Origin of the sequence: Caulobacter sp., from assembly GCF_049283275.1 — a bacterium.
Taxonomy (GTDB): domain Bacteria; phylum Pseudomonadota; class Alphaproteobacteria; order Caulobacterales; family Caulobacteraceae; genus Caulobacter.
On sequence record NZ_JBAPVS010000116.1, the window covers coordinates 1 to 45,690 of the forward strand.

The window sequence follows — 45,690 nt, forward strand, 5'->3', positions numbered from 1 at the left end:
TCCCTGGACGGCCCTGCGCCGCCACACCCCGGCCCGCATCGCCCTGGGGCGGACGGGATCCAGCCTGCCGACCGCCGAGGTGCTGGGCTTCGCCCTGGCCCACGCCCAGGCCCGCGACGCGGTCCACGCGCCGTTCGAGGCCGAGGCGACGGCGGCGGCGATCCAGGGCCTGGGGCTGGAGACGGCGGTCGTCGACAGCGCCGCGCCGGACCGGGCGTCCTATCTGCGCCGACCGGATCTGGGTCGAACCTTGTCGGAGGCCGGACGCGCCGCCCTGGTCGCTCGCAAGCCCAGGGCCTGCGACCTGGCGATCGTCATCGCCGACGGCCTGTCCAGCACCGCGGTTCACGCCCACGCCGCGCCGCTCGTCGAGGCGCTGCTGCCGATGGCTCGAGAGGCCGGCTGGCGTCTGGGTCCGGTGGTCATCGCCCGCCAGGCCCGCGTGGCGCTGGGCGACGTTGTCGGTGAACTGCTGGGCGCGCGGCTGGTGATCCTGCTGGTCGGCGAACGGCCGGGTCTGTCGTCACCCGACAGCCTGGGGGCCTATATCACCTTCGCGCCCAAGGTCGGGCGCAGCGACGCCGAGCGCAACTGCGTTTCGAACATTCGCGCCGAAGGGCTGAGCTATGACGCCGCGGCGTTCAAACTGGCCTGGCACGCCCGCGAGGCCCTGCGGCTGGGCCTGACCGGCGTGGGGCTGAAGGACGAGAGCGACACGGCGGCCCTGTCGGCGGTCACGCCCCCGCGTATCGTTCCAGCAGGATCGCGATCGCCGACAGGCTGACGCAGGAGACGGCGGTGGTCAGGGCCACGATCCGCGCCCCGCCTCGCTCGAACACGTTATAGGCCTTGGTCTGGATGAAGACGTTGACGGCCGTCGGGGTGGCGGCCAGCAGGGTCGCGCCCAGGCGGAAGGGCAGGGGTGCGTCCACCAGGCCGGTGGCGTACCAGGCCAGGGTCGGCATGAGGATCAGCTTGCCGACGGCGGCGACCAGGATCGGCCCCCAGCGGGGCGTGGGCGACGGCTCCTCGTCGGTGGGCTCGCAGGGCACGCCGGCCGCCGGCAGGCCGGTCAAGCCCAGGGCGACGCCCAGCGCGACCAGGGCCACGGGACTGCCGGAAGCGGCGGCGGCGCCCACCGCCCGATCGATCACACCGGGCAGGGATAGTCCCAGCAGGGCCATGGCCGAGCCGGTCATGGCCGCCAGCACGATCGGATTGCGCAGGGCCTGCATCAGCGAGCGCCAGGTCGACCGGCCGCCGGCCCAGCCCAGCAGGCCCACGCCGATGGCCGCCACGACCACGAAATCCACGGCGACCGCGCCGGCTGACAGGCGCGCGGCCTCGGGGCCCAGCACGGCCGCTGCGATCGGCAGGCCCAGGAACGCGCTGTTGCCCAGACTGGCCGACAGGGATCCGCCGGCCCTTTCCTCGCGTGTCCAGCGCAGGGCGATTCCGATGGCGGCCATCAAGGCCACGACCAGCAGGGCGCAGGCGCCGTAAGCCGCCAGGCCCAGGGCCAGGGCGCGATCAGGCGCGCCGACCCTCGACAGCGAGTGCACCAGCAGGGCGGGAAAGCCGATCCAGTAGACATAGCTCGACAGCCCCGCCGACATCCTGGCGTCGAACAAGCGCAACCGAGCCAGGGTCACGCCCGCCGCGACCAGCAGGAAAAAGGGCACGACCCGCTGCGGCACGTCGAGCAAGAGAGGGGTCAAGGCGCCACCAGGAGCTGGGACGACGATAAGCGCGGCGTCCAACGGAATTGAAGCCCGACAAGGAGTCGGGGCCGAAACAAGGCAAGGCTCGATACCATCAGCGACGGCGGGCGGTCCAGCGGCGCTCGATGCGCCGGCCGGCTCAGCGCTCGTCCGCAGGCAGGCGGATATGCACCAGCCGCCAGGTGAACAGCTTGTCGCGGCGGAAGGTGAAGACCGTCGTCTTGGGCGGCTGGCCCGGGCGCTTGACCGAAATGCGCGCCCGGTTGGGATCCCAATAGGCGATGGTCGCGTGCGGGCCGGCCACGGCGGCCTTGGCCTTGTCCATCGCCGTGGCCTTGGCTAGCGGGGCCGGCGCCGCGCCCGGCGCATAGCCTCGGGTCAAGGCCGACAGGCCCGAGACCGTCAGGTAGCGGTCGACCTTGGGTTCGGGCGGGGCGATCGGTCCGATGGCCCGCCTGAAGACGCTCATGGGGTCGCGCCAGATCGAGGGCGGTTCGGCCGGAGCGGCGGCGGCCGGGGTCTCGTTCAGCTCGGCGGTCAGGCTCCTGCGCACCGCCGGGAAGTCGACCAGTTCGCCGATCGCCTGGGCGTCCTCGTATTGGGCGGCGGCCTTCAGGGCGCGAAAGGCGAACCAGGGGGCGGTGGCGAAGAGGGTGGCGAAGACGAAGATCGCCAGAACCACCAGGTCCCACAGTCGCTTCTGAACGGTCATCGCCGCTCCCGCGCGAAGAAGATCAAGGTTCGCATAGACACCCTAATCCCCGCCGCGCCGCAAGGTTTCCCGCGTGACGAGGACATGGGGCCGACCCGGGAACGCAAACGCCTCTCCCTTGCGGGAGAGGCGCTCGCTGTCTTCGAAAAGGAGAGACGGTGCTAGGCCGCCATCGCCTTCTTCAGGTTCTCGTCGATCTTGTCGAGGAAGCCTTCGGTGGTCAGCCACGACTGCTTGTCGCCGACCAGAAGGGCCAGGTCCTTGGTCATGAAGCCGCTCTCGACGGTGTCGACGCAGACCTTCTCCAGGGTGTGGGCGAAGTCGGCCAGCGCCTGGTTGTCGTCCAGCTTGGCGCGGTGCGCCAGGCCACGGGTCCAGGCGAAGATCGAGGCGATCGAGTTGGTCGAGGTGCTCTCGCCCTTCTGGTGCTGGCGATAGTGGCGGGTCACGGTGCCGTGGGCGGCCTCGGCTTCCACCGTCTTGCCGTCCGGGGTCATCAGCACCGAGGTCATCAGGCCCAGCGAGCCGAAGCCCTGCGCCACGATGTCGGACTGCACGTCGCCGTCGTAGTTCTTGCAGGCCCAGACGTAGCCGCCCGACCACTTCAGGGCCGAGGCGACCATGTCGTCGATCAGGCGGTGCTCGTAGTGGATGCCGGCGGCCTTGAACTTGTCGGCGTATTCGGCGTCGAAGATTTCCTGGAAGATGTCCTTGAAGCGGCCGTCATAGGCTTTCAGGATGGTGTTCTTCGTCGACAGATAGACCGGATAGCCGCGGCCCAGGCCGTAGGCGAACGAGGCGTGGGCGAAGTCGCGGATCGACTCGTCGAGGTTGTACATGCCCATGGCCACGCCGGCGCCGGGGGCCTGGTAGATCTCGTGCTCGATGACCGCGCCGTCCTCGCCGACGAACTTCATCGTCAGGACGCCCTTGCCCGGGAACAGGAAGTCGGTGGCCTTGTACTGGTCGCCGAACGCGTGGCGGCCGACGATGATCGGCTGGGTCCAGCCCGGCACCAGGCGCGGCACGTTCTGGCAGATGATCGGCTCGCGGAAGATCACGCCGCCCAGGATGTTGCGGATCGTGCCGTTCGGCGACTTCCACATCTTCTTCAGATTGAACTCGGTGACGCGTTGCTCATCGGGCGTGATGGTCGCGCACTTCACGGCCACGCCGTGCTTCTTGGTCGCCTCGGCCGCGTCGATGGTGACCTGATCGTTGGTGGCGTCGCGGTTCTCGATGCTGAGGTCGAAATAGTCGAGCTCCAGGTCCAGGTACGGGAAGATCAGCTTATCCTTGATGAGCTTCCAGATGATCCGGGTCATTTCATCGCCGTCCATATCGACGACAGGGTTGGCGACTTTAATCTTGGCCATTGCGGGGTCTTTCCTCTCGCGGTGGCGCGCCTGTGACTCTTTGGCGCACAGGGCCTGGGAGCGGCGCGGACGGCGTGCCTATAGACTGTTGCGGGCCGGGGGGAAAGCCGAGGTCGGCCTGAAGCCGCGGTGAAGCCGTTTTCGCAGGCTAAGTCTTTGATCCGCGTGTAAATCCTTGTTGAGGGTTCTTGGGGTACAAACGGGGCGTGAAGAAGCGTGGAGCCATAGCCGACGTCACTTCGCCTCTCGCGCGGCGGCTGCTGGCGATCGTCGCGATCCTGTCCATAGCGGTGACAGGCCTGGCCACGGTCGTGACCTTCGTCTTCGTGCAGCAGGCCGCCATTGACGCTCAGGTGCGTCATTTGGCCGAATACGCCGCCGAGCGGGTCAAGACCGAGGACCGATTGTTCTCGGACCTGGTGAAGGTGCACGAGGCGGCTTCCGATTCCCTGGCCCGTCGCCTGGCGGTGATTGATCCCGCCACCGTGGACCGCGAGTTCGACGCCCAATTCCCCAAGTTGGGAGACGGCACGCGGCGTACGTCCGACCTCCTCTATGACGGCGGGATGGTCGCCGGCGACTATACCTACGGGGTCGGCGGCTACCTCCGCGACGCCGACAAGCTGACCCAGCGACAAAAGGCGCTGTTCCTGGCCGCCGTTCAGGTCGTCTCGCACACCGGCGAGGCCGAGCTGAACCGTTACGACAATTTCTACTTCTTCACGCCCGACACCCGGCTGGTGATGTTCGCGCCGCGCCGCCCGGACCGCCTGACCTATTATCGCCACCGCGCCCCGCCGACCTTTGACGTCAGCGGCGAGGAGATGACCCTGCTGACGCAGGCGCAACAGAACCCGAAGCGGGTGATGAAGTGCACCAAGCTGCGCAAGCTGCTGTCAGATCCCAGCGGCCGGGGCCTCAACTCGGCCTGCATGACGCCGTTCGACTATGGCGGCGAGCAGTTGGGCGCCTGGGGCACCAGCCTGTCGCTCGACTCCTATCTGCTGCGGGCGGTCGAGGACGCCCTGCCGGGCGGGCGCAACATGATCGTCTCGTCGGACGGCGAGCTGATCGCCGCCCCGGGGCTGGCCAAGAACGGCGTCGTCGACGCCCAGACCCTGGTGCGGGTCCAGACCCAGGAGGGCGTCGCCGACGTCGTCCGCAAGATCCGCACGGGCGGCGGCGACGTCGGCGCCTTGCGCCATGGCGACCAGGTCATCGCCTATGGCAGGCTCAAGGAGCCCGACTGGTATTTCCTGATGAGCTTTCCGCTCGACAATCTGGTGTGGTCGGCGGTCAAGACGGCCTCATGGGTGCTGCTGTTCGGCGTGCTGGGGGTGATCGTCCAAGGGGCGCTGCTCTACCGAGTGATGCGCCACACCGTCGAGCGGCCGCTGCGGGTGCTGGCCGAAGCTCACCGGACCGGCGCCGTCGACCAAGCCGAGCCCATCGAGGACCGCGCCGACGAGATCGGCGCCCTGGCCCGCACCCTGCGCAGCCAGCGCGACCGCAATATCGAGCTGTTGCGCTCGCTGGAGGAGCGGGTCGCCGAGCGCACGGACGAGCTGGAGCGCGCCAACCAGGCCAAGTCGATGTTCCTGGCCAACATGTCCCACGAGCTCCGCACCCCGCTGAACGGCGTCATCGCCATCGGCGATCGCCTGGCCGAAGAGACCGATCCCGAGCGCCGGCGGGAGCTGGCCGCCCTGGTGACCTCGTCGGGTCGGCTGCTGGAGCATGTGCTCAGCGACATCCTTGATGTCTCCAAGATCGAGGCGGGCCAGTTCCAGCTGACCCCGGCGCCGTTCGACCTGGCCACCGTGGTCGGCGGTGTCGCCGAACTGCATCGCGCTTCGGCGCAGGCCAAGGGTCTGGACTTCAAATGGTCGATCCAGCCCGGCGTCCCGGGCAGCTATCTGGGCGACGCCGGGCGCATCAGCCAGATCCTCAACAACCTGCTGGCCAACGCCGTCAAGTTCACCTCCATCGGCGAGATCGCGTTGAGCGTCGAGCGCGCGGACAGCGGGCTCAGCTTCATCGTCAGCGACACGGGCGTCGGCTTCGACGACACCGTGCGCCGGCGCCTGTTCAAACGCTTTGTCCAGGCCGACCAGTCGATCACCCGCCAGTTCGGCGGCACGGGCCTTGGCTTGTCGATCTGCTCGGCGCTGGTCGACATGATGGGCGGTCGCATCGACGCCCGCGCCGTGCTGGGTCGCGGGGCGACCTTCCAAGTCGATCTGCCGCTGGAGCGCGTCCGCGCCGTCGAGGACGAGGTTCTGGACGACGAGGAAGAGATCTCGCTGGAAGGCCTGCGGGTGCTGGTCGCTGAGGACCACCCCACCAACCGGAAGGTGGTCGAGGTCATCCTGGGGCCGTTCGACTTGGCCCTGACCATGGTCGAGGACGGGCAGGCGGCGCTGGACGCTTTCACGCCCGGCGCGTTCGACGCGATCCTGATGGACATGCAGATGCCGGTGATGGACGGCCTGACCGCCACCCGCATGATCCGCGAACGCGAAGCCGCGGCCGGCGTCCAGCCATGCCTGCTGATCATGCTGACCGCCAACGCCATGGAAGAGCACGTCTCGGCCTCCAAGGCCGTCGGCGCCGACCTCCACCTGACCAAGCCCGTACGCCCGGCGCAGCTGCTGGAGGCCTTGGCGCGGGCGCGGATGACCCGCGGAACCACGACGTCAGCGCTGCGGGCTAAGGCTATTTCGCCGCCTTGATCACCGCACGGCCAACGTCGGCGATCGCCTCTTCCTGCTCGGCGATCGTCAAGGGCGAGCCCGACACGAAGGCGACAACCGCGAACTTGCGGCCGTCCTTGAGGGTGTAGACGCCGATGTCGTTGACCACGGGCGTGAAGCCCTGATCGGTGCGGGCAGTGGCGGGCACATGGTTCAAGCGGGCGCCTTTGGGCAGGGCGGCGCGCAGGCGACCGGTCCCGCCCCCGACCTGGCCGACGATCCGGCCGAGTAAGCCCAGCGAGTCCGGCTCGAGCAGCTCGGCCTGGTTCACGGCTTCCAGGAACCGCAGGAAACCCAAGGGGGTGGCGGTGTCCCGGGGGTCGGTCAGATAGGCGCGGATCGCGCGATGGCGCTCGGTGAGCGGGACCTTGTCGAGGGCGGTGCGATAGGCGGCCTCGCCTTTCCAGCCGGCCCTGAACGAAGCCAGACCCAAGCTGTCGGGCTGCAGCTGGCGCTGGTAGCGGTCGATGTCCAGGGCGTTGACCTTGCGGCCTTGCAACCAGGCGGTGACCGCACCGGGGCCGCCGATCCGCTTCATCAGCACGTCGGCGGCGGTGTTGTCGCCCTCGATGATCGCGCGCTCCAGCAGGTCTTGGACGGTGTAGGTCGCGGGTCCCGACCAGGCGTCGGCGATGCCGCTGGGCGGCGGGGAGAGGTCGACGTCTTCGATCAGCACGACATCGTCCAGCCGCAGACGCTTGGCTTCGACCTCGGCCATCACCGCCGCGCCCAGCGGGGCCGTGAACACCCCCTGCAGCGGGAAGCGCTTGTCGCCGTTGAACGAGATGATCTGGCCGGTGCCCAGGTCCTCGACGGCCACGCCCAGACGGCCCGGCGCGACGCGGTCGGCGATGGGCTGGAAGTTGGCCTCCATCTTCTGGCGGTCGAACAGCGGGTCGGTCTGGCCCAGCATCGGCGGCTCGCCGCAGCCGGCCAGCGCCAGGGTCAGAACAAGGGCGGCGGCATGTCGGAACATCATGACGGGGGCGGTCTCGATTAGCTTTAGCGAACGCTGGACTGTCGCTAAACGCATGAACCGCCATTGTGGGGCTTGCACCGCGCGGCGGTCCGGCGGCAAAGGGTGGCGATGACTTCGAAGTTTCCCCCGCCTTGCGTGATCCTCAACCATCCGCAGATGGCCGAAAACATCGGCGCGGTCGCCCGCGTGATGGCTAATTTCGGCCTGGCCGACCTGCGTCTGGTCAAGCCGCGCGACGGTTGGCCCCAGGAGCGCGCCTGGCCCAGCGCCTCGGGCGCCAACTGGCCGCTCGACAACGCCAAGGTGTTCGACACCCTGGCCGAAGCGATCGCCGACCTGAAGCTGGTGTTCGCCACCACAGCCCGCCCGCGTGAGACCCGCCTGCCGATCTATACCCCTCGTGAAGCCGCCGCCCACCTGGCGACCGACGTCGCCCAGGGCTTCGCCGTGGGCCTGCTGTTCGGCGGCGAACGGGCCGGGCTGGAGACCGACGACATCGCCCTGTGCCAGGCCATCGTCTCGATCCCGATCGACGAGCGTTTCCGGTCGTTGAACCTGGCCCAGGCGGTGTCGATCAACGCCTACGAGTGGAAGATGACGGTCGACGACCGCCCCTGGTCGCGGTTCGAATACAACGTCGCCGAGCCTGCCGACCAGTCCAGCCTGCTGGGCCTCTATGGTCAGCTGGAGGACGAGCTGGAGAAGGCGGGCTTCTACCATCCGCCCGAGAAGAAGCCGTCGATGGTCCGCAACCTGCGCGCCCCGCTGGCCCGGGCCCGGCTGACCGAGCAGGAGGTCCGCACCTTCCGCGGCGTGGTCACCGCCCTGTCGAAGGGACGAGGTCGGGTGCTGGCCAAGCTGGCCGAGCAGAAAGCCAAGAAGGCCGCCGATCCGCCGGCGGATTGATCGACATCATAGCGGCGGGTCTGGAGCGGGCGCATCGGTGCGGGGTCAACCGCGATGGAGTTTCGCCATGATCCCCGATGCAAGCACCCTGGTGGTGGTCGCCGACGGCCACCGGGCCCGTCTTCTGGAACAGGCGCGGCTGGACGGCCCGCTGCACGACCGCCCCGAATGGCTGGCCGGTCTCAAGGAGCGCCATCCGCATTCAAGCGGCCCGGTGCCGCATGAAGGCGACCCCCACGACCGCGCCGAGCGCGCCTTCGTCAAGGATCTGGCCCACAAGCTGGAGGAGGTGGCTCACGCCCACAGCTTCGACCAACTGATCCTGGTCGCTCCGCCGCGGGCCCTGGGCCATCTGCGCGAAGCCCTGTCCAAGGGCCTGGCCGCCAAGGTTGTGGGCTCGGATCCGCACGAACGGGTCGACGCCACGATCATGACCCTGACCGACGTGGTCCACGCCATCCGCAACCACACGACGGCCTAGGGGCTCGACCCGGCGGGCGGTCGGCGGCAGATTGGCCGCCGACTCGCCCTTCCGGAGATCCGCCCATGAAAACCCGCGCCGCCGTCGCCTTCGCCGCCAAACAGCCGCTGGAGATCGTCGAGGTCGACCTGGAGGGTCCCAAGGCCGGCGAGGTGCTGATCGAGATCAAGGCCACCGGCGTCTGTCACACCGACGCCTACACCCTGGACGGGCTGGACAGCGAGGGGCTGTTCCCCTCGATCCTGGGCCACGAGGGCGCGGGCGTGGTGGTCGAGGTCGGCCCCGGCGTCACCAGCCTGGCGGTCGGCGACCACGTGATCCCGCTCTACACGCCCGAATGCCGCCAGTGCAAAAGCTGCCTTTCAGGCAAGACCAACCTGTGCACGGCGATCCGCGCCACCCAGGGCAAGGGACTGATGCCCGATGGCACCAGCCGCTTCTCCTACAAGGGCCAGACCATCCACCACTACATGGGCTGCTCGACCTTCTCGAACTTCACGGTCCTGCCCGAGATCGCGGTGGCGAGGATCCGCAAGGACGCGCCGTTCAAAAGCGCCTGCTATTGCGGCTGCGGCGTCACCACGGGCGTGGGCGCGGCGATCAACACCGCCAAGGTCAAGCCCGGCGACAATGTCATCGTCTTCGGTCTGGGCGGCATCGGCCTGAACGTGCTGCAGGGCGCCCGGCTGGCCGGCGCCAACATGATCGTCGGTGTCGACATCAATCCCGCCCGCGAGGAATGGGGCCGCAAGTTCGGCATGACCCACTTCGTCAATCCCAAGACCATCGACGGCGACATCGTCGCCCATCTGGTGGCCCTGACCGACGGCGGCGCCGATTTCACCTTCGACGCCACCGGCAACACCACGGTGATGCGCCAGGCGCTTGAGGCCTGCCATCGCGGCTGGGGCGAAAGCATCATCATCGGCGTGGCCGAGGCGGGGAAAGAGATCTCGACCCGTCCGTTCCAGCTGGTCACCGGCCGGGTCTGGCGGGGCACCGCCTTCGGCGGCGCGCGCGGCCGCACCGACACGCCGAAGATCGTCGACTGGTACATGGACGGCAAGATCCAGATCGACCCGATGATCACCCACGTCCTGCCGCTGGAGCGCATCAACGAGGCGTTCGACCTGATGCACGCCGGCGAGAGCATCCGGACCGTGGTGACGTTCTAAGTCTTCATCCTTCTCTCCTTGCGGGAGAAGGTGTCGCCGCAGGCGACGGATGAGGGGTTGCGCGGACGGTTCTGAGAGACCCCTCATCTGACCTGCTCCGCAGGCCACCTTCCCCCGCAAGGGGAGAAGGATCGTTGGAGTTGACCCATGACCGTCGAAATCACCGCCACCCACCGCACCCAGGACGGAACTCTGCGCTACTGCCGCCACGCCAGCGCCAGCACCGGCACGCCGATGAGGTTCACGATCTGGACGCCGGACGGGGAGGGGCCGTTCCCCTATCTCGTCTGGCTGTCGGGCCTGACCTGCACCGAGGACAACTTCACCACCAAGTCCGGCGTCTATGCCTGGGCCGCCCAGCACGGGATCGCCATCGTCGCGCCCGACACCTCGCCGCGCGGAGAGGGCGTCGCTGACGATCCGGCCTACGACCTGGGGCAGGGAGCGGGGTTCTATGTCGACGCCACCCAGGCCCCGTGGGCGCCGCACTTCAAGATGTATTCCTATGTCACCCAGGACCTGCTGGAGGCTGTCGACGGCGCCTTTCCATTGGATCCGGTCCGGCGAGGGATCTTCGGCCATTCGATGGGCGGCCACGGGGCCCTGACCATCGCCCTGCGCAACCCGGACCTGTTCAAGTCGGTCAGCGCCTTCTCGCCGATCGTCTCGCCGTTGAACTGCCCTTGGGGCGACAAGGCGATGACCGCCTATTTGGGCGCCGACCGCGCCGACTGGCGGGCCCACGACGCTACCGCCCTGATCGAGGATGGGGCGGGCGAAAGCTTCGACGAGATCCTGATCGACCAGGGCTTGGCCGACAGCTTCCTGGAAGGCCAACTGAAGCCCGAATTGATCGAGGCCGCCGCCGCCAAGGTCGGCCGCAAGGTCACCGTCCGTCGCCAGGCAGGCTACGACCACAGCTACTTCTTCATCGCCAGCTTCATCGGCGAGCATGTGGCCTGGCACGCGGCCAGGCTTTAGGGCGCGCGCACCTCGCCAGCCTTTCCAGAAACTGTCGAGCCTTGATGGCTGAGCTGGCAAGAATAGGCCCAAGATTGGTCAATGATTGTGCATCGTGCTAGTATTTTGACGCCTGAAATGGTTTGTATATGTGCGAAATTATTGGGTAATTACGGCTAAGGTTGCTGGAAACTCCACAACTTAACTATTTGCCTTTAATATAACACATCGCGTCGTGAGTGTTGCCGTATCGAGGTGACACGCAATGCTGATTTTCAGGGTTACCGTGCGTGGTGTCAGACTGAATGTTCCATGGAACAATCAGGCTCTGACTGGCGCGATTGATCGCGATTGCTTCGACGGCGGCATGTCGCCGAGGCGTCGGTGGCGGCCGTGACGTTGCGCAAGGCTTTCCTGTTCGGCGCCGGCTTCGGAGCGCTGTGCGGATTCCTGGCGGCCGCCTACGTGGTCGGTTCCAGCGCCCGGGCGCGGGCGGCCCGCTGCGCGGCCCTGAGCGGCGAGGCGCAGCTGCAATGCGTCACCCGCGAAACCAACAAGGCCATCGTGGTCACCAACGATCTGGACCACTACGGGGTCGACGACGTCTGGGTCGAGAACCCCGCCGACGGCAAGGGCGATTGCGAGGACTTCGCCCTGACCAAGGCTCGTGTCCTCCAGCAACTGGGGTGGAGCGCGTCGCGCATGAACCTGGCCGTATTCGGGTATGGAAAGCAGGCCCATGCCGTGCTGGTGATCGACAACACCTATGTCCTGGACAATCTGTCGCCTTGGGTTGGACGCTGGAAGGGCTACAGCCCCAGGGCCATGGGTGTTTATCCGATCGAGGTGGCGCGGTCGCTGTCGCGGTTCACACCGGGCCTGATGAACACGGCCGTCGCGGCGGCCCGTTAGCGGAGGCTGGCGCCGGCCGTCCGCGCGATCGGCTCTCGGATTCGACGGCAGGCGGCCATGGCGCCCTGTCCCGGCTGCTGACTGAGCGCGTTTCCAATCCACACAAGTCCCGGAAAATACACATTAAATCTGCCTGTATTCTAATGGTGTATAGGTGCATTGTAAGTTCCGTTACTATGAACCGTTGTTCATATTGAGCGGCGATGTGAAAATAATACTCACAATATCTAGATATAAAACAAATCATGGAACTATTTTAAAGGTCATAAATAGATATAAAAACTGAACTAATTCATGATATTGCTAAATAAATCACTTCAATTCTTTAGCTTAACCATTGGTCTCTAACTGAACACATAGAAATGCGAATGTTATCTCAACGAGGTAACAAATATGACCTGCGGAAATGAAGAATTACAGGAATTCATATCGAACATTAGATCGAATCTCTCGACTATAATTCAAGAAAGCGAACGTCTTCATTCTGGATATGTTGGGTCTCTGAGTCCCCGGTGGAGGTCTTGAAGCTTCGTGGCGCTTTCCTGATCGGGATGGCGTTCGGCGTGATGTGCGGCCTGTTCTCGGCGGCCTATGTGATGAGCTCGAGCGCCCAGGCGCTGACGAGCAGCTGCGGAGCCCGGGTGGGCGAGGCGCAACTGCTGTGCGTCACCCGCGAAACCAACAAGGCCATCGTGGCCACCGATGATTTCGACCACTACGGGATCGCCGACGTCTGGGTCGAGGATCCCGTCGACGGCAAGGGCGATTGCGAGGATTTCGTGCTGACCAAGGCGCGGGTGCTGCAACAGCTGGGCTGGAAGCCGTCGCGCATGCAGCTTGCCGTGTTCGGATACGGCAAGCAGGCCCATGCCGTGCTGCTGATCGACGACAAATACGTACTCGACAACCTGACGCCTTGGGTCGGACGTTGGAAAGGCTATGGCCCCAGGGCGATAGGCGTCTATCCGATCGAGGTGGCGCGTTCGCTCCCACGGTTCACGCCTGGTCTGATGACCGCGTCCATCGCGGCCGGATAGCCGATCGCTATCGCCGGGAGTCGATCGCCGCGCTGTGCTGATTGACTCACCGACCACCCTCCGTCATAAACCGCCCCTTCTCGCCGCCGGCTTGCCGGACGGCGCGAAAAACGCATGACGGACTGACCCGAAGCCGCCGTTGAGATCGCACCCTTCCGAGGGCGCCGGCCCGGATCGAGCTAAAAGAGTGACTTATGTCCAAGCGCCATAGCGCCAAGTACAAGATCGATCGCCGCATGGGCGAAAACCTCTGGGGCCGGCCCAAGTCGCCGGTGAACCAGCGGTCCTACGGCCCCGGCCAGCACGGCCAGCGCCGCAAGCAGAAAGTCTCGGACTTCGGCCTGCAGCTGCGCGCCAAGCAAAAGCTGAAGGGCTACTACGGCAACCTGACCGAGAAGCAATTCTCGCGCACCTATGAAGAAGCCGCGCGCCGCAAGGGCAACACGGCTGAAAACCTGGTGGGTCTGTTGGAATCGCGCCTGGACGCCATCGTCTACCGCGCCAAGTTCGTCCCGACCGTGTTCGCCGCCCGCCAGTTCGTGAACCACGGCCACGTGACCGTGAACGGCAAGCGCGTCAACATCGCCAGCTACCGCGTCAAGATCGGCGACGTCGTCGCCGTTCGCGAAAAGTCGCGCAACATGGCGCTGGTTCTGGAAGCCGTGGCCTCGGCCGAACGTGACTTCTGCGAATACATCACCGTCGACGCCAAGGGCCTGTCGGCCACCTACGTGCGCGTGCCGGAACTGTCGGAAGTGCCGTATCCGGTGAAGATGGAACCGAACCTCGTCGTCGAATTCTACGCTTCGTAAGCTCGACCTCGAAGACGATCGGAAAGGCCCCGGAGAAATCCGGGGCCTTTTTCGTTATTCCTCCCCCTCTGGGGGAGGTGGCCGAAGGGCAGGAGGGGGCGCGCCGCCTGCGAGAAGAATTTCTGCGCGCGGCCCTTGAACCGCCACAGTGACCTCCTAATTCTCAAGAGCGGGCCGGGCCCCTCTGGCGAGTGATGCAAGCACTCGTGATGTCGGACCGCATCGGGTGTTCTCGATGTCTGGGTCCGGTTGTCCCCCTCCCTCCACCGCCGGCTCAGCTTCGAGGGCACCCGTCCATCAACAGGACAGGGACCGCCCGATGCCGCTTCTGATGTGCCCCAATTGCGACGCCTCCATGCAGGCCGTGCAGCGCGCCAGCGTCGAGTTCGACATGTGCCCCCAATGCCGGGGCGTGTGGCTGGACCGCGGCGAGCTGGAGAAGCTGATGGCCATGGAGCGGGGCGACCCCCAGGTCTCGACGCCGCGCCTGCCCGACTACGAACGGCCCCGCGAGCGTTCCGACCATCGCCCCGACTATCGTCACGACGACGAGCGCCGCCACCACGGCCAGGGCCACTACGGCAAGAAGAAACGTTTCGACCTGTTCGATATCTTCGACTGATCCCAAGCTAGAGCCATGAACCACATCAAGACCTTCGTTCTGCTGGCCGGCCTGACGGCGTTGTTCGTCGGGGCCGGCTATATGATCGGCGGCCCGACCGGCATGCTGATCGCCCTGGTGTTCGCCGTGGGCATGAACCTGTTTTCCTACTGGAACGCCGACAAGATCGTGTTGCGCCTGTACGGCGCCGTCGAGGTCGACGCCGGCCATTCCGAGCCATTGGTCCGCGCCTATGTCGCCGACATCGAGGACCTGGCCCGCCGGGCCGGTCTGCCCCGTCCGCGCATCACGGTGATCGACAGCGAGCAGCCCAACGCCTTCGCCACGGGCCGCGATCCCGCCCACGCCGCCGTGGCCGCCAGTACGGGCCTGCTGCGCCTGTTGGACCGCGACGAGATCCGCGGCGTCATGGCCCACGAGCTGGCGCACGTGAAGAACCGCGACACCCTGACCATGACCGTGACGGCCACCATCGCCGGCGCGATCTCGGCCCTGGCCAATTTCGCGTTCTTCTTCGGGGGCTCGCGCGACGACGACGAGCGTCCGGGCGGGCTGATCGGGACCATCGCCCTGGCCATACTGGCGCCGATCGCCGCCATGCTGGTGCAGATGGCCATCAGCCGCTCTCGCGAATACGAGGCCGACCGCATCGGCGCCGAGATCGCCGGGGACGGTCGGGCCCTGGCCCGGGCGCTGGAGAAGATCGAAGCCTATGCCCGCAGCGGCGCGGTCAATCACGAGGCCGAGCGCAACCCGGCCACGGCGCACCTGTTCATCATCAACCCGTTGGCGGGCAAGGGGGCCGACAATCTGTTCTCGACCCACCCGGCCACCCACAACCGGGTCGAGGCCCTGCTGCGGTTGGGTGTCAGCCAGGCCACGCGGGGGCGGCTGGGCACGGCTGTGCCGGTCGGCGATGGCCGTCGCGTGGGGCCGTGGAGCTGAATATCGCGACAAACCGTCGCCCCGGCCCCGCTTTCTCCCGGCCTTAACCCCGCGAAAAGGCCCTCGCGCTATCACGTTGAAACGCCTGGGGGAAAAGCCATGACCATGACACTCGAAAAGACCACCGGCATCGTCGGCCTGCTGGAGGCCCTGTCAGCCGAGATGTCGATCGCCGCGGTGTCGTGCGGCCATCTGGACAGCGCGCTCGGCCAGCTCCTTGAGCACGTGCCGATGGAGGCGCGGATGGAGGTGATGCAGGAACTGCACATGGTCGACATGCTGGCCCAGCACATCACCGCCATCACCGACTTCACCGCCGGTCTGGCCTCGTCGATGGCCGCCGAGGGCGCGCCCGACATAGACACGGCCCTGTCGCGCATCACCTTGGGCGATGTGGCCGCGCGCCTGCGCGAAACCCTGGATAAGGCCGCTTAGGGCGTTCGGCGCAAAGGCCGTTGCGCGTGGCCGGGCCACAGGCAAACTAGGGCGGAGTTTCCCTTCGCCTAGGCGCGCCAAGGACCTGCATGACCTTCGATCGACGCCGACTGCTGGCCGCCGGGCTGCTCCTGGCCTTGGGCGGCTGCGTGGGGCGCGGCGGGGTGACCTTGGTGTCCGGCGGGCGCGGCGCTCCGGCGGAGCTTGAGGCCTTGAGCGCCCTCGAGGCTGACGCGACGGGGCTGACCCTGGGGGTGGCGTCCACCGGCTGTACGACCCGGGACGATTTCGCCTTCTATGTCGATCGGTCGGGGCCCCAGCCGGCGGTGGCCTTCGCGCGCAAGCGGCTGGATCTCTGCCGACGCGCCCGGACCACCACGACCGTGCGTTTCAGCTATCGGGAGCTGGGCATAGCAGGGCGGGGACGGCTTGCCGTGCTCAATCCGGTGACGCCGCGCTGAGCTGCAACGCCGTGCGTCACCTCTTGGGCGTGAACCGTTCGATCATCCAGGGCAGCACGCGCGCCGGGCGCTTGGCGGCGACGTCGATCAGCACCCAGTCGGTGCGGCTCTGGGCGCACATCTCGCCGTCGGGGCCGTCGATGCGGAAGAATCGCTCGAAGCGCGGGCCCTTCAGTTCGCCCACCCAAGTGTAGCCGGTGGCGATCTCGTTGGGCAGCAGTTCGCGGCGGTAGTCGATCTCGTGGCGGCGGGCCACCCAGCTCCACGGGGCCCGTTCCTCGGGCGTGGCCCAGGCGTCCCAGTGCGCGATGGCCAGGTCCTGGCCCCAGGCCAGATAGACCACGTTGTTGACGTGGCCGTTGGCGTCGATCTCCGACGCCTTCGGTTCGAAGGTCAGCTTGAAGGCGTCGCCCGGTGGGACGAAGACGCGGCTCAAGCTTCGATCAGGCCCTGCTCGGCCAGCAGGGTCTTCAGCTCGCCCGACTGGAACATCTCGCGGACGATGTCGCTGCCGCCGATGAACTCGCCCTTGACGTAGAGCTGGGGAATGGTCGGCCAGTCGGTGAAGGTCTTCACGCCGGCGCGCAGGTCGTCGTCCTGCAGCACGTCGACGCCGACGAACGACACGCCCAGGTGATCGAGGATCTGGACGGTGACCGACGAGAAGCCGCAGCGCGGCTGGTCCGGCACGCCCTTCATGAACAGGACCACGGGGTTTTCGGCCACGGTCTTGGCGATGAAGTCGAGGGCGGGGGAGGAAGCGACGTCGGTCATGGAAGAAATCCTTGGGCGTAGGCTCTCAGCTAGGCGCCGCGCCCCTCCGGGTCAAGTCTCGGGGCCTGCTTACGGGCTCGGGCGCGACGCTTTGCCCGAGCGGGGCCTATTCCGTTGGCGCGGCGGTTTCGAGGGCCAGGGCGTGCAACGCCCCGCCCAGCACGTCGGCCAGGGCGCGGTTGACCATCTGGTGCTGCTTGACCCGGTTCAGGCCGCGGAAGGCGGGCGAGACGATCCGCGCCTTGTAGTGGTCGCCGTCGCCGGCCAGGTCGGTCAGCACGATCTCAGCGTCGGGAAAGGCGTCGTGCAGGCGCGCTTCGAGGTCGGGGAAGGACATGGGCACGGCGATGGACTCCGAATCTTTCGACCTTGGATATGCGCTGAAAGCTTAAGAACGGACATACGGGAAAATGCCCGCAGGCGCTGGAACGTTGCTTCTTGTGGCCGCCAGGTCGCTCAAACCGCCCCGTCGCCCTGTGAAAATGACGATGAATTCATTGCAAAATCCAGGCGGCGCACGCCATGAAGGTCGGATCAACGGGGTTCCGCATGCGTCTTCTCTTGGTTTCCGCCGCCCTCGCGTTCGCCTTCGCGGCTCCCGCCCACGCCGCGCCGAAACCCGGCGCCCATGCCCTGGATGATGTGCGCATCCTGTCGGCCGACGACATGGAGGGGCGGGGCGTCGGCACGCCGGGCGGGGCCAAGGCGCGGGCCTATATCGTCAAGCGCTTCGGCCAGATCGGGCTCCGCCCCCAGGGCGCGTCGTTCGAGCGGCCGTTCACCTTCAAGCCCAAGACGTTCGGCAAGGACGTCACCGGCGTGAATCTGGTGGCGCGGATCCAGGGCACGTCCAGTTCGGACAAGGTGCTGGTGGTCTCGGCCCACTACGACCATCTGGGGGTCCGCAAGGGCCAGGTCTATAACGGGGCCGACGACAACGCCTCGGGGATCGCCGGCCTGCTGGCCGTGGCCGAGGCGTTCAAAGTCAAGCCGCCGCGCCACACCGTGCTGATCGTCGCCTTCGACGGCGAGGAAAGCGGGCTGAAGGGCGCCAAGGCCTTCGTCGCCGACCCGCCCGTGCCGTTGGCGACCATCGGGATGAACGTCAATTTCGACATGATCAGCAAGAACGCCAAGAACCAGCTCTATGTCAGCGGGGCGGGCCCGCAGCCGTGGCTGAAGCCGGTGCTGGAGGGCGTGGCCAAAGCCGCCTCGGTCAAGCTGCTGCTGGGCCACGACACCGACGCCCAGGGCAAGGAGAACAACTGGACCGCCCAGTCGGACCAGGGTCCGTTCGCCGAAGCCGGCCTGCCCTGGGTCTATTTCGGCGTCGAGGACCATCCCGAATACCACCAACCCACCGACGACTTCGCCACCGTGCCGCAGGACTTCTTCAGGCGCGCGGTGGCCACCGTGGTCACCGCGACCCGGGCGCTGGATGATGATCTGGACGGGCTGAACAGGGCGGCGGGGCGGTAGGGATCACCCCGCGCTCTCTTCCTCCTCCGCCTCGTCCTCTTCCAATCCGAACACCTCGTCGATGACCTCGACGATCTCCTCCAGGTCGTCCAGCGTGACACGCAGCTTCAGGGTCTGCTCGTCGTCGCCGGTGACGGTCAGGAAGATCCCCTCGGCGGTTTCCTCGAGAATGAACTCATCCAGGTTCGGAATGGCGGCCATGTCGGTCTCCTCGGTTGGCGGACAAGCGACCGGGAACGGCGTTCGTTCCCGGTCGCTTTCGTCGTCACGCGATAGATAGTGTCGCGATGCGCAAAAGTCGTGACGGCTTCCCTTAAGCGGAAACAGCCGTTCGGTAGCGCTCGGCCGAACGGTTGCGCGACAGGTTCGGCAGCAGCTTGGTCCGAGCCGCGTCATAGGCCGCGAAATCGGCCGGATCGGGCAAGGACGGGATGGTGATCAGTTCACCCTGATGGAAGCCGGCCAGGGCCGCGTCGACCAGGTCGTCGACCTCCATCAGCATGTTCGGGTCCAGCGACTCCGCGCCGCCGCTGCCCGAGCGGTCCCAGATCTCGGTGCGGGTCGCCCCCGGCAGCACCGCCTGCAGCTGGATGTTGGGGCTCAGCTGCAGGCGCAGGGTCTGGGTGAAGTAGGTCACATAGGCCTTGGTCGCGCCGTACACGGCCATCTGCAGCTCGGGGGCCAGGCCGACCACGGACGAGATGTTGACGATCGCGCCGCGGTCGCGGGCCGCGAAGGCCTTGGCGGCGGCGTGGGCCAGGCGGGTCACCGAGACGATATTCAGCTGGATCATGCTTTCGACCCGCTCCACGTCCTGCTCGACGAAGGGGCCGGACAGGGCGACGCCGGCGTTGTTGATCAGGATGTCGATCGCGGCGTCGTCGGCCAGCCGGGCCTCGACCTTGGCCAGGTCGGCCTTCTGGGTCAGGTCGGCGGTGATGATGTCGATCTTCACGCCGGTGGCGGCCTTCAGCTTGGCGGCCAGGGCTTGCAGCCGCGCGGTGTCGCGAGCCACCAGCACCAGGTCATGGCCGGCGCGGGCTAGGCGATCGGCATAGGTGGCGCCGATGCCGGAGGAGGCGCCGGTGATCAGGGCCGCGCCGCGAATGTCTTGCTTGCTCATTGTCTTCTCGTCCTTGCTGGCGGGCCCCGTGGTCCGTCGTGAGGCTGAAATGGTTAGTAACTTTCAAAACGCAAGTGACTAACTTTCGATTTGCTAGCGATCCCCTATATTAGGGCCATGACCCGACGCGCCTTCGATCCTGGACAATGCCCCGTGGGCCGCACGCTGGAGCGCGTGGGCGACACCTGGAGCCTGATGATCCTGCGCGACGCGCTGCAGGGCGTGTCGAAATTCGACCAGTTCCAGAAGAGCCTGGGCGTGGCGCCCAACATCCTGACCCAGCGGCTGGCCGCCCTGGTCGAGGCCGGGTTCCTGGAGCGCCGGCCCTATCAGGACCGTCCGGTGCGCCATGAGTATGTGCCGACCGACCTGGGACGTGACTTCGCGCCTGTGCTGACCGCTCTGATGGCGTTCGGCAATCGTCACTTCGCGGCAGAGGGCATAGCCAGCCACATGGTCGAGGCCGCCACTGGTCTGCCGGCCGAGCCGGTGGTGGTCGATCGCCGCACGGGCAAGCCGATCGGCGCGCCCGACTACATCTACGCCGCCGGCCCGGCCGCTGGCCTCGAGGTGCTGGCCCGGGTGGCGCTGTTGGCAGAGAAGCGTGGCGCGCGGTTGGGCGAGGTCTGAGCCGACCTGTGTTAGGCTCCCGCGGTCTTGGCGTCAGGAGGCTTAAACGTGATCGATCGGCGCGCTCTCATCTCGGGTTTGGCGGCGGGGACAGCGATCCTGGCGAGACCCGGACCGACGCTGGCGCAAAGCGGCGAGATTCGGAACGTCGTGCTCGTCCACGGCCTGTTCGCGGACGGTTCGTGCTGGTCCGAGGTCATCGCCCGTCTCCAGGCGGCGGGCCTCAACGCCACGGCCGTGCAAAACCCGCTGACGACCCTGGACGATGCGGTCGCCGCCACGCAAAGGGTGTTGGCGCGCCAGGACGGACCGACCGTACTGGTGGGCCATTCCTTCGCCGGGATGATCGTCACCGAGGTCGGTGTCGATCCGAAGGTCGCCACCTTGGTCTATGTGGCGGCCCGAGCCCCGGACGCCGGAGAAGATTACACGGCGCTGGCCAAGACCTTCCCCGCCCCGCCCGCCAGCGCGGGCATCGTCTTCGACGGTGATGAGGGACGGTTGAGCGAGGCGGCGTTCCTGCGCGACTTCGCCGGCGACCTGCCGCCCGCCAAGGCCAAGGTGCTCTACGCGGTTCAGGAGCCCTTCAACAGGGCCCTGCTCACGGGCAAGACCACCCACGCCGCCTGGCGTTCCAAGCCCAGCTTCTACGCCGTCTCGACCGAGGACCGGACGATCAATCCCGACCTCCAGCGTTTTATGGCCAAGCGGATGGGCGCCGAGACGATCGAGATCAAGTCCAGCCACCTGTCACTGATCTCGCATCCCGACACGGTGGCCAAGCTGATCCTGAAAGCGGCCGGGCGCCGCTGACACGCATCGACGCTCGACGCCGCGAGGCGTGGGCGCCAGGGAGCGAAGGCGAGCAAGCTCGAAATCATGCCCGCGCCGTCGCCGTTTCACCTAGGGCCGTGGCGTCCTGGCCGAGCCTAGTCGACGCAGATCGCGCCGGTGGCCTTGCCGTTCACGATCTTGGCGTAGCAGCCGAACTGGACGTTGGTCTTCTGGCACTGGCCGGTGGTGGCGCCCTGGGCTTCGAGGTTGCCCTCGGCGATGCAGGCGCCCTGGCAGTCGGCCTTGTCCGAGCAGGTCTTGCCGGCGTCGGCATAGGGCACGACGCAGGTCGGGCGCTGCATCCGGCCGACCGGTTGCATGGTTCCGCCTCGCGTGGAGCAAGTGGCCTCTTCGCTTTGAGCGGTTTGGGTCGGGCCCGGCGAGGCGGGCGCGCAGGCGGCCAGCAGCGACAGGGTCAGGCTCGCCACGGCGAGTATCGAGAACTTACGCATGCCAAACTCCTAGAAGGCGGGACGGAGCCGCATCGCGCGACGCGGCTTGGTTCCGGTCTGTGCGGTGCGTCTGTGTCCGCCAGATGACGTCAGACGGCGCCCATGAAACCCGGCAGCCAGGCCTCGTGGGCCGTGCGCAGGGTTTCGAGCGGGATGCTGAAAAGGTCGGTCGAGGCGAAAGCGTTCCCGCCCGCCACCCCGGCCACGATGGCGTGGACGCCGGCGTCCTTGGCCGCCGCCAGCACCGCGTCCGGATCGGGGGTGGCCACCAGGTAGCGGGCCTGGTCCTCGCCAAACAGGTAGGGATGGGCGTGGGCTTGGCTGGTGGCGTTCAGGGTGACGCCGACCTTGCTGGCCAGGGCGATGTCGGCCGCGGCGATCAGCAGGCCGCCGTCCGACAGGTCATGCAGGCCCGCGACCAGGCCGGTCGGGATCAGGCCGCGCACGAAGTCGCCGTTCTTGCGCTCGACGGCCAGGTCGACCGGCGGCGGGGCGCCGTCCTCGCGGCCCAGGATTTCGCGCAGATAGATCGAGGCGCCCAGTTCGCCGTGGGTCTCGCCGATCAGCACCAGGGTGTCGCCCTCGGCCACGTTGCCGAAGCCCATGCGCAGATCGTAGTCGTCGATCAGGCCCACGGCGCCGACCGTGGGGGTCGGCGGAATGGCGACGCCGTTGGTCTCGTTGTAGAGGCTGACATTCCCCGACACGACTGGGAAGTCCAGCGCCCGGCAGGCCTCGGCCATGCCGTCGGTGGCGCGGACGATCTGGCCCATGGTCTCGGGCTTTTCGGGGCTGCCGAAGTTGAGGTTGTCGGTGATGGCGATCGGCGTCGAGCCGGCGGCCGTCAAGTTGCGCCAGGCCTCGGCCACGGCCTGCTTGCCGCCTTCGTACGGGTCGTTCTGGACATAGCGCGGGGTGACGTCGCTGGTCACGGCGATAGCCTTGCCCTTGCCGTGGATGCGCACGATGCCGGCGTCGCAGCCGGTGGCGCTGTCTTCCAGGGTGTCGGCCATCACGTGGCGGTCGTACTGCTCCCACAGCCAGCGCTTGGAGGCCATGTCTGGGCTGCCGACCACCTTCAGAACGGCCGCGTTCCAGTCGGTGGGGGCGGCGATCTTGCCCGGGTCGAGGTGGGGATGCAGCGTCGGCTGGACCCAAGGACGGTCATACAGCGGCGCGTCGTCGAACAGCGGGGCCAGCGGCACGTCGCCGACCGTCTCGCCATGGTGCTTGAGCACCAGACGCCCGGTGTCGGTGGTGTAGCCGATGACGGCGGCGTCCAGGCCCCACTTCTCGAAGATGGCGTGGCCTTCCTGCTCGCGGCCGGGCTTCAGCACCGCCAGCATGCGCTCCTGGCTTTCCGAGAGCATCATCTCGTAAGCGCTCATGCCGGTTTCGCGCTGGGGCACCATGTCCATGTTCAGCTCGATGCCGACCCCGCCCTTGCCGGCCATCTCGACCGACGAGGAGGTGAGGCCCGCCGCGCCCATGTCCTGGATGGCGGCGACCGCGCCGGTGGCCATCAACTCCAGGGTGGCTTCGATCAGCAGCTTCTCGGCGAAGGGGTCGCCGACCTGCACGGTCGGGCGCTTCTCCTCGGAGTCTTCCGAGAACTCGGCCGATGACATGGTCGCGCCGTGGATGCCGTCGCGGCCGGTCTTGGAGCCGAAATAGACCACCGCCAGACCCGCGCCGGGCGCGGCCGAGTAGAAGATCTTGTCGGCGTCGGCCAGGCCCACGCACATGGCGTTGACCAGGATGTTGCCGTTGTAGCCCTTGTGGAAGTTGGTCTCGCCCGCGACCGTGGGCACGCCCACGCAGTTGCCGTAGCCGGCGATGCCGGCGACGACGCCGTCGACCAGGCGCTTGGTCTTGGGATGGTCGGGCTCGCCGAAGCGCAGGGCGTTCAGCAGGGCGATCGGCCGCGCGCCCATGGTGAAGACGTCGCGCATGATGCCGCCCACGCCCGTCGCCGCGCCCTGGTAGGGCTCGATGTAGGAAGGGTGGTTATGGCTCTCCATCTTGAAGATGATGGCGTCGCCGTCGCCGATGTCGATCACGCCGGCGTTCTCGCCGGGGCCGCAGATCACCCGCGGACCGGTGATCGGGAATTTCTTCAGCTGGTTCTTGGAGGACTTGTACGAGCAGTGCTCGGACCACATCACCGAGAACACCCCCAGCTCGACCAGATTGGGCTCTCGGCCCAGGCGGTCGAGGACGACGCCGTACTCCTCCGCGTTGAGGCCAAATTCACGGGCCGTGTCGGCCATGGACTTCGTGGGGGAGGGCGAGGTGCTCATGGGCGGGCCTTCTAGCGCGGCCAGGGGGATTCCGCTAGATTTCCCGCCTGAGGCTTTGTCTAAAATGACCGCTTCTCGAATGCCTGGAAGCGAGCCGCCCCATGATCACCCGCCGCCACGTCCTCGCACTCGTCGCCGCCCTGCCGCTGACCGCCGCCGGCCCCGCGCCTGTCCGGGTGCGGATGGTCACCGAGCTGGGGCCGATCGTCATCGAACTCTATCCCGACAAGGCGCCGATCACCGTGGCCAATTTCCTGGCCTATGCCGATCAGCACCTGCTGGACGGCGGAACCTTCTATCGAACCGTCTCGCCCAAGAACGACAACAACCCCGCCACCATCAGCGTCATCCAGGGCGGGCTGAACCGCGACGACAGCCCGCTGCCGGCGATCGCCCACGAGACAACCAAGGCGACGAGGATCCTGCATACCGACGGGGTGATCTCGATGGCGCGCGGGGCGCCGGGCACGGCGGGGTCGGAGATCTTCATCTGCATCGGCGACAATCCGGCCCTGGATTTCGGCGGCGCCCGCAACAAGGACGGCCAGGGTTTCGCGGCGTTCGGCAAGGTGGTCGAGGGCATGGACGTGGTCCGCAAGATCCACGACGCGCCCACCGTCATCAAGGCCGACGATCCCTACATGAAGGGGCAGATCATCGAAAATCCGGTGAAGATTCAAAAGCTAAGCCGGAACTAAGGCAGCTTGGCCAAGGGAACAGGGTGAATCCCGAGCCGTTCTTTCACCGTGCGCAACTTGGCGCGCTGTACAAGGAGAACGCTCATGGGCGACCAAACCCGTAATCCCCAACAGCAGCAGAACGACCCGCAGCGACAGTCCCCCGGACAGCAGCAGCAGCAGGGCGACAAGAGCCGCGAGCCGCAGAACGAACAGGGCCGCAACCCCGGCGGCCAGGCCGACCAGGCGGACCAGCGGAAGGACCGCTGACGATCACCCCGCTCCGTGAATGAAGGAAGGGCCGGAGGCGAAAGCCTCCGGCCCTTTTCGTGCTGTGGCCACTTGCCCCCTACGGGTCGCTTCGCGACCGTCTTCCCCCAGAGGGGGAAGAGGAGCCCGCGCGGCGTCCTCCGCCCCTATGGGGGCGGACAGACCGCGAAGCGGTCAGGTGGGGGCAAGTGCGCGCCCTACTGCGCCACCACCGGCAGCTCGATAAAGCTGGCCGTATCCCCCGCGTGATAGACTCGCTGCGTGGCCTTCACGTAATCCGCCGGTTTGGCGAAGAAGATGTTGGGCACGAAGGTCTGCGGGTTGCGGTCGTACAGCGGGAACCAGCTGGACTGCACCTGCACCATGATGCGGTGGCCCGGCTGGAAGGTGTAGTTCGCGGTGGGCAGGATGAACTGGTACTTCAACGGCGCATTGGCCTTCAGCGCCTTGGGCGCGCTGAAGCTTTCGCGATAGCGGCCGCGGAAGATGTCCATGCCCACGGCCAACTGATAGCCGCCCAGTTCGGGCTGGCTGGGGACCTCGTCGGGGAAGACGTCGATCAGCTTGACCACCCAGTCGGCGTCGCTGCCGCTGGTCGAGGCCGTCAGGTTGACCTTCGGCACGCCGGCGATCTTCAGCGGCGCGGTCAGGGGCTCGGACACGTAGCTGAGCACGTCGGTGCGATCGGCCACCGCGCGTTGATCGGTCAGCAGCCAGGGCGTCCAACGGTCGCGCTCACCGAACTTCATCGGACGCGGGATGTAGGGCACCGGCTTGGCCGGGTCGGAGACGTATTCGTCATAGGCCGCCGCGCCCTTGGCCGGCGCGGGGGCGCTGAACGACAGGCCGCCCTTCTCGGTCAGGTACAGCGGCTTGTTTCCACCCTGGGGCCAGGACTTGTAGCGATCCCAGTGGTTCTGGCCCGGATCGTAGATCAGCACCGGCGGGGTGTCGGCCTTGGGCGCGCCGTCCTTCAGATACTGGTTGAAGAACGGCAGCAGCACGTCGCGGCGGAACTGCAGGGCGGTGTCGCCGTCCCACTTGAAAGCGCCCAGGCTGGAGCCGTCGTAATTGACCTGGCTGTGCCGCCAGGGACCCAGCACCAAGTAGCTCTTGTCGTTCGCGGCGTCCTTGGGCTCGGTGGCGGCGTAGGCGTGCACCGCGCCCCACATGTCCTCCTGGTCCCACAGGCCCTGGATCCACATGGTCGGCACCTTGAGCGGCTGCTCGGCCATGGTCTTGTCCAGCGCCTGCTCGCTCCAGAACGGCGTGTAGGCGGCGTTCTCGGTCATCTTCTTCCACCAGGGCAGGCTGTCCAGCCCATTGGCCTTGGCGTAGTCGCCCGCCGAGCCGGCGCGGCGGAAGTTTTCATAGTCGTCGGGGCTGCGGCGCACGACGCCGTCGCCGGCCCCGCGCTTGGTGGTCTGGCCGACGAAATAGTCGAAGTTCACCTGCCGGAACGCGCCGAAGTGGAACCAGTCGTCGCCCATCCAACCGTCGACCATGGGGCTCATCGGCGCGGCCACCTTCAGGGCCGGGTGCGGGTTCACCAGCGCCATCACCACGGTGAAGCCCTCGTAGGACGAGCCCAGCATGCCGACCTTGCCGTTGCTCTCGGGCACGTTCTTGGTCAGCCACTCGATGGTGTCGTAGGCGTCGGTGGCGTGATCGACCTCGCTATTGTTGAGCGGCCCCTTCAGCGGGCGGGTCATCACATAGTCGCCTTCCGAGCCGTACTTGCCGCGGATGTCCTGGAAGACGCGGATATAGCCGTCCTTGACGAACACCTCGTCGCCCTGCGGTAGGGCGGCCAGCATGCTGGCGCTCTCGTTACGGGCGGCGCGCTTGGCAGCGTTGTAGGGGGTGCGAGTCAGCAGGATCGGGGCGTTCTTGGCGCCCTTGGGCACGACGATCACGGTGTAGAGCTTCGTCCCGTCGCGCATCGGAACCATGATCACACGCTTGTCGTAGTCATAGCCGACCTTGGGCGCGACGTACTTGCCGTCGATGTCCGGCGTCAGGGCCGGGGTCTGGGCCTGCACGGCGGCGGCGGTGAAGGCAGTGAGGGCGGCGGCCGTCAGCAAGGTGGCGCGGAGGGTGGACGCAAGATTCATCGAAAAGCTCCCCAATGGTGAGGGCACCTTAGGAGTGGTTTTCGAGGGGCGCTATAATATAACAGCGTTCAAGCGCGCCTGAAGCGTGGGCACAAGAAACTTAGGCGCTGGCGAAGATGCTGCGGAACAGGATCGCGCCGTCTTCCGAGCCTAGGTCCGGGTCGAACGAGCGGTCGGGGTGGGGCATCAAGCCCAGCACGTTGCCGCCGGCGTTCATGATGCCGGCGATGTCGCGAGCCGAGCCGTTGGGATTGTCCTGGTAGCGGAACACCACCTGGCCTTCGCCCTCAATGCGGTTCAGCGTCTCTTCGTCGGCGAAGAAGTTGCCCTCGCCGTTGCCGACGGTCATCACCGCCGTGCGCTGCTCGCCGAAGCTGGCGGTGAATCGGGTCTGGCTGTTGACCACGTCCAGGGCCACCGGCTTGCAGATGTACTTCAGCTTCTCGTTGCGCAGCAGGGCGCCGGGCAGCAGGCCCGCCTCGCACAGCACCTGGAAGCCGTTGCAGATGCCCACGACCGCGACGCCGTCGTCGGCGGCCTTGATGACTTCGCGCATCACCGGGCTTTGGGCCGCCATGGCCCCGCAGCGCAGATAGTCGCCATAGGAGAAGCCGCCGGGCAGGACGATCAGGTCCAGGTCGTCCGGCAGGGCCGTCTCCTGGTGCCAGACCATGTCCACGCGAGCTCCGGCGGAGCGCTCGATGGCGACCTTGCAGTCACGATCGCAATTGGAACCGGGGAAGACGACGACGGCGGCTTTCATGGCGCGGGCCTGTAGCACCGTTCGCGGGGGATGTCAGCGGCGCTTCGCCCTTAAACGCTCGCCAGGCCGCGAACTTCCATCAACGCCTGGTCCACCTCGGCCGGCGAGTTCATGATCGAAGGCGTCAGCCGCACGTGTTGGATCGCATAGGGCGCGGCGGAGGCGACGACCCGGCGACGGCGCAACGCCGCCACGGCCGAATCCGCCGACAGGCCCTGGACGTCGAACGAGACGATGCCGGCCGACAGTCGCGGATCGCGGGGCGTGACCAGGCGCACATGCGGCATCAGCGCCAGTCCGGCTTTCAGCTGGTTGGCTAGTTCGGCGGTGCGGGCCGCCACCTGAGCCTTGCCGATCTTCTCGTGGAACTCGATCGCCGCCGGGATCGACCACAGGTGCTCGAAGGCTTTGAAGCCGCCGGGCGACATCAGCGGACCGTCGGTGTCCTCCAGCAGCGGCGCGTTGTTGATCCAGGCGGTCCAGGCGGCGCTGTCGACATAGGTCGGGATGATCGGCCGCAGCCGCTGCCAGCCGCGGGCGTTGGCGGCGATGATCCCGGTGCCGCGCGGGCCGAACAGCCACTTGTGGCAGCCTGCGAAGAAGATGTCGGCGCCCAGGCTGGCCAGGGTGACGTCCTGATTGCCGAACCCATGCACCCCGTCGACGATCAGCAGGACCTGTTCCATCGGCTGACGCGTGGCGTTGACCTGGGCCAAGGCGGCGGCGATGGCCGGCAGGGGAAGCTTCAGCCCTGTGCTGGAGTGCACCCAGGTCAGGGCCAGGGCGCGGGTCCGGGGCGTGATCGCCATCATCAGCCGGCCGACCATCTGCGGCTCCGACACCGTCTCGATGCTGTCGAACAGGTGGATGCGCCGCACGACCGAGCCGTTGCGCAGGGCGGCGCGGCGCAGGCTCTCGTGGGTGATGTAATAGTCCTGGTTGGTGGTGATGATCTCGTCGCCGGGCAACAGCTTCAGCCCGCTATAGATCAGCCCTGCGCCCATGGTGGTGCTGTCGATCAGGGCGACCTGGTTGCTCTCCAAGCCCAGATAACGGCCGGCGGCGGCGCGGCTGTAGCTCTGCAGGCGGCGGTTGTTGTCCTCCAGATAGGTCACGGGCCGCCAGTCCAACTCGCGGCGGAACTGGTCGATCGCCTTGCGCACCGGCAGCGGGTGGGTGGTGATCAGCATGGCGCTCATGTTGATCTGGTCGGGCGCGGTTTCGAACTGGGCCTTCACGGCGGCCCAATCGACCCGCGGCAGCGGAGCGCCGGGCGCGGCGGTCGCGACGCCGGGGTTGGGATACGCGTTCGGGGGCGCAGGCTTGGCATAAGCGCTAGGCGGCGTCGGCTTAGGGTACGACGTCGGCGGTGTCGGCTTGGGGTATGAGGCGAGCGGCGCGGCCTGAGAAGCGACCTGCCGCGCCAGGGCCGGCCCCGCGGCCATCGCCAAGCCGGATCCCAAGAGGAAGTCCCTGCGGCCTACGCTCATCGATACTGTCCCAGTCAGGACCGACAAGGCCCTGTTGAAACAACTCACGGGCGGCCGAAGCGTTCAGACGGGGTCTGTCGCGTCCCCAACCGTGCCTAGGCGCACTCGTCCAGCACCGGCTCCACGTTCGCCTGGTCGGGCGCGGGGAAGGGGACCTTGAAGGTGAAGGCGTCCGGCGTCGGGCCGTTGGCTTCGAGCAGCGCCAGCTTGGACTTGGCCTCCTCGATGGTCGGGCGATGGCCGGCTGGAACCCACCACAGGACCATGTAGAGGTCCATGTGCTCGAACCATTCACGGCGGCGGCGCATGAACTGGATGTGGCCGCTGCGATAGACGAAGGCGCCCAGCGACGGGATGTCGGTCCACACCGACATATTGATCGCCACCAGCGGGTCTTCGAACGGCTGCAGGTCGGCGGCGTTGTTGCCCTCGCCCTTCAGCCGCCAGACGAAGCCGGGCGAGCTCTCGGCCAAGGCGTTGATTGGGTCGAGGTTGTCGAAGAAGTCCTTGATCATCGGATGATCGACCGGCGCGCGCAGGCGACCGATATTGACCTGGGCCAGTTCGTACTTCGCGCTCATGACGTTCCCCATCCTGCGTCCACCGAACATCGTGCGGCCAGGCGGCTAGGGGAAGGGGCGGGCGCGAGAAAAGCTCGGCCGCCGTCAAAGCTCGATCATGTCGAAGTCGGCCTTCGGCGTGCCGCACAGTGGACAGATCCACGACGCGGGAATGTCCGCCCACCGGGTTCCCGGCGCCAGGCCCTCGCCCGGATCGCCCTCGGTTTCGTCATAGATGTAGCCGCAGGTTCGGCACTGCCAGACCTTGAAGGGCGCGGTCATCGTCGCCTCAGTGCATCTTGAAGCGGATCGGCACCGACTTGGGGCCGCAGACGAAGTTGGCGGTCATGCGGGTGGGCTGGCCGTCCAGTTCGACGCTGTCGAGGCGGGCGAACAGCTCTTCCCACAACACCCGCATCTCCATGCGCGCCAGGTGCTGGCCCAGGCAGACATGGGCGCCATAGCCGAAGGCCACGTGCTTGTTGGGCGTGCGGTCGATGCGGAAGCTGAACGGATCGTCGAACACCGCTTCGTCGCGGTTGCCGGAGGGGTAGGACAGCATCATCCAGTCGCCCTTGGCGATCTTGCGGCCGGCCAGTTCGGCGTCGGCGGTGGCGGTGCGCATGAAGTGCTTCACCGGCGTCACCCAGCGGATCGACTCCTCGACCAGGCCGGGGATCAGGCCGGGATCGGCCTTGACGCGGGCGAACTGGTCGGGGTTCTCGGCCAGGGCCCACAGGGCGCCGGCGGTGGTCGAGGAGGTGGTGTCGTGGCCGGCGGTGGCGGCGATGATGTAGTAGCCCATCGCCTCCAGGTGGCCCATCGGCTGGCCGTCGATCTTGCCATTGGCGATGATGCTGGCCAGGTCCTCGCGCGGATTGGCGCGGCGGTCCTCGGTCATGGCGTTGAAATACATCATGAAGTCCATCACCACCGACTGCAGGCTGTCCAGGCCCTCGCTGATGTCGGTGAAGGTCTTGCCCGCCCGGTTGAGGTCCGGATCGGCGTTGCCGAACAGTTCCTGGGTCAGTTTCAGCATCCGCGGCTCGTCGGCCTCGGGCACGCCCAGGACCTCCATGATCACGTGCAGCGGATAGAGGAAGGCCACGTCGCGGGCGAAGTCGCAGCGATCGCCCTGCTCGGCCATGCGGTCGACGAAGCCGCGGGCGATCTCGCGGATCCGCGCCTCCAAGGTCCGCAGGTTCTGCGGCAGCAGCGAGCCCTGGGTCACGCGGCGATAGGCGAAGTGGTCGGGATTATCCATCTGGACCAGGGAGCGCACCAGGTGGGGCGAGCCGCCCATCATCTCGCGCACCTTCTTGTCGGCCTCGATATTGGTGACGATCGTCGCCCGGTCGCCGTTGTGGAACAGCTCGTTCTGGCGCTCGACCTCCAGGATGTCGGCATGACGGGTGACCACCCAGAAGGGGTCGAAGCCCTCGGGCTGGGCCACGTCCAGGGGACTTTCGCGGCGCAGCTGGGCGAAGGCCTGGTCGATCCGGTCGCCGTCGGCATAGGCCTTGGGATCGACGATGGTGTTGGCGATATCCACGGGGATGGTCATGCGCGGGCTCCTAGCTCCTCCGGGAGCGGCTCTGCGGCCGCCTTTGTTATTTGCTAGTTGTTCAACAAATAAGTAGTCTGCGCAAGATGACATCCGCCCTTAAGGTTCCGCCCGTCCGCCGCAGCCAGTCGGACCGCCGCCAGCAGTCGGAGAGCGAGCTGCTGGGCGCGGCCGCCCAACTGATCCTGGAACGCGGCATGGCCGCCGCCACCTTCGAGAACATCGGGGCGAGGGCGGGCTACAGCCGGGGGCTGGCGACCCAGAAGTTCGGGTCCAAGCAGGGGCTGATCGAGGCGCTGATCGCGAGGCTGCGGGCGCGGCTGGAGCATCTGCTGGCCGACCGCGACCTGGAGTCCGCCAGCGGGCTGGAGGCGGTGCTCGGCTTCGTCGACATCTATCTGCGCAACCTGCAGCAGGATGGCGAGACGCGGGCCTATTTCGTGCTGATGGCCGGGGCGGTGGCCGAGGTGTCGGACCTGCGCGCGCCGTTCGCGGCGGCGCACAAGGACGTCGAAGTGCGGCTGGAGGCCCTGTTCCTGCGCGGTCAGGCCGACGGATCGGTCCGTCCGGGCCTCGATGCGGATGCGGCCGCCCTGATGGTGGGGGCGCTGCTGCTGGGGCTGAGCACCCAGATGCTGGTGGATCCCGGACTCGACCTGGAGCCGATCCGGGAAACCAGCCTGGCGACCCTGCGCGTGAGCTTCGGCGCCTGAGGCGTCGGAACGACCTTAGCCGAGGCTGACCGTGTAGCTTTCGATCACCGCGTTGGCGAGCAGCTTGTCGCACATGGCCTTGACCTCGGTCTCGGCCTTGGCGGGCTCGGTCTCGGCCAGGTCGAACTCGATCGTGCGGCCCATCCGCACGCCCGAAACGCCGGCCCATCCCAGGCCGTGCAGGGCGGCTTCGACGGCCTTGCCCTGGACGTCCAGGACGCCGGGCTTAAGGAACACTTGAACCTTGGCTTTCAACTTCTTCTCCTCACCCGTGTAACGGGGGAGGGGGACCGCGAAGCGGTGGAGGGGGCGTCCCCATCCACGGCGATCGGGCGGTGCGCCCCCTCCGTCACGATGCGTATTCGCATCGCGCCTCCTCCCCCGTTGCACGGGGGAGGAGATCCCAACCTTAGTGCACGCCGCCTTGGATGACGGTGGGCATTTCCTTCATGATGCCGAGGCGGCGGGCCACCTCGGTGTAGCTTTCGATGACATTGCCCATGTCCCGACGGAACCGGTCCTTGTCCATTTTCTCGTTGGTGGTCGAGTCCCACAGACGGCAGCTGTCGGGGCTGATCTCGTCGGCCAGGATCACGCGGCTGAAGTCGCCTTCGTAGACGCGGCCGAACTCGATCTTGAAGTCCACCAGGGTGATGCCGACGGCGCTGAACAGGCCGCTCATATAGTCGTTCACCCGCAGGGCCATGGCCATCATGTCGTCGATCTCCTGGGTGGCGGCCCAGTTGAACGCGGTGATGTGCTCCTCGGAGACCATCGGGTCGCCCAGCTTGTCGTCCTTGTAGTAGAATTCGATGATCGAGCGCGGCAGCGGGGTGCCTTCGGCCAGGCCCAGGCGCGTGGCGATCGAACCGGCGGCGACATTGCGCACCACCACTTCGAGCGGGATGATCTCGACTTCCTTGATAAGCTGCTCGCGAAGGCTGAGGCGGCGGATGAAGTGGTTCTGGACGCCGATCGCGTTCAGGCGAGTCATCATGTACTCGCTGATCCGATTGTTGATCACGCCCTTGCCTTCAAGCACGGCCTTCTTTTGAGCGTTGAAGGCGGTGGCGTCGTCCTTGAAGTACTGGATGAGGGTGCCCGGCTCGGGGCCCTCGTACAGAATCTTGGCCTTGCCTTCGTAAATCTTCTTGCGGCGGGTGGTCATGGCTCTCGTCGAGGCCCTTCTGGTTGCGGGCGCCTCTTGTCCAGAGAAACGAAAAGCGCGCGCGGCGGATAGCTGCGCGCGGCGTTCGACTCAAGGCCGCTCACGAAAAATGTCGGCTCGAAACTAGCTGAACGCGGCGCCTGGCGCAAACAGCCCTGGTCTCATCGGCGGGATTGTGAGCGGATCATGGACAATGTGACGTTAGCTTACGATTGCCGGGCGGCTCGCCACGGGATATGCAGCCGGCTCAAAGACTATTGGGGCTTTCATGACCACCTTCGACGAACGCGAACAGGGTTTCGAACGCAAGTTCGCGCTGGAGCAGGAACAGGAATTCAAGGCGACCGCCCGCCGCAATCGCCTGCTGGGCGAATGGGCGGCCTCGCTGATGGGCCTGGCGACGATCGATGACTACGCCCGCGCCGTGGTGAAGTCCGATTTCGAGCAGCCCGGCGACGAGGACGTGCTGCGCAAGGTCGCCGGCGACCTGAAGAGCTCGGGCGTCAATGTCGGCGAGGGCGAGGTCCGTCGGAAGATGGACGAACTTCTGGCCCTGGCCCGCGGCCAGATCGCCGCCGGCGAATAAGGCTTTCGGCCTTTCAATGCAGAAAGGGCCGCCCCTCGGGGCGGCCCTTTTGCTTTGTGATTACGCTACCAGATCCGCGAGCGGTCTTCCGGCTTCAGATAATAGGTGTCGCCGGGCTTGACCCCGAAGGCGTCGTACCAGGCGTCGATGTTGCGGGTGGGGCCGATGGCGCGGAAGGCCGGGGGCGAGTGCGGGTCCGAGGCGATCTGCGACTTCAACGTGTCGTCACGCACCTTGCTGCGCCAGGCCTGGCCGAAAGCCAGGAATAGGCGCTGGTCGCCGGTCAGGCCGTCGATCACCGGCGCCAGCTTGCCGCCCAGCGACGCATGGTAGGCGTCCAGCGCCACCTGCAGGCCGGCTAGGTCGGCGATGTTCTCGCCCATGGTCAGCTTGCCCTTGATGAACATGCCCGGCGCGCCTTCGTAGCTGTCGTACTGCTTGCCCAGAACCTCGGCCTGGGCGTCGAAGCGCTTGCCGTCCTCGGCGGTCCACCAGTCGCGCAGGGCGCCCGTCTCGTCGTACTTGCGGCCCTGGTCGTCGAAGCCGTGGCTGATCTCGTGGCCGATCACCGCACCGATGGCGCCGTAATTGACCGCCGGGTCGGCCGCCGGATCAAACATGGGGGCCTGAAGGATCGCGGCCGGGAAGACGATCTGGTTCTGCGAGGTGTCGTTGTAGGCGTTCACCGTCTGCGGGGTCATCTGCCATTTGCCGTGGTCGACGACCTTGCCCAGGTCGCTGCGCTCGTAGGCCCATTCGAAAGCGCGGCTGCGCGAGACGTTGCCGTACAGGTCGTCGGCGTCGATCTTCAGCCCGGCATAGTCGCGCCACTTGTCGGGATAGCCCACCATTACCTGCATGCGCTTGAGCTTGCTGTGGGCCGCCGCCCTGGTCGACGCGCTCATCCACGGCGCGTCGTCGATGCGCTTGGCCATGGCGACCTTCAGGTTGTCGATCATCTCGACCATCTGGGCCTTGGAGCTGGGCGGGAAATAGGTCTCGACATAGGTCCGCCCGACCAGTTCGCCCAGGCTGCCGTCGACCAGTTGCACGCCGCGCTTCCAGCGGGGGCGGAGCACCATCTGGCCGGTTAGCACCTTGATGTACTCGAAGCGGCTGTCGACGAACCGCTTGGACAGGTAGGGCGAGGCGTCCTCGATCACCTGGGAAGCCTGCCATGCCTTCAGAGTCTCCAGCGGGGTCTCGTCGTAGATCTTGGCGATATCGCGGATGGCAGTGTTCTCGTTCAGCACCACCTTGTTCAGGCCCGGCGCTCCGGCCCCCGCAAGGTAATCGTTCCAGGGGAACGACGGCGCATAGGCCGCCAGCTGGGCCGGGGTTACGGGATTGTAGGTCTTCTCCGCGTCGCGTCGGTCGGCGGCGGGCCAGCTGACCTTGGCGATACGAGTCTCCAGGGCCATGACGTCGGCGGCCGCCTTGGCCGGATCGGCATAGCCGGCTGCGGCGAGGTTGCGTTGCACGAATGCCGCATAGGCCTCGCGCTGGGGCTTGAATTCGTCGGTCAGGTAGTAGTCGCGCTCGGGCAGGCCCAAGCCGGCCTGGTAGACGTAGAGGGTATTGGCCTCGGTGCTCTTGACGTCCGGGGCCACGTCCAACTGGAACAGGTCGGCGCCGAAGCCGCCATGCGAGGCGCCCATCAGCCGCGCGAACGCGACCTTGTCTTTCACAGCCGCTAACTTGGCCAGATCGGCCTTCAGCGGCTTGTCGTCGACCTCCTCGACCTTGGCCTCGTCGGAGAAGCTCTTGTAGAGCCCGCCCAACTGGGTCGAGGCCGGGGCCTTCTCGATTACCGCCCGAAGCTGGTCCTGAGAGCGGTTATAAATGTCGTTGCCCGCGCCCGCGCCGCCCTGGTCCGGCGGGATTTGGGTGCGGGCGAACCAGGCGCCGTTGACGTACTTGTCGAAGTTGTCGCCCGGCTTGGTGCTGGTGTCGCGGGCGGTCAGATCGACGCCCCAGGCGCCGTACATCGGCTTTCTAGGCTGGGGCTTGCCGGGTTCGGTCGCGAAGGCGGCGGAAGACAAGGCGACCGCCGAGACGACGGTCAGCAGTAACGTGCGCATACGGAAAAGATCTCCCCTCGGATGAGGGGATGCTGCCCTAGTTACAGGGCTGGTGCAGATGAATAACCTGTAATGCGAGCGGACGCCGCGAGATCCTCAGGCAAGCCAGTCGCTGATGGCCCGCCAGGTGTCGGCCTTTTGCTCGAACGAGCGCGCCGCGTGGGCCGGGCTGGAGGAGGGCAGGGCCAGGGTGGCGACACGGTCGCCGATCAGTCGGCCGCCCAGCTTGGCCGCCGTCCCGCCGTTGAAGGCGACCGCGCGCAGGTTCGGCAGGGTCTCGATCAGGGTGACCAGGTCGTTGGCGGCGGGATCACGGATGGCGGCGTCCAGGCTGCCGGGGCGTTCGGCCTCGCCGATCACATCCCAAAGACCGACGCGGTGCGAGAGCAGGGCGGCCAGGCGGTCGTCATAAGCCAGCGGGACGAGGGGCGTGTCCAGCACGCCTTCCATCAGCCGCCAGAAGGCGTTGCGCGGATTGCCGTAGTACTGGGCGAGCGCCAGCGAGGCCTCGCCCGGCAGGCTGCCCAGGATCAGGACGCGTGTGTTTGCGTCGACGACCGCCGGGAAGCCTGATTTACGGGTCATGGGAGACGTTTCCTGGGCCGGAAACCTCGTCCTTCGACAAGCTCAGGATGAGGTTTCCTACTGGACCGGCGCGAAAAGCAGCCCTCATCCTGAGCTTGGCGAAGGACGAGGGCGGCTTCATCGGCGACGAACCCCTAGGCTTGCTCGCCGAACACCCGCTTGAAGATCACGTCGACGTTCTTGGTGTGATAGCCGTAGTCGAACAGCTCCTCGAGCTCGGCGTCGCTCAGGGCCTTGGAGACCACCGGGTCGGCCTTCAGGAAGTCGATGAACCGGCCTTCGCCGCGCCACACCTTCATCGAATTGCCCTGCACGGCGGCATAGGCGTCCTCGCGCGACACGCCCTTCTGGGTCAAGGCCAGCATCACCCGCTGCGAGAACACCAGGCCCCCCAGCTTGTCCAGGTTCTTGGCCATGTTGTCGGGATAGATGTTGAAGCGCTCGATCACCCCCGCCAGGCGGCGCAGGGCGAAGTCGAGGTGGATGGTGGCGTCCGGACCGATGCCGCGCTCGACCGACGAATGGCTGATGTCGCGCTCGTGCCAGAGGGCGACGTTCTCCAGGGCCGGGGTCACGGCCGAGCGGACCAGCCGGGCCAGGCCGGTCAGGTTCTCGGTCAGGATCGGGTTGCGCTTGTGCGGCATGGCCGAGCTGCCCTTCTGCCCGACCTCGAACGGCTCCTCGGCCTCCAGCACCTCGGTGCGCTGCAGGTGGCGGATCTCGGTGGCCAGGCGCTCGACCGACGAGGCGACCACGCCCAGGGCGCAGAAAAAGGCCGCGTGGCGGTCGCGCGGGATCACCTGGGTCGAGACCGGCTCGACGACCAGGCCCATCTTGTCGGCCACGTGCTGTTCGACGCGCGGATCGACATTGGCGAAGGTGCCCACGGCGCCGCTGATCGCGCAGGTGGCGATCTCGAACTTGGCCATCGCCAGGCGCTCCTTGGCGCGCTGGAACTCGGCGTAGTAGCCGGCCAGCTTCAGGCCGAAGGTGATCGGTTCGGCGTGGATGCCGTGGCTGCGGCCGACGCAGACGGTCATCTTGTGTTCCAGGGCCCGGCGCTTCAGGGCCGCCAGGATCAGGTCGACGTCTTCCAGCAGCAGGTCGGTGGCTCTGCTCAGCTGCACGGCGAAGCAGGTGTCCAGCACGTCCGAACTGGTCATGCCCTGGTGCAGGAAGCGGGCCTCGGGACCGACGATCTCGGCCACGTGGGTCAGGAAGGCGATGACGTCATGCTTGGTGACGCGCTCGATCTCGTCGATGCGGTCGCTGTCCCAGATCGCGTCGCGGCCCTTTTCCCAGATCGTTTCGGCCGCCAGCTTGGGGATGACCCCCAGCTCGGCCATGGCGTCGGCGGCGTGGGCCTCGATCTCGAACCAGATCTTGTACTTGGTCTGGCTGGACCAGATGGCGGCGGCTTCGGGGCGGGAATAGCGGGTGATCATGAGGCGGGCGTTTGGTCCCGTCCGCCGGGTGAGTCAAGGGAAGGGGATTATTACTTGGGTTCTCGCGCCCTCTCCCTGAAGCCAGAGGGTGATTTGCGGGGATGGACAGACCTCGATCCCCGCTAGCGGCCTGAGAAACCCCAGTCCTTCCAACGTCCCGCAAAATAATGAGCGTCACCGGTCCTCTGAGCTCAAAGCCGTTGCACAATCATACCCGTCCCCATCGCGGGGGAGGGCTCTTGGTACCGGCCCAAGCAGGCGATGGGGATGGAACCGAGCGGGGCCGCCTGGGCCTGGCGATCGGATCGCGGCGGGCGGCGGGGCTCAGAAGGCTCCACGGTCCGGCGGGGGCGATGGCGGGACGGGCGGGTCGACGGGGCTGGGAGTTCAAACCGGCCTGTTCCAGGATCAGTCGGAGTCGCCGACGGCCCCTTCCGGGCGACCTGATCCTGCCCGCCCGAGGGGAAACGTCGACCGGGATGAAACAAGCCCTCAATCGCCGTCCCTCGAGACCAACGGTTCCGCGGAGCGGACTGGTCACGCCGAAACGCAAACACACACTCACGGTCTCCGGGCTTGGCCCGGCCGCTCCGCGCCTCCCCACCCACTCGCCGCGAAAGCCCGAGGTCGGACAGCCGTGTCCGCCTCCCAGGAGGAGAACCGCATGCCCAAGTCCAAGCCGCCCCGCCGCCGCAAGATCCGCCGAGCCAACGATCTCCGCGTGCTGATGATCGAGGGGGTCCAGGCTGCCCTGGCCCTGAACGACGCGACTCTGGCCAAGATCGACGACTTGCTCAGCCGGACTCCCAAGGGGCCGAACAGGACCGCCCTGCTGACCTTGCGCGCGGAGATGAAGTCGCATCGGCCTGGCCTTCTTGAAAGCCGGGCCGACGCCATGCGCACTGACTAGCTCAGGCCTGCGCCACCGCCCGCTCCCGCATGTGCTTGACCATGCCGATCGCCGCCAGGGCGTAGTGCAGGGCGGCCCAGGCGTAGAAGCACAGCGAGACGATGATGCCCTGCTGGGTGGCCCGGGCCATGGCGCCGTGGCAGGCCTTGGCGAGGTCCGCGGGCGAGCCCTTCGGTGCCAGGCCGCCGGGGCACTGGGCGTTGAAGCTGGCCGCGCCGGGGTCGGTGAACGAGCCGCCCAGGGCCTGGAAGATCGTGGAGGCTTCGGGGTGATTGAAGTGGAACCGCGCCAGGTGGTCGATCAGCCAGCCGGTGAACACGGGTCCGCCGCCCAGGGCGATCAGGTTGAGGAAGAAGAACAGCAGGGCCGTCGCCGTGGCCCGGCGGCGCGGCTCGACCGAGTTCTGCACGACGCCGAAGGTCGGGGCCAGGTAGGTGTAGTGGAAGATGCCGGGGACCAGCAGGATCAGGGCGGTGGTCTGCCAGTTGGTCTGCAGGTAGGCGGCGATGTAGATCGGGGTGCAGATCAGCAGGCCGAGGGCCGGCACCAGGGCGTACCACTTGGCGCTGCGCTTGCCCGACCAGTCGGTCAGGAAGCCGCCCACCAGCGTGCCGACCCCGGCCGAGAAACCGCCGATCAGCCCGACGATCAGACCGACCTGGGCCAGGCCCAGGCCGTAGGTGCGGACGAAATAGGGCGGCACGAACGCGCCCGAACCGTACGAGCCGAACGAGGCGATGGTCACGCCCAGCATCATGTGCAGCACCGGCCACTTGCCGAACAGCACCTTCATCACAGCGCCGATCTCGCGGAACTCGGCGGCCAGGGAGAACGGCGGCTTGGCGGGTTCGACGACCAGATCCTCGGCCTCGAGCGGGCGTTCCTTGATCTCCGAATGGCCGCGCGGCGGTTCCTTGACGATCAGCTTGACCAGCACGGCCAGCAGGATGCCGGGCAGGCCGACGATCACGAAGGCCACGCGCCAGCTGAACTCCTGGGCCAGCCAGCCGCCGGCCACGGCGCCGAACATCGTGCCCAGCGGGATGCCGAACGAATAGATCGACAGGGCCGAGGCGCGCTTCTTGGGCTCGTAATAGTCGCTGATCAGCGAGTGCGACGGCGGCGAGCAGCCGGCCTCGCCGACCCCCACGCCGAAGCGGTAGAGGGCCAGCTGGGCGAAGCTGGAGGCGCTGCCGCACAGGGCGGTGAAGCCCGACCAGACGACCAGGGAGATCGAGATGATCGTCACCCGGTTCCAGCGTTCCGCCATCCGGGCGATCGGAATGCCCAGCAGGGTGTAGAGCAGAGCGAAATACAGGCCGCCCAGCAGGCCCAACTGGGTGTCGGTCAGCTTGAGGTCGACCTTGATGGCCTGGCCGATGGTGGCGATGATCGTGCGGTCGATGAAGTTGAAGGTGTAGGTGGCGAGCAGAAGCCCAAGCACCGTGGCCTTGTAGCCATTCGAGTACAGCGGCTGCGCGCCGCCAGGCGTTTTCGCCTGCGCCATCCTGGGCCTCTCCCTTCAAACATTTGTTCTAATTGTTGGGCCGACTGTAGACGCAAGGGAAGCGGCAAGGCCAGAGGGGAAATCGCGGCCTTTTCCCGACCCTTTGATGAACGGCCGACAACGAAGGCGCCCATGCCCGTTCAGACGCGAAGGCCTTCAATGCGTCCATGGCCGCGACAGACGGCTTTGCAGGAGGTCCGCCATGCACGCCTTGCCAAATCCAAGTCCCGATCCGACCGCCCGATCCGCGGAGATCGTTCCGTTCGAGGAGCTGAACCGAGCCCGCACGCGGCGCGCCCTGAGCCGCGACACCGGCCCGCCCGGCGAGCCGCATCCCTGGGCCTATGTCTTTCCCAGACCGATGCTCGGCGAAAACGACTAGGTTCGCGCCGCCGGCGTTGTCGCGCGCCGACGCTCAGGCTAAGCCCAGGCGTTCGTCCGCTCGCGAAAGAGGCTCGCCATGGAAATCATCGTCGGCACCAAGTCCTGGTCCAGTTGGTCGCTGCGGCCCTGGCTGGCGCTGAAGCGCACCGGCGAGGCGTTCAAGGAGACCGTGGTGGAGCTGCGCCAGGTCGGAACCTCCGAGGCCGAGCTCGCCAAGCATTCGCCCAGCCATCTGGTGCCGGCGCTCAAGGACGGCGATCTGGTGATCTGGGACTCCCTGGCGATCTGCGAATATCTGGCCGAGAAATTCCCGGCCGCCAGGCTCTGGCCCCAGGACGCGGCCGTGCGGGCCCTGGGACGTTCGGCGGCGGCCGAGATGCATTCGGGCTTCTCGTCGCTGCGTGGCGAATGCCCGATGGCGCTGGAGGAGGCGCCGCGCGTCGTGGCCGTCTCAGAGGCCACCCAGAAGGACGTGCGCAAGATCGTCGAGCGCTGGAGCCAGCTGCTCAAGCGCTCTGGCGGGCCCTTCCTGCTGGGCGAGTGGTCGATCGCCGACGCCTTCTACACCCCGGTCGCCACCCGCTTCCGCACCTATGGCATCCATCTGTCGGACTATGGCGACACCGGCCCGGCCGGGGCCTATTGCGAACGCCTGCTGCAGACGCCGGAATTCCTGGCCTGGGAAGCCGACGCCTTGACCTAGGCGCTCTACTCGGTCGGGAACATCGCGAAATAGGGCTCGGCCTCCCGCAGCACCCGCGCGAACGACGGGCGGGCCAGCAGGCGGTCGAGATAGGCCGAGACAACGGGGTAGGTCTCGCCCAGCGGGGCCACCTTGTCGGCATAGAACAAGGCCGGGGCCGCGGCGCAGTCGGCCAGAGTGAAATCCTCGCCCGCCGCCCAGGTCCGGCCCGCCAGTTCCGTCTCGAGCAGGCCATAGGCCGTGGCCAGCTGCGAACGGGCTTGGGCGACGCCATAGGGGTCCTTGGCGACATCGACGGGACGGATCCGGTCGGCCACGATCGCCTGCATCGGCGTCATGACATAGAGGTCGAACAGGCGGTCCATCAACCGCACGCGCAGGGCGGCCTCCGGATCGTCCGGGATGAACCGCACCGGGCCGGGATAGGTTGCCTGCAGGTGTTCGATGATGATCGACGTTTCCGGGATCGTGCGGTTCCGCGCCTCATCGCGCAGCAGCGGCATCTTGGCCGTCGGCCACAGGGCCTTGAACGCCGCGGCGGCTTCGAGATCGCCGAAGTCGATCACCTGGGCTTCGAACGGCGTGTCGTTCTCATAGAGGGCGATCAGCGCCTTCCAGCAATACGAGGACAACGGATGCATGTGCAGGGTCAGGGACATGGACTCTCCATGGATCGGGTGGGGCAAATCTTGGCGCGGCGTTCGCTAGGCTTCCGCGCCCTGGCGTTCGAGTTCTTCCGCCAGCCTCTCGTACAGCTCGCGGCAGCCTTGCTCGCGCTGGGCCGGGAAGTCGAACCCGTCGAGGAACGCGCCCTGTTCGGTATAGGTCAGCCGCGTCTTCTTGCCTTCGGGCTTGATCTCGATCGTGGCGATCGACACCGAGATGCGGTTGCCATCGATGTCCATGGCGTAGGCCATGATCAGCCGCTGATCCGGGACGATGTCCCAGTAGGTGGTCTCGTTGAGGATGATCATCTTGCCGTCGGGGCTGAAGCGTCCGCGCTCCTGGCCGCCGACCCGGAAGTCGTAAGTGTAGTCGGCCACGGGCCAACCTTCGGACTTCACGAACCAGCGGTCGCGGGCCTCCGAATCGGAGAACGCCCTGAACACCCGGGCGGGCGAGGCGTCATAGACCCGGTTGATGACGAAGGTGGCGTGGATCACGGAACGTTCGATCATGATGCTTATCCTCTTGAATTTGAAAGTCAGTCTTCCTCGTCGCCGGCCGTGGCGCGCAAATACTCCCCCAGGCGGTCGAGCTTGTGTTCCATGAGCACGCGGCGGTCGTTGATCCAGGTCTCGGCGGCGCTGAGCGCGTCGGGCTCCAGACGGCAGGTCCGCACCCGTCCGATCTTCTCCGAGCGGATCAGGCCGCTGCCCTCCAGGAGCTGCAGGTGCTGCATCACCGAGGGCAGCGACATGGCCAAGGGCTGGGCCAGTTCGCTGACCGAGGCCGGGCCGGCGCAGAGCCGCTCGACGATGATGCGCCGGCTGGGGTCGGCCAGCGCCTGGAACATCAGGTCGAGCGAGGGTGGTTGGTTAGTCATGTGCCTAAGTATCTGCGGCATGCGTCGCACGTCAACAAATACTTTGTTAATTGCCTAAGTGTTGTCGCGCCCACGAAAACGCCCCGGACACAAGGCCCGAGGCGTTCGACGCGAGCCTCGTTTTCCGATCGGGTGACGGGTCGGCTTTACGGGCGACGAACGAGCGGCTTTCATCTCGGCCGTACGGGAGGGACGCAATGGCGACGCCAAGCGCGGCGGAGGCCTTGGCTGACGACTTCGCCGATCCGCTGGTCAGCCGGATTGTCGCGTTCCTGCGCCAGATCCAGATCCCGGTCGAGGTCGCCACGCTGGAGGGCGAGACCTTCCTGCCGGGCGTCGTGGTGGCGGGTGGAGGGCTGCGGGTCGATCCGTCCCGCTTGGCCTGGCCGGGTGACCTGTTGCACGAGGCCGGTCACATCGCCGTCGGCGATCCCGCGCGCCGGGACGAGGCGGTGTCCAACGATCCCGCCGAGGAGATGGCGGCCCTGGCCTGGTCGTTCGCGGCGGCGGTCCATCTGGGTCTGGATCCTTCGGTGCCGTTCCACGAGGGCGGCTATCGCGGCGGTGGCAAAGCGTTGGCGGACACTTTCAGCCAAGGCGGCTATGTCGGCGTGCCGATGCTTGCCTTGTGGGGCCTGACCCATGAGCCCCGCCGCGCCAAGGCCGCCGGGGGGCTTGGCTATCCGCACATGCAGGCCTGGCGGCGAACCTAGGCCGCCGCGAAGTCGCGCAGGGCGGTGAAGCCGCCCTGGTTGATCGGCAGGATGAAGCTGACGGTGGTGCCTTCGCCTGGCGTGCTGGCCATCTCCAGCGCGCCGTCGTGCATTTCGACCAGCGACTTGGTCAGGGCCAGGCCCAGGCCTGTGCCCTGGGTCGTCTTGGCCTGTTGGCTTTCGACCTGCTCGAACGGCCTGGCCAGTCGGGCCAGATCCTCGGGGGCGATGCCGATCCCCGTGTCGACGACCGAGACCCGGACGCGCTCGCCCAGCGGGTCGCGCCGCAGTTCGGCCTGCACCGTGATGCGGCCGGCGCGTGGCGTGAACTTGATGGCGTTGGACAGCAGGTTCAGCAGCACCTGCTTGACCGCGCGATAGTCGGCCTCGACCTCGGGCAGTGTGGGGAAGTCGATCTCCAGCTTCAGACCGGCGGCCTCGGCGCGGTTACGCACCAACCGCACGGCGTCTTCGGCGACGTCCTGGAGGTTCAGCGGTTCGAACTTCAGGTTCATCTTGCCGGCCTCGATCTTCGACATGTCGAGGATGTCGTTGATCAGGGCCAGCAGGTGCTGGCCGCTATTGTGGATGTCCAGGCTGTAGCCCTTGTAGCGCTGGTCGCCGAGCGGGCCGAACATCTCGTTCATCATGATCTCGGAGAAGCCGTTGATGGCGTTCAGCGGCGTGCGCAGCTCGTGGGACATGTTGGCCAGGAACTCGCTCTTGGCCTGGTTGGCGCCCTCGGCCTTGACCTTCTCCATCTCGTACTTGCGCGCCAGCTCGGCCAGTTGGTCCTGCGAACGCTCCAGGCCGGCGACGGCGTACTGCAGCTGCTCTTCGTTGAGGCGACGGGCCTCGTCCTGGTTCTTGATGGCGGTGATGTCGGCGGCGGTCATCACCAGGCCGCCCTCGGCGGTGCGGCGCTCGCTGATCTGGATCCAGCGGCCGTCGTTCAACTCGGCCTCGCGCACGCCCTTGGCGCCGTCCGGAGCGGGCTGGTCGTGCTTGATGGCCATGGCCGCGTAGTGGTTGACTTCGTTGCGCGGCGCGCCGGGCTTGAGCAGCTTGGGCTCGAGGTTGAAGACGTCACGGTAGTTGCGGTTGCACATCAGCAGCCGGCCCTGGCGGTCCCAGAGCACGAAGGCCTCGGACACGCTCTCAATGGCGTCGCGCAGACGGTTCTCGGCGGCCTGGGCGCGGGCCTGGGCCAGGCGCTCCTCGGTGACGTCCAGCGCCACGCCGATGATCCGCGAATAGCCGTCCTCGCCGGACTTGCCGAAGCCTTGGCCGCGGGCGTCGATCCAGATGGCGCGACCGCCGTCGCGCGACGGCACGCGGAACGACACGTCGAAGGCCCCATAGGTCGCGGCGTTGGCCAGGGCCTGACGAACCTTGTCGCGATGATCGACCGAGACGCGATCCAGCAGTTCCTGTCCCGGCACCACGCCGCCGCCGCCCCAGCCGAACATCGCGCCCGTGACGTCGGACATGAACACTTGATCGACGCCCAGCTCCCACTCCCAGATGCCGCAGCGGGCGGCCTCGACGGCGAGGCGGAAACGCTGCTCGCTATCGACGAATTCCTTTTGGGCGGTCTCCACCCGGCGGCTCTGCAGCACCAGCATCAGGGCCAGGGCGATGCCGACGGCCAGCGGGGCCAGCAGCGAGAAGGCGCCTTCCATGACCTGGCGATCGATATTGGCGACCGTCTGCGGTCGGGCCGCGGCCGCGGCCAGCAGGTCGCCCTGGGCCAGAGGCTGGATCGCGACATCGAGCGCCCGGCCATCGACCGACCGGCCGCGCAGGGCCGCCGCGCCGTCGCCAAAATCTTCGGTGGTCAGCGAGAAGGCTTCACGCAGGTTGGTCGCGCCTTGGATCGGCCGGCCGGCCGCCGCGAGAATCTGGCCGTCGGCCAGCATCAAGGCGCTGGCCGCACCCTTGGCGGGCTCGGCGATCAGGCGGGACGGATCGCTGGAGGCGACGACGAAACCGCGCCCCTCGCCCAAGGGCGTGGCCATGGCGACATAGAGGC

At 67.0% G+C, this 45,690-nt stretch carries 51 protein-coding genes and 1 pseudogene; 25 read left to right on the forward strand and 27 right to left on the reverse strand.

From position 1 onward, the window contains the following. A partial coding sequence (eutC, locus tag WAL33_RS05505) for an ethanolamine ammonia-lyase subunit EutC (RefSeq protein ID WP_422179274.1) occupies positions 1 to 784 on the forward strand: 784 nt, incomplete at its 5' end. Here eutC and WAL33_RS05510 read toward each other — a convergent pair. The 3 genes from WAL33_RS05510 to WAL33_RS05520 all read right to left on the reverse strand — a co-directional run bounded on the left by WAL33_RS05510 (position 735) and on the right by WAL33_RS05520 (position 3,809). Next, on the reverse strand, positions 735 to 1,718 hold the full coding sequence (locus WAL33_RS05510) for an AEC family transporter (RefSeq protein WP_422179276.1): 984 nt from the start codon (positions 1,716 to 1,718) through the stop codon (positions 735 to 737). The genes eutC and WAL33_RS05510 overlap by 50 nt on opposite strands. A gap of 142 nt (positions 1,719 to 1,860) precedes the next feature. After that, positions 1,861 to 2,433 carry a DUF2939 domain-containing protein gene (locus tag WAL33_RS05515; RefSeq protein ID WP_422179278.1) on the reverse strand — a complete coding sequence of 191 codons (573 nt, stop codon included), beginning with the start codon at positions 2,431 to 2,433 and terminating at the stop codon, positions 1,861 to 1,863. A gap of 161 nt (positions 2,434 to 2,594) precedes the next feature. After that, entirely contained in the window at positions 2,595 to 3,809 is a 1,215-nt protein-coding gene (locus WAL33_RS05520) for an NADP-dependent isocitrate dehydrogenase (protein WP_422179280.1), read from the reverse strand. 206 nt (positions 3,810 to 4,015) lie between these two features. Between WAL33_RS05520 and WAL33_RS05525 the strand changes: the two genes are divergently transcribed. After that, positions 4,016 to 6,541, forward strand: a complete 2,526-nt coding sequence (locus WAL33_RS05525; RefSeq protein ID WP_422179282.1) for an ATP-binding protein — start codon at positions 4,016 to 4,018, stop codon at positions 6,539 to 6,541. On the opposite strand, the gene WAL33_RS05530 is transcribed toward WAL33_RS05525, so the two are convergent. Further along, on the reverse strand, positions 6,525 to 7,541 hold the full coding sequence (locus WAL33_RS05530; RefSeq protein WP_422179284.1) for a serine hydrolase: 1,017 nt from the start codon (positions 7,539 to 7,541) through the stop codon (positions 6,525 to 6,527). The two genes, WAL33_RS05525 and WAL33_RS05530, sit on opposite strands and share 17 nt — an antisense overlap. Before the next feature lie 108 nt (positions 7,542 to 7,649). Between WAL33_RS05530 and WAL33_RS05535 the strand changes: the two genes are divergently transcribed. The 12 genes and pseudogenes from WAL33_RS05535 to WAL33_RS05590 all read left to right on the forward strand — a co-directional run bounded on the left by WAL33_RS05535 (position 7,650) and on the right by WAL33_RS05590 (position 16,287). Further along, positions 7,650 to 8,447, forward strand: coding sequence for an RNA methyltransferase (locus WAL33_RS05535; protein ID WP_422179286.1), 798 nt, complete (start codon positions 7,650 to 7,652; stop codon positions 8,445 to 8,447). Between the two features lie 67 nt (positions 8,448 to 8,514). Then, positions 8,515 to 8,928 (forward strand): host attachment protein, encoded by a 414-nt coding sequence (locus WAL33_RS05540; RefSeq protein WP_422179288.1) that lies wholly within the window; start codon positions 8,515 to 8,517, stop codon positions 8,926 to 8,928. Positions 8,929 to 8,993: 65 nt separating this feature from the next. After that, positions 8,994 to 10,103, forward strand: coding sequence for an S-(hydroxymethyl)glutathione dehydrogenase/class III alcohol dehydrogenase (locus WAL33_RS05545; protein WP_422179289.1), 1,110 nt, complete (start codon positions 8,994 to 8,996; stop codon positions 10,101 to 10,103). A 6-nt stretch (positions 10,104 to 10,109) separates the two neighbouring features. Continuing rightward, positions 10,110 to 10,234, forward strand: a pseudogene (locus WAL33_RS05550) (hypothetical protein); the annotation flags it as partial. Between the two features lie 16 nt (positions 10,235 to 10,250). Further along, the gene (gene fghA, locus WAL33_RS05555; RefSeq protein WP_422179291.1) at positions 10,251 to 11,084 is read left to right on the forward strand and encodes an S-formylglutathione hydrolase; all 834 of its coding nucleotides are present in this window, start codon (positions 10,251 to 10,253) and stop codon (positions 11,082 to 11,084) included. A 363-nt stretch (positions 11,085 to 11,447) separates the two neighbouring features. Then, the gene (locus tag WAL33_RS05560) at positions 11,448 to 11,975 is read left to right on the forward strand and encodes a transglutaminase-like cysteine peptidase (RefSeq protein ID WP_422179293.1); all 528 of its coding nucleotides are present in this window, start codon (positions 11,448 to 11,450) and stop codon (positions 11,973 to 11,975) included. A 521-nt stretch (positions 11,976 to 12,496) separates the two neighbouring features. Then, the gene (locus WAL33_RS05565; protein WP_422179294.1) at positions 12,497 to 13,012 is read left to right on the forward strand and encodes a transglutaminase-like cysteine peptidase; all 516 of its coding nucleotides are present in this window, start codon (positions 12,497 to 12,499) and stop codon (positions 13,010 to 13,012) included. Positions 13,013 to 13,206: 194 nt separating this feature from the next. Further along, positions 13,207 to 13,824, forward strand: a complete 618-nt coding sequence (gene rpsD, locus WAL33_RS05570; RefSeq protein WP_422179296.1) for a 30S ribosomal protein S4 — start codon at positions 13,207 to 13,209, stop codon at positions 13,822 to 13,824. Positions 13,825 to 14,143: 319 nt separating this feature from the next. Further along, positions 14,144 to 14,446 (forward strand): zf-TFIIB domain-containing protein, encoded by a 303-nt coding sequence (locus tag WAL33_RS05575; RefSeq protein WP_422179298.1) that lies wholly within the window; start codon positions 14,144 to 14,146, stop codon positions 14,444 to 14,446. A gap of 15 nt (positions 14,447 to 14,461) precedes the next feature. Continuing rightward, positions 14,462 to 15,391, forward strand: coding sequence for a zinc metalloprotease HtpX (htpX, locus tag WAL33_RS05580; RefSeq protein ID WP_422179300.1), 930 nt, complete (start codon positions 14,462 to 14,464; stop codon positions 15,389 to 15,391). 99 nt (positions 15,392 to 15,490) lie between these two features. Beyond that, positions 15,491 to 15,826 (forward strand): hypothetical protein, encoded by a 336-nt coding sequence (locus WAL33_RS05585; RefSeq protein WP_422179302.1) that lies wholly within the window; start codon positions 15,491 to 15,493, stop codon positions 15,824 to 15,826. 89 nt (positions 15,827 to 15,915) lie between these two features. Next, complete coding sequence (locus WAL33_RS05590; protein ID WP_422179304.1) at positions 15,916 to 16,287, forward strand: hypothetical protein; 372 nt, start codon at positions 15,916 to 15,918, stop codon at positions 16,285 to 16,287. A 16-nt stretch (positions 16,288 to 16,303) separates the two neighbouring features. On the opposite strand, the gene WAL33_RS05595 is transcribed toward WAL33_RS05590, so the two are convergent. The 3 genes from WAL33_RS05595 to WAL33_RS05605 all read right to left on the reverse strand — a co-directional run bounded on the left by WAL33_RS05595 (position 16,304) and on the right by WAL33_RS05605 (position 17,404). Further along, a complete protein-coding gene (locus WAL33_RS05595; RefSeq protein WP_422179306.1) occupies positions 16,304 to 16,723 on the reverse strand; it encodes an acyl-CoA thioesterase in 420 nt (139 codons plus the stop codon). After that, a complete protein-coding gene (gene grxD / locus WAL33_RS05600) occupies positions 16,720 to 17,061 on the reverse strand; it encodes a Grx4 family monothiol glutaredoxin (RefSeq protein ID WP_422179308.1) in 342 nt (113 codons plus the stop codon). Before grxD ends, WAL33_RS05595 begins: the two co-directional genes overlap by 4 nt. 106 nt (positions 17,062 to 17,167) lie before the next feature. Beyond that, a complete protein-coding gene (locus WAL33_RS05605; protein WP_012287488.1) occupies positions 17,168 to 17,404 on the reverse strand; it encodes a BolA/IbaG family iron-sulfur metabolism protein in 237 nt (78 codons plus the stop codon). 206 nt (positions 17,405 to 17,610) lie between these two features. Here WAL33_RS05605 and WAL33_RS05610 point away from each other — a divergent pair, with 206 nt between their 5' ends. Beyond that, positions 17,611 to 18,540 (forward strand): M20/M25/M40 family metallo-hydrolase, encoded by a 930-nt coding sequence (locus WAL33_RS05610; RefSeq protein ID WP_422179310.1) that lies wholly within the window; start codon positions 17,611 to 17,613, stop codon positions 18,538 to 18,540. Positions 18,541 to 18,543: 3 nt separating this feature from the next. On the opposite strand, the gene WAL33_RS05615 is transcribed toward WAL33_RS05610, so the two are convergent. After that, positions 18,544 to 18,741, reverse strand: a complete 198-nt coding sequence (locus tag WAL33_RS05615) for a hypothetical protein (RefSeq protein WP_422179312.1) — start codon at positions 18,739 to 18,741, stop codon at positions 18,544 to 18,546. A 112-nt stretch (positions 18,742 to 18,853) separates the two neighbouring features. Then, positions 18,854 to 19,663 (reverse strand): SDR family NAD(P)-dependent oxidoreductase, encoded by an 810-nt coding sequence (locus WAL33_RS05620; RefSeq protein WP_422179314.1) that lies wholly within the window; start codon positions 19,661 to 19,663, stop codon positions 18,854 to 18,856. A 153-nt stretch (positions 19,664 to 19,816) separates the two neighbouring features. Here WAL33_RS05620 and WAL33_RS05625 point away from each other — a divergent pair, with 153 nt between their 5' ends. Then, positions 19,817 to 20,293, forward strand: a complete 477-nt coding sequence (locus tag WAL33_RS05625) for a winged helix-turn-helix transcriptional regulator (protein ID WP_422179316.1) — start codon at positions 19,817 to 19,819, stop codon at positions 20,291 to 20,293. Between the two features lie 48 nt (positions 20,294 to 20,341). After that, the gene (locus WAL33_RS05630) at positions 20,342 to 21,106 is read left to right on the forward strand and encodes an alpha/beta fold hydrolase (protein WP_422179318.1); all 765 of its coding nucleotides are present in this window, start codon (positions 20,342 to 20,344) and stop codon (positions 21,104 to 21,106) included. Between the two features lie 116 nt (positions 21,107 to 21,222). On the opposite strand, the gene WAL33_RS05635 is transcribed toward WAL33_RS05630, so the two are convergent. Together WAL33_RS05635 and purL are read right to left on the reverse strand one after the other, a co-directional pair. After that, positions 21,223 to 21,579 (reverse strand): hypothetical protein, encoded by a 357-nt coding sequence (locus tag WAL33_RS05635; protein WP_422179320.1) that lies wholly within the window; start codon positions 21,577 to 21,579, stop codon positions 21,223 to 21,225. Positions 21,580 to 21,668: 89 nt separating this feature from the next. Beyond that, positions 21,669 to 23,879: a phosphoribosylformylglycinamidine synthase subunit PurL gene (purL, locus tag WAL33_RS05640; RefSeq protein WP_422179322.1), complete on the reverse strand. Its 2,211-nt coding sequence runs from the start codon at positions 23,877 to 23,879 to the stop codon at positions 21,669 to 21,671. Between the two features lie 101 nt (positions 23,880 to 23,980). Between purL and WAL33_RS05645 the strand changes: the two genes are divergently transcribed. Then, positions 23,981 to 24,577 carry a peptidylprolyl isomerase gene (locus tag WAL33_RS05645; protein WP_422179323.1) on the forward strand — a complete coding sequence of 199 codons (597 nt, stop codon included), beginning with the start codon at positions 23,981 to 23,983 and terminating at the stop codon, positions 24,575 to 24,577. 84 nt (positions 24,578 to 24,661) lie between these two features. Next, complete coding sequence (locus WAL33_RS05650; RefSeq protein WP_422179325.1) at positions 24,662 to 24,826, forward strand: hypothetical protein; 165 nt, start codon at positions 24,662 to 24,664, stop codon at positions 24,824 to 24,826. A gap of 197 nt (positions 24,827 to 25,023) precedes the next feature. Here WAL33_RS05650 and WAL33_RS05655 read toward each other — a convergent pair whose 3' ends face one another. From WAL33_RS05655 to WAL33_RS05680, 6 genes are all read right to left on the reverse strand, one after another. Continuing rightward, on the reverse strand, positions 25,024 to 26,940 hold the full coding sequence (locus WAL33_RS05655) for a CocE/NonD family hydrolase (protein ID WP_422179327.1): 1,917 nt from the start codon (positions 26,938 to 26,940) through the stop codon (positions 25,024 to 25,026). 100 nt (positions 26,941 to 27,040) lie between these two features. Continuing rightward, positions 27,041 to 27,703, reverse strand: coding sequence for a phosphoribosylformylglycinamidine synthase subunit PurQ (gene purQ / locus WAL33_RS05660; RefSeq protein WP_422179329.1), 663 nt, complete (start codon positions 27,701 to 27,703; stop codon positions 27,041 to 27,043). A 50-nt stretch (positions 27,704 to 27,753) separates the two neighbouring features. Further along, on the reverse strand, positions 27,754 to 28,941 hold the full coding sequence (locus tag WAL33_RS05665) for an aminotransferase class V-fold PLP-dependent enzyme (protein WP_422179331.1): 1,188 nt from the start codon (positions 28,939 to 28,941) through the stop codon (positions 27,754 to 27,756). A gap of 347 nt (positions 28,942 to 29,288) precedes the next feature. Further along, positions 29,289 to 29,774 (reverse strand): DUF3291 domain-containing protein, encoded by a 486-nt coding sequence (locus WAL33_RS05670; protein WP_422179332.1) that lies wholly within the window; start codon positions 29,772 to 29,774, stop codon positions 29,289 to 29,291. Between the two features lie 84 nt (positions 29,775 to 29,858). Further along, positions 29,859 to 30,035 (reverse strand): rubredoxin, encoded by a 177-nt coding sequence (locus tag WAL33_RS05675; protein WP_422179334.1) that lies wholly within the window; start codon positions 30,033 to 30,035, stop codon positions 29,859 to 29,861. Positions 30,036 to 30,042: 7 nt separating this feature from the next. Continuing rightward, the gene (locus WAL33_RS05680; RefSeq protein ID WP_422179336.1) at positions 30,043 to 31,317 is read right to left on the reverse strand and encodes a cytochrome P450; all 1,275 of its coding nucleotides are present in this window, start codon (positions 31,315 to 31,317) and stop codon (positions 30,043 to 30,045) included. Between the two features lie 86 nt (positions 31,318 to 31,403). Between WAL33_RS05680 and WAL33_RS05685 the strand changes: the two genes are divergently transcribed. After that, positions 31,404 to 32,030, forward strand: a complete 627-nt coding sequence (locus WAL33_RS05685) for a TetR/AcrR family transcriptional regulator (RefSeq protein WP_422179338.1) — start codon at positions 31,404 to 31,406, stop codon at positions 32,028 to 32,030. A 15-nt stretch (positions 32,031 to 32,045) separates the two neighbouring features. Here the strand turns inward: WAL33_RS05685 and purS are convergent, their stop codons facing one another. Further along, entirely contained in the window at positions 32,046 to 32,285 is a 240-nt protein-coding gene (purS, locus tag WAL33_RS05690) for a phosphoribosylformylglycinamidine synthase subunit PurS (protein ID WP_422179340.1), read from the reverse strand. Between the two features lie 154 nt (positions 32,286 to 32,439). Continuing rightward, a complete protein-coding gene (purC, locus tag WAL33_RS05695) occupies positions 32,440 to 33,198 on the reverse strand; it encodes a phosphoribosylaminoimidazolesuccinocarboxamide synthase (protein ID WP_422179342.1) in 759 nt (252 codons plus the stop codon). Between the two features lie 268 nt (positions 33,199 to 33,466). Between purC and WAL33_RS05700 the strand changes: the two genes are divergently transcribed. Next, positions 33,467 to 33,784, forward strand: coding sequence for a DUF1476 domain-containing protein (locus tag WAL33_RS05700; RefSeq protein WP_422179344.1), 318 nt, complete (start codon positions 33,467 to 33,469; stop codon positions 33,782 to 33,784). Between the two features lie 65 nt (positions 33,785 to 33,849). Here WAL33_RS05700 and WAL33_RS05705 read toward each other — a convergent pair whose 3' ends face one another. The 3 genes from WAL33_RS05705 to purB all read right to left on the reverse strand — a co-directional run bounded on the left by WAL33_RS05705 (position 33,850) and on the right by purB (position 37,895). Next, the gene (locus WAL33_RS05705) at positions 33,850 to 35,865 is read right to left on the reverse strand and encodes a M13 family metallopeptidase (RefSeq protein WP_422179346.1); all 2,016 of its coding nucleotides are present in this window, start codon (positions 35,863 to 35,865) and stop codon (positions 33,850 to 33,852) included. A 96-nt stretch (positions 35,866 to 35,961) separates the two neighbouring features. After that, entirely contained in the window at positions 35,962 to 36,450 is a 489-nt protein-coding gene (locus tag WAL33_RS05710) for a DNA-deoxyinosine glycosylase (RefSeq protein ID WP_422179348.1), read from the reverse strand. A gap of 134 nt (positions 36,451 to 36,584) precedes the next feature. Next, positions 36,585 to 37,895 (reverse strand): adenylosuccinate lyase, encoded by a 1,311-nt coding sequence (gene purB, locus WAL33_RS05715; RefSeq protein WP_422179350.1) that lies wholly within the window; start codon positions 37,893 to 37,895, stop codon positions 36,585 to 36,587. Between the two features lie 664 nt (positions 37,896 to 38,559). Between purB and WAL33_RS05720 the strand changes: the two genes are divergently transcribed. Continuing rightward, the gene (locus WAL33_RS05720; RefSeq protein ID WP_422179352.1) at positions 38,560 to 38,805 is read left to right on the forward strand and encodes a hypothetical protein; all 246 of its coding nucleotides are present in this window, start codon (positions 38,560 to 38,562) and stop codon (positions 38,803 to 38,805) included. Between the two features lies 1 nt (position 38,806). Here the strand turns inward: WAL33_RS05720 and WAL33_RS05725 are convergent, their stop codons facing one another. Continuing rightward, the gene (locus tag WAL33_RS05725; RefSeq protein WP_422179354.1) at positions 38,807 to 40,312 is read right to left on the reverse strand and encodes a spinster family MFS transporter; all 1,506 of its coding nucleotides are present in this window, start codon (positions 40,310 to 40,312) and stop codon (positions 38,807 to 38,809) included. Positions 40,313 to 40,514: 202 nt separating this feature from the next. Here WAL33_RS05725 and WAL33_RS05730 point away from each other — a divergent pair, with 202 nt between their 5' ends. Further along, the gene (locus WAL33_RS05730) at positions 40,515 to 40,694 is read left to right on the forward strand and encodes a hypothetical protein (RefSeq protein ID WP_422179356.1); all 180 of its coding nucleotides are present in this window, start codon (positions 40,515 to 40,517) and stop codon (positions 40,692 to 40,694) included. 78 nt (positions 40,695 to 40,772) lie between these two features. Further along, positions 40,773 to 41,399 carry a glutathione S-transferase family protein gene (locus WAL33_RS05735; RefSeq protein ID WP_422179358.1) on the forward strand — a complete coding sequence of 209 codons (627 nt, stop codon included), beginning with the start codon at positions 40,773 to 40,775 and terminating at the stop codon, positions 41,397 to 41,399. Positions 41,400 to 41,404: 5 nt separating this feature from the next. On the opposite strand, the gene WAL33_RS05740 is transcribed toward WAL33_RS05735, so the two are convergent. From WAL33_RS05740 to WAL33_RS05750, 3 genes are read right to left on the reverse strand one after another with little or no spacing between them, the layout of a single operon-like run. Further along, on the reverse strand, positions 41,405 to 42,058 hold the full coding sequence (locus WAL33_RS05740; protein ID WP_422179360.1) for a glutathione S-transferase family protein: 654 nt from the start codon (positions 42,056 to 42,058) through the stop codon (positions 41,405 to 41,407). A gap of 45 nt (positions 42,059 to 42,103) precedes the next feature. Next, positions 42,104 to 42,577, reverse strand: a complete 474-nt coding sequence (locus WAL33_RS05745) for an SRPBCC family protein (RefSeq protein ID WP_422179362.1) — start codon at positions 42,575 to 42,577, stop codon at positions 42,104 to 42,106. A 26-nt stretch (positions 42,578 to 42,603) separates the two neighbouring features. Continuing rightward, positions 42,604 to 42,945: an ArsR/SmtB family transcription factor gene (locus WAL33_RS05750; RefSeq protein WP_422179364.1), complete on the reverse strand. Its 342-nt coding sequence runs from the start codon at positions 42,943 to 42,945 to the stop codon at positions 42,604 to 42,606. Between the two features lie 197 nt (positions 42,946 to 43,142). Between WAL33_RS05750 and WAL33_RS05755 the strand changes: the two genes are divergently transcribed. Continuing rightward, positions 43,143 to 43,658: a hypothetical protein gene (locus WAL33_RS05755; protein ID WP_422179366.1), complete on the forward strand. Its 516-nt coding sequence runs from the start codon at positions 43,143 to 43,145 to the stop codon at positions 43,656 to 43,658. On the opposite strand, the gene WAL33_RS05760 is transcribed toward WAL33_RS05755, so the two are convergent. Continuing rightward, positions 43,655 to 45,690: ATP-binding protein (locus tag WAL33_RS05760; RefSeq protein ID WP_422179368.1), on the reverse strand; the 2,036-nt coding region annotated here is incomplete at its 5' end. The genes WAL33_RS05755 and WAL33_RS05760 overlap by 4 nt on opposite strands.

Excerpts from the sequence above, each read along its gene's own strand:
- purL (WP_422179322.1), bottom strand. The coding sequence starts at position 23,879 with ATGAGCACCTCGCCCTCCCCCACGAAGTCCATGGCCGACACGGCCCGT.
- WAL33_RS05655 (WP_422179327.1), bottom strand. The coding sequence starts at position 26,940 with ATGAATCTTGCGTCCACCCTCCGCGCCACCTTGCTGACGGCCGCCGCC.
- WAL33_RS05615 (WP_422179312.1), bottom strand. The coding sequence starts at position 18,741 with ATGGCCGCCATTCCGAACCTGGATGAGTTCATTCTCGAGGAAACCGCC.
- WAL33_RS05585 (WP_422179302.1), top strand. The coding sequence starts at position 15,491 with ATGACCATGACACTCGAAAAGACCACCGGCATCGTCGGCCTGCTGGAG.
- fghA (WP_422179291.1), top strand. The coding sequence starts at position 10,251 with ATGACCGTCGAAATCACCGCCACCCACCGCACCCAGGACGGAACTCTG.
- WAL33_RS05650 (WP_422179325.1), top strand. The coding sequence starts at position 24,662 with ATGGGCGACCAAACCCGTAATCCCCAACAGCAGCAGAACGACCCGCAG.
- WAL33_RS05645 (WP_422179323.1), top strand. The coding sequence starts at position 23,981 with ATGATCACCCGCCGCCACGTCCTCGCACTCGTCGCCGCCCTGCCGCTG.
- WAL33_RS05610 (WP_422179310.1), top strand. The coding sequence starts at position 17,611 with ATGCGTCTTCTCTTGGTTTCCGCCGCCCTCGCGTTCGCCTTCGCGGCT.
- WAL33_RS05545 (WP_422179289.1), top strand. The coding sequence starts at position 8,994 with ATGAAAACCCGCGCCGCCGTCGCCTTCGCCGCCAAACAGCCGCTGGAG.
- WAL33_RS05705 (WP_422179346.1), bottom strand. The coding sequence starts at position 35,865 with ATGCGCACGTTACTGCTGACCGTCGTCTCGGCGGTCGCCTTGTCTTCC.
- purQ (WP_422179329.1), bottom strand. The coding sequence starts at position 27,703 with ATGAAAGCCGCCGTCGTCGTCTTCCCCGGTTCCAATTGCGATCGTGAC.
- WAL33_RS05725 (WP_422179354.1), bottom strand. The coding sequence starts at position 40,312 with ATGGCGCAGGCGAAAACGCCTGGCGGCGCGCAGCCGCTGTACTCGAAT.
- purC (WP_422179342.1), bottom strand. The coding sequence starts at position 33,198 with ATGACCACCCGCCGCAAGAAGATTTACGAAGGCAAGGCCAAGATTCTG.
- WAL33_RS05515 (WP_422179278.1), bottom strand. The coding sequence starts at position 2,433 with ATGACCGTTCAGAAGCGACTGTGGGACCTGGTGGTTCTGGCGATCTTC.
- WAL33_RS05720 (WP_422179352.1), top strand. The coding sequence starts at position 38,560 with ATGCCCAAGTCCAAGCCGCCCCGCCGCCGCAAGATCCGCCGAGCCAAC.
- WAL33_RS05620 (WP_422179314.1), bottom strand. The coding sequence starts at position 19,663 with ATGAGCAAGCAAGACATTCGCGGCGCGGCCCTGATCACCGGCGCCTCC.
- WAL33_RS05685 (WP_422179338.1), top strand. The coding sequence starts at position 31,404 with ATGACATCCGCCCTTAAGGTTCCGCCCGTCCGCCGCAGCCAGTCGGAC.
- WAL33_RS05535 (WP_422179286.1), top strand. The coding sequence starts at position 7,650 with ATGACTTCGAAGTTTCCCCCGCCTTGCGTGATCCTCAACCATCCGCAG.
- WAL33_RS05675 (WP_422179334.1), bottom strand. The coding sequence starts at position 30,035 with ATGACCGCGCCCTTCAAGGTCTGGCAGTGCCGAACCTGCGGCTACATC.
- rpsD (WP_422179296.1), top strand. The coding sequence starts at position 13,207 with ATGTCCAAGCGCCATAGCGCCAAGTACAAGATCGATCGCCGCATGGGC.
- WAL33_RS05670 (WP_422179332.1), bottom strand. The coding sequence starts at position 29,774 with ATGAGCGCGAAGTACGAACTGGCCCAGGTCAATATCGGTCGCCTGCGC.
- WAL33_RS05745 (WP_422179362.1), bottom strand. The coding sequence starts at position 42,577 with ATGATCGAACGTTCCGTGATCCACGCCACCTTCGTCATCAACCGGGTC.
- WAL33_RS05575 (WP_422179298.1), top strand. The coding sequence starts at position 14,144 with ATGCCGCTTCTGATGTGCCCCAATTGCGACGCCTCCATGCAGGCCGTG.
- WAL33_RS05635 (WP_422179320.1), bottom strand. The coding sequence starts at position 21,579 with ATGCGTAAGTTCTCGATACTCGCCGTGGCGAGCCTGACCCTGTCGCTG.
- WAL33_RS05680 (WP_422179336.1), bottom strand. The coding sequence starts at position 31,317 with ATGACCATCCCCGTGGATATCGCCAACACCATCGTCGATCCCAAGGCC.
- WAL33_RS05710 (WP_422179348.1), bottom strand. The coding sequence starts at position 36,450 with ATGACCCGTAAATCAGGCTTCCCGGCGGTCGTCGACGCAAACACACGC.
- htpX (WP_422179300.1), top strand. The coding sequence starts at position 14,462 with ATGAACCACATCAAGACCTTCGTTCTGCTGGCCGGCCTGACGGCGTTG.
- WAL33_RS05750 (WP_422179364.1), bottom strand. The coding sequence starts at position 42,945 with ATGACTAACCAACCACCCTCGCTCGACCTGATGTTCCAGGCGCTGGCC.
- WAL33_RS05590 (WP_422179304.1), top strand. The coding sequence starts at position 15,916 with ATGACCTTCGATCGACGCCGACTGCTGGCCGCCGGGCTGCTCCTGGCC.
- WAL33_RS05540 (WP_422179288.1), top strand. The coding sequence starts at position 8,515 with ATGATCCCCGATGCAAGCACCCTGGTGGTGGTCGCCGACGGCCACCGG.
- WAL33_RS05755 (WP_422179366.1), top strand. The coding sequence starts at position 43,143 with ATGGCGACGCCAAGCGCGGCGGAGGCCTTGGCTGACGACTTCGCCGAT.
- WAL33_RS05700 (WP_422179344.1), top strand. The coding sequence starts at position 33,467 with ATGACCACCTTCGACGAACGCGAACAGGGTTTCGAACGCAAGTTCGCG.
- WAL33_RS05520 (WP_422179280.1), bottom strand. The coding sequence starts at position 3,809 with ATGGCCAAGATTAAAGTCGCCAACCCTGTCGTCGATATGGACGGCGAT.
- WAL33_RS05740 (WP_422179360.1), bottom strand. The coding sequence starts at position 42,058 with ATGTCCCTGACCCTGCACATGCATCCGTTGTCCTCGTATTGCTGGAAG.
- WAL33_RS05530 (WP_422179284.1), bottom strand. The coding sequence starts at position 7,541 with ATGATGTTCCGACATGCCGCCGCCCTTGTTCTGACCCTGGCGCTGGCC.
- grxD (WP_422179308.1), bottom strand. The coding sequence starts at position 17,061 with ATGACCGACGTCGCTTCCTCCCCCGCCCTCGACTTCATCGCCAAGACC.
- purB (WP_422179350.1), bottom strand. The coding sequence starts at position 37,895 with ATGATCACCCGCTATTCCCGCCCCGAAGCCGCCGCCATCTGGTCCAGC.
- WAL33_RS05735 (WP_422179358.1), top strand. The coding sequence starts at position 40,773 with ATGGAAATCATCGTCGGCACCAAGTCCTGGTCCAGTTGGTCGCTGCGG.
- WAL33_RS05730 (WP_422179356.1), top strand. The coding sequence starts at position 40,515 with ATGCACGCCTTGCCAAATCCAAGTCCCGATCCGACCGCCCGATCCGCG.